The organism is Rathayibacter sp. YIM 133350 (genome assembly GCF_037404875.1).
Classification (GTDB): Bacteria; Actinomycetota; Actinomycetes; order Actinomycetales; family Microbacteriaceae; genus Orlajensenia.
Window position 1 is genome coordinate 1 of record NZ_JBBELO010000005.1, and the last position, 57,522, is coordinate 57,522.

Below are 57,522 nucleotides of genomic sequence, written 5' to 3' on the forward strand. Positions count from 1 at the left end.
AGGCCCTCGCCTGTCAGCAGATCAAAGACGATTCACGAAACAACGTCCCTGGACATCACACCTAGTCGTCCTCGGCGCCCCAGCGTCCGAGTGCCTCGATACTCGCGCGCAAGGCGAGCCCGCGATCGGTCAGCGCGTAGGCCCGGGTGTTGTGCCGGAGCGGCAGACGGTGCAGGACGCCTGCCGCTTCGAGCTCGCGCAAGCGGGTCGCGAGCATGTTCGTGCCCATTCCGAGGTCGCGCTGCAGATCCCCGTATCGCTGGGGCCCGTCGAGCAGTCGCTCGACGATGAGCAGGGCCCACCGCGCTCCGACGATGTCGAGGGCCGCGGCGAGGTCGCTCACGGAGTCGGTTCGGTGTCCGGCTTCATCCAGAACGGTGAGTAGTGGTAGCCGTCGGGGTCGTCGAACTGGCGCTGGTACATGAACGGGTAGTCATCGATGTCGCCGACACGCCCGCCGGCAGCGCCGGCGCGCTCGACGAGTTCGTCGACCGCCTCACGGCTGCCGAGGTCGAACGAGACCGTCACCTTCGAGGGGGTGTCGGGCCCTCCGACCATCTCCTCGGTGGCGCCGACGCTCTTGTACATCTCGCGGCTGCCGAGCATGACGTACTGCTCGGGCGCGATCGCGAAACAGGACACGTTGTGGTCCGACATCTCGGCGTTGAGGCTCCACCCGAGAGCGGTGTAGAAGGCTGTTGCGCGCTCGACGTTGTCGACCGGGCAGGTGATGAAGAGGCTCATGAATGCAACACTTCCAAAATGAAAGTGCGATGTCAAGACCGGGGAGCGACCGGCCCGGCGAACGCGGGGCGTCGCTAGCGCCCCATCGTGCCCACGTCGATGATCGCCTGGGCGAACGCGTCCGGAGCCTCCTGCGGCAGGTTGTGCCCGACGCCGCCGGTGATCACCCGGTGTTCGTAGGGGCCGGTGAACTTGGCGGCGTAGACCGAGGCATCCGGATGCGGCGCGCCATTCGTGTCGCCCTCGAGCGTGATCGTGGGCACAGCGATGCTCGGCCCCGAGGCGAGGGTCGCTTCGACGTCGTCGTAGCGGGAGTCCCCTTCGGCGAGCCCGAGCCGCCAGCGGTAGTTGTGGATGACGATGTCGACGTGATCGGGGTTGTCGAAGGCGACGGCACTGGCCTCGAAGGTCGCCTCATCGAAGTTCCAGCCCGGCGAGGCCAACTTCCAGATCAGTTCGGCGAACGCCCGGCGGTTCTGGCCGTAGCCCGCTCGTCCGCGCTCGGTCGCGAAGTAGAACTGGTACCACCACTGCAGTTCGGCGGCCGGCGGCAGGGGAGCGGCACCGGCTGCCTGGCTGCCGATGAGGTATCCGCTGACCGAGACGAGGCCGAGCACGCGGTCGGGGTGCAGCGCCGCGACGATGTCGGCGGTGCGCGCACCCCAGTCGAAGCCGCCGACGATGGCCCGGTCGATGTCCAGCGCATCCAGCAGGGCGACGGCGTCGGACGCGAGGGCGGCCTGCTGCGCATTGCGCAGCGCCCCGGCGTCGCGGAACACCGTCTCACCGTGACCGCGCAGGTAGGGAACGATCACGCGGTAGCCGGCCTCGGTGAGCGTGGGCAGCACCTGCTCGAAGCTCCGGATGTCATAGGGCCAGCCGTGCAGCAACAGTACGGCGGTGCCTGTGGCCGGGCCCTCGTCGACATAGGCGACATCGAGCTCGCCCGCCTCGACGTGATGCAGGTGCGCGAACGGGCCGCCGTCGGCAGCAGCTGTAGTGGTGGGTGAAGACGAAGGCTCAGACATGTGGTGATTCTCCTCGGTTGCGGGGTGGGTCTCGGCTGTCTTCCAGCTTGGCGACGCCCGTCCATCAAAGCGCCCGTGGAAACCCCCGGTTCGCAGGGCCCGGCGCCCTGCGCGTGGGGGTTGTCACTCAGGCACGGCGCGGCGCGCTCCGGTTGCGTCGAGGCTCGAAGACATCTTCGATTAGGATCGAAGCGTGTTCATCGTCGTGGGTCGCGCCGGCGACGGCCGCACCGCCGTGCAGCGACTCGATGACAGCGGCTCTGCGCTCGGAGACAGCGAAGCCGTCACCGACCTCGCTGCCTTTGTGCGCGCAGAGGAGCACGCGGCCGGTCCGCGCTGGGCATGGGGAGACACCGGCGCGTGGTACCCCGACATCCTCGCCGGCGGGGTGCGTGTGCGACGCTGTCACGACCTTCGGCTGAGCCGCGCCATCCTCCAGCGATCGGCGTTGACGGATGCGGTCGACGCCGGCTCCGACACGTACTGGGACCGACCGCTCGAGGTGCCCTCCAGCCGCCCGGACTCGCTGTTCGAACTCGAGGCGGAACACGGCGCCGCGCCCGACACCCGCGGCCTGGCCGAATGCGTTGCCGAGCTTCAACGCCAACTGGGGATGCTCGGCGCTGCGTCTGAACAGGGCAGACTGGCGTTGCTCCTGGCTGCCGAGTCCGCCGGTGCCCTGATCGCCGTGGAGATGACGGCTGCCGGGCTTCCATGGGACGCCGGCGTGCACGATGAGGTGCTCACGGGCCTGCTGGGTCCGCGCGTTCCCCATGGCCAGCGCCCTCGCCGCATGAGGGAGTTGCTCGAGCAGATCCGGACGGCCCTGGATGATCCCAGCGCCAACCCCGACTCTCCAGCCGACCTGCTGCGCTCCCTGCAGCGCGCGGGCATCATGGTGGAATCCACTCGCGCCTGGCAGTTGCGCGAGATCGAGCATCCGGTGCGCGGGCCCCTGCTGGAGTACAAGAAGCTGGCCCGGCTGCTCTCGGCCAACGGCTGGTCGTGGATGGACCAGTGGGTGCTCGACGGGCGGTTCCGGGCCGAGTACGTTCCGGGCGGCGTGGTCACCGGCCGCTGGGCCACCCGGGGCGGCGGCGCCCTCCAGCTGCCCAAGCAGGTGCGCGCCGCAGTGCGCGCCGACCCCGGCTGGAAGCTCGTCGTGGCGGATGCCGCGCAGCTCGAGCCGCGCGTGCTGGCCGCCCTCTCGCGTGACGAGGCCATGGCGAACGATGCGCGCGGACGTGACCTCTACGCGGGAATCGTGGCTGCCGGCGCCGTCGACAGCCGTGCGCACGCGAAGATGGCGCTGCTCGGCGCGCTCTACGGCGCGACGACCGGGGAGAGCGGACGCCTGCTTCCCCGCCTGGCCCGCGCCTACCCGCGAGCCTTCGGCCTCGTCGAGGAGGCGGCACGCGCGGGGGAGCGCGGGGAGTGCGTCACCTCGCGGCTGGGGAGGACCTCGCCACCACCCGGCCGTGAATGGCTCACGATCCAGGCCCGCGCGAACGGCCCCGAGGCGAGCGCCGCCGATGAGCGCCGGGCACGATCGGCCGCGCGGGACTGGGGGCGCTTCACGCGTAACTTCGTGGTGCAGGCCAGTGCGGCCGAGTGGGCGCTGAGCTGGATGGCGGGGCTCCGTAACCGGCTGGGCACCCTGTCTGCGCCGAATCCGGGATCGCTCGAGGACAGCGTCTTCGCCGGAACCCCGCACCTCGTGTTCTTCCTGCACGACGAGATCATCGTGCACACGCCCGCGGAGCTCGCCGACGACGTCGTCGCGGCGGTCACGGATGCCGCTGCAGCAGCCGGCCGCCTGCTCTTCGGCGACTTCCCCGTCGACTTCCCGCTGGATCTCGCCGTCGTCGACAGTTACTCCGAGGCGGAGTGACACGCCGAAACGCGAATGGCAATGTTGGAATTGTTCCATCTGCTATGGCATCATGCCGATAGCGGCTCATGTCGCTGACAATCGAACACAACGCCAGGAACTCCGGTTGAGGTCGTAGGGGAAGACGCACCTCACACGAACGGAGAATCACCATGGCGGCTACGACGGCCCGGCAGCCAGTGACTGCGCGGGGAGTACTTTTCGTCCACTCAGCACCGAAGGCACTGTGCCCTCACGTCGAGTGGGCTGCCGGTCGTGCCCTCGGGCACGCCGTCAACCTGTCATGGAGCGAGCAGCCCGTGCTCCGCGGCTCCCAGCGCGCCGAGCTGTACTGGGAGGGGCCGGCAGGAACAGGCGCGGCAATCGCCTCGGCCCTTCGCGGCTGGGAGCACCTGCGGTACGAGGTCACGGAGGATGCCGGACTCGGCACCGACGGAGGCCGCTGGATGCACACTCCCGACCTCGGCGTCTTCTTCGCGCAGACCGACACCGCGGGCAACATCGTGGTGCCTGAGGACCGCATCCGTTCGGCGATGGAGGTCGCCGGAATCGACGCGCTGGAACTGCACCGCCAGTTGCGCGTGGCGCTCGGCCAGGCGTGGGACGACGAACTGGATTCGTTCCGGCACGCCTCGGACGACGCCCCCGTCATCTGGCTGCACAAGGTGGGCTGAGCGCGCCCGCCTCGCAGACGACAGAAGGGCCGCGCGGAATACCGCGCGGCCCTTCTGCTGCAATCGACCTCAGACGGTGCGGAAGGCCAGCACCGCGTTGTGGCCGCCGAACCCGAACGAGTTCGTGATGGCCAGCTGCGGCGCGTCGCCGAGTGCCTGGGTCTGGCCCGAGACCTTCAGCGGGATCTCCGGGTCCTGCGTGGTGAGGTTGATCGTCGGAGGCGCCACGCGATTCGTGATGGCGAGGATCGTGAAGACCGACTCCAGCGCCCCGGTGCCGCCCAGCAGGTGTCCGGTGGATGCCTTGGTCGCCGACACGGGGATCTCGCGGATGCGGTCGCCGAAGACGGAGGCGAGCGCGACGTACTCCGCGATGTCGCCGACCGGCGTGCTCGTCGCGTGCGCATTGATGTGCGTCACGTCGTCGGGCTCGGCGCCGGCCTGAGCGAGCGCAGCGCGCACCGCTCGGCTCGCGCCGCGGCCCTCGGGGTCGTTCGCGGTGATGTGGTACGAGTCGGCCGAGACCGCGCTTCCCGCGAGCTCCGCATAGATGCGGGCGCCACGGGCCAGTGCGTGCTCCTCGGTCTCGAGGACGAGGCTCGCGGCGCCCTCGCCCATCACGAAGCCGTCGCGGTCCACACTGTACGGCCGCGATGCGTGAGCCGGGTCGTCGTTCCGCTTCGAGAGCGCCTGCATCGAGGCGAAGGAGGCGATCGTGATGGGGTGGATCGCCGACTCCGTTCCGCCGGCGATGACGACATCGGCGAGCCCGAGTTGCAGGTGCTCGTAGGCGTTGGCGATCGACTCGTTGCTCGAGGCGCACGCCGAGGCGACCGTGCGGGCGAACGCCCGTGCCTCGAAGTGCATGGAGATGGCCGCCGATGCGGCGTTCGGCATGAGCATGGGAACCGTCATCGGCATGACGCGACGCGGTCCCTTCTCGCGCAGGGCATCCCAGGCGTCCAGAAGGGTCCAGACGCCGCCGATGCCGGTGGCGTAGTCCACTCCGAGGCGCTCGGGAGCGACGTCGGGCGCGCCGGCGTCCGCCCATGCCTCGATGGCCGAGATGAGCCCGAACTGCGAGGAGGGGTCGAGGCGCTTGGCGACCGGACGCTCGAGCACCTCTTCTGGGCGCACCTTCGCCTCGGCCGCGAACGTGACGGGCAGGTTGTACTGTTCGACCCACTCGTGCTCGAGCGAACGGGCACCCGATTCGCCGGCGAGCAGGCCGGTCCAGCTGTCGGCCACGTTCCCACCCAGGGGCGAGGTCGCGCCGATGCCGGTGACGACGATCTTCTTGGTCATAACGCAGACTCTTTCGAGAAGTAGGCGCGTGCGCGCCCGGTGAAACGAGCGCGGGCCGGCCCGCGTGTTGCGAGCCGGCCCGCGAACGAAGCGGTCTTAGCCCTGTGCCTTGACGATGAAGTCGACGGCGTCGCCGACGGTCTTGAGGTTCTTGACCTCTTCGTCGGGGATCTTCACGTCGAACTTCTCCTCGGCGTTGACGACGATCGTCATCATCGAGATCGAGTCGATGTCGAGGTCGTCGGTGAACGACTTGTCCAGCTCAACCGTGTCGGTCGCGATGCCGGTCTCGTCATTGATGAGTTCGGCCAGGCCGGCAAGAACTTCTTCGGTGGACAATGCCATTGTTATCTCCTCGGGGGTGTGGTTTGACCGTCACTCAGTTTAGAGGGGCGGAGTGGTCAGGGAAGCACGACGACCTGGGCGCCGAAGACGAGGCCGGCGCCGAAGCCGATCTGCAGTGCCAGGCCGCCGGAGAGCTCAGGGTGACCCTGCAGCAAGCGGTGCGTCGCGAGCGGGATCGATGCGGCCGACGTGTTGCCGGTCGATTCGATGTCGCGTGCGATGACGACGCTCTCGGGAAGCTTCAACTGCTTGGCGAACTCGTCGACGATACGCATGTTGGCCTGGTGGGGGATGAACGCCGAGAGGTCGTCCACGGTGATTCCGGCCTGCGCGATGGCGTCCTTGGCGACCTTGGCCATCTCCCAGACCGCCCAGCGGAACACCGTCTGGCCCTCCTGGCGCAGCGTCGGCCACTCGGCTTCGCCGTCGCGGTACTCCACCAGAGTGTGGTCCATGCCGACCGCATCGGCCTTGGAGCCGTCGGAGCCCCAGACCGTCGGGGAGATGCCGGGGAACTCGCTCGGGCCGACGACGGCGGCGCCGGCGCCGTCACCGAGCAGGAACGAGATGGTGCGGTCGGTGGGGTCCACGACGTCGGAGAGCTTCTCGGCGCCGATGACGAGGGCGTAGTGCGCCGCCCCCGCGCGGATGAGCGCATCGGCCTGCGCGATCGCGTAAGTGTAGCCGGCGCAGGCGGCGTTCAGGTCGTAGGCGGCAGCGGGGTTGGCGCCGACGCGGTCCGCGACGACGGCCGACATTGAGGGCGTCTGGCGCACATTGCTGATCGTGGCGATGAGCACGAGGTCGATCTCGGCCGCGGGCACGCCCGACTTGGCGATCGCCTCTCGAGCGGCGGTCGTGGCGAGGTCGACGGCGCCGACCGCGGCGGAGGCACGGGTGCGGGTGACGATGCCGGTGCGCTGCTGGATCCACTCGTCCGACGAGTTGATGGGTCCGACGAGGTCGTCGTTGGGCACCACGAGATCACCGCGCGCCGCGCCGAAGGAATAGATGCGCGTGTGGGCGGGGCCGCTGGCCTGCTTCAGGGTAGGAGTGCTCATCGATCCTCGCTCAGCCGTGCTGCTCGAGGAGCTCGAGCGCTGCGGGTATGTCATCCGGGGTCTTGATGGCCACGGTCGGAACGCCCTTGAGTCCGCGGCGCGCCAGTCCCACGAGCGCCCCGGCCGGCGCGAGTTCGATGAGACCCGTCACGCCCGCCGCCGCGAAGGACTCCATGCAGAGGTCCCAGCGCACCGGCGACGCCACCTGCGTGATGAGCAGCTCCAGGAAGCGTGAACCGGACTCGACCCGGCTGCCGTCGTTGTTCGTCCAGATCGGAACGGTCGGATCGCTCGTGGCGTAGCCACCGGCTGCGCCGGCCAGCCAGTCACGGGCCTGCTCCATGTAGCGGGTGTGGAATGCTCCGGCCACCTGCAGCGGGATGACGCGGGCACCCTTGGGCGGCTCGTCCGCGAGCCGGGCCAGCGCATCCGTGGCGCCCGCGATCACGATCTGGCCGCCGCCGTTGTAATTCGCGGGCTGCAGGCCGAGCGCCTCAGCGGCCGCGATGACGTCGTCGGGGTCGCCGCCGAGAACCGCGCTCATCGACGTGGGCGTCACGGCCGCGGCCTGCGCCATCGCCACGGCGCGTTCGCTCACGAACGCCATCGCATCCGCCGTGCTGAGGATGCCGGCACCCGCAGCCGCCGTGATCTCGCCCACGGAGTGGCCGGCGATTCCGCCGATGCGGCCCTCGGCACCGGCGGAACGCAGTGCGTTCAGGGCGAGCAGGCCGGCAGCCACGATGAGGGGCTGGGCGACGGCGGTGTCACGGATGGTGTCGGCATCGGAGAGCGTTCCATGAACGGCGAGGTCCAGTCCGGCCGCCTCTGAGTAGTCCGCAAGCAACGCGGCGTTCTCGGAGGACTCGAGCCACGGGGCGAGGAACCCGGGCGTCTGGGAGCCCTGACCGGGGCAGGCGAGAACGATCATTGCTCTAGTCTGTCAATCCGCACGCGCGGTGTTGTGTTGATGCTCCCCAAGGAATTCCGGAAAGCTTTGTTCGTGGCGCACATGCTCAGGAGCTCCGCCGCGCCGGGGGGTCGTGTTCGCTCATACCGCCCACGATGAGTGCGGCCTGCAGGATGAGGGCCTCGCGCGAGCCGGTGGCGTCCCAGCCGATGACCTCCGAGACGCGCTTGAGGCGGTAGCGCACGGTGTTGGGGTGCACGAACAGCTCGCGGGCGGTCGCCTCCAGTGAGCGGCCGTTGTCGAGGTAGGTCCACAGCGTATTGAGCAGTTCGGCAGAGGTGGCCCGGAGCGGCCGGTAGATGCGGTGGATGAGCGTGGCCCGGGCGAGCGGATCGCCGGCGAGGGCGCGCTCGGGCAGCAGGTCATCGGCGGGCACCGGACGCGGCGCCTTGCGGTAGGCGCGGGCCACGGCGAATCCCGCGAGGGCGGCCTTCGCGCTCTTGCTGGCGTCCACCAGGTTGGGCACCTCATGGCCGAGCACGAGGTGCCCCTCGCCGAAGTTCGGTTCCAGGCCCTTCGCGATCTCCATGAACTCCAGCGGCGGCGGGCCGGCCGGTTCGTCGTTCTCGCGCGGCGCGGGCGCGGCGCGCCCGATCACGAGCACGAGCCGGTTGCCCTGGACTCCGATGAGCACGTCGGCGGCCATGTGCCGGGCGGCGCGGCGAAGCACGTCGACGTCGAGCATCCGGGGTGTCGTGCCGACCAGCACCGCGACCGCACCGTGCCCGTGCCACCCGAGTGCGGCGATGCGGCTGGGCAGCTCGTCGTCGTATTCGCCCGAGAGGATGGAGTCGACCACGAGCGCCTCGAGCCGCGCGTCCCAGAGGCCGCGGGCCTCGGCGGCGCGGGCGTAGACGTCGGCTGAGGCGAAGGCGATCTCGCGCGAGTAGAGCAGCACGGCCTCGCGGAGGTCTTCTGCGCCGCCCTTGACGCGGTCTTCGACCACCTCGACGACCACGCGGATGAGTTGCAGCGTCTGCTGCAGGCTCACGGAACGCAGCAGCTCGCGCGGCGCGGCGCCGAAGACGTCCGCGGCGATCCAGGGGGTCGATGACGGGTTCTCGTACCACGAGATGAAGGAGGTGATGCCGGCCTGGGCGACCAGGCCGACCGCGGACCGCCGCCCCGGCGGCATCTGGCCGTACCAGGGCAGCGTGTCCTCGAGCCGCTTCAGCGTCGCTGTGGAGAGCTCACCGGAGATGGTTCGCAGCCAGGCGAGGGTCTCCTGCTTCGTTCGCGGCTTCGCCACGGGGGCTTAGCTCTCGCCACCGGCCGCGCCGGTCGTGCCGGCGGTCACGTCGTGCAGGCGGTAGCGCTCGATGGCCTGAGCGGGCAGCGAACGATCGACCTCTCCGCGCGAGGCGAGCAGCTCCAGGGTGCGCACGACCATCGAGGGGCCGTCGATCTTGAAGAAGCGTCGCGCCGCTGCACGCGTGTCCGAGAAGCCGAAGTCATCGGCCCCGAGGGTGGCGTACTGGCCGGGCACGAACTGCCGGATCTGGTCGGGCACGGCGTGCGAGTAGTCCGTGACGGCGACGAACGGTCCCTGGGCCCCGGCGAGCTTCTGCCAGAGGTAGGGCGAGCGCGGCTCCGAATCGGGGTTCAGGAAGTTGTGCGACTCGGCGGCGATGCCGTCCCGGCGCAGTTCCGACCAGGAGGTCACCGACCACACGTCTGCCGAGACGCCCCAGTCCGAGGCGAGCAGCTGCTGTGCCTCCAGAGCCCACGGGATGGAGACGCCCGAGGCCAGCAGCTGGGCCTTGGGGCCCTGGGTCGTGCCGTCGGCGAGCTTGTAGATGCCGCGCACGATGCCCTCGACGTCCACGTTCTCGGGCTCGGCGGGCTGCACCATCGGCTCGTTGTACACCGTGAGGTAGTACATGACGTTGGGATCCTCGTGCGAGCCCCCGTACATCCGCTCGATTCCCGAGCGCACGATGTGGGCGATCTCGTACCCGTATGCGGGGTCGTAGGTCACGACAGCCGGGTTGGTCGAGGCGAGCAGGGGCGAGTGCCCGTCGGCGTGCTGCAGTCCCTCGCCGGTGAGCGTCGTGCGTCCGGCCGTCGCTCCGATCAGGAAGCCGCGCGCCATCTGGTCCCCGGCCGCCCACAGGGCGTCGCCCGTGCGCTGGAAGCCGAACATCGAGTAGAACACGTACACCGGGATGAGCGGCTCGCCCTGAGTGGAGTACGACGTGCCCACGTTGGTGAACGCCGCGAGCGCGCCCGCCTCGTTGATGCCGACGTGGAGGATCTGCCCCTGCGGGCTCTCCTTGTACGCGAGCAGCAGCTCGCGATCGACCGAGGTGTAGTGCTGCCCGTTCGGGTTGTAGATCTTCGCCGTCGGGAAGAACGCGTCGATTCCGAAGGTGCGGGCCTCGTCGGGGATGATCGGCACGATGCGGTGACCGAAGTCCTTGGCACGCACGAGGTCCTTCAGCAGGCGCACGAACGCCATCGTGGTGGCGACCTCCTGCGTGCCGGAACCCTTGCGGGCGATGGCATACGCCGAGTCGTCGGGGATGGAGATGGCCGTGTGCTGGGTGCGGCGTTCCGGCACGTAGCCACCGAGGGCACGGCGGCGCTCGTGCAGGTACTGCACGGCCTCGTCCTGCTCACCCGGGTGGTAGTACGGCGGAAGGTACGGGTTCTCCTCGAGCTGGGCGTCCGTGATCGGGATGCGCATCGCATCCCGGAACGTCTTGAGGTTCTCCAGCGTCATCTTCTTCATCTGGTGGGTCGCGTTGCGGCCCTCGAAGGCAGGACCCAGGCCGTAGCCCTTGATGGTCTTGGCGAGGATGACGGTGGGCTGGCCCTTGTGCTCTGCAGCCGCCTTGAACGCGGCGTAGACCTTGCGGTAGTCGTGTCCGCCGCGCTTCAGCCCCCAGATCTGGTCGTCGGTGAGGTCCTTGACCAGCTCGAGTGCCCGCGGGTCGCGCCCGAAGAAGTTCTCGCGCACGTAGGCGCCCGACTCGGTCTTGTAGGTCTGGTAGTCGCCGTCGGGCGTCGCATTCATGAGGGTGCGCAGGGCGCCCTCGGTGTCGCGGGCGAGCAGGTCGTCCCACTCGCGGCCCCAGACGACCTTGATGACGTTCCAGCCGGCTCCGCGGAAGAAGCTCTCGAGTTCCTGGATGATCTTGCCGTTGCCGCGGACGGGACCGTCCAGTCGCTGCAGGTTGCAGTTGATCACGAAGTTGAGGTTGTCGAGGCCGTCGTTGGCCGCCACCTGCAACTGTCCGCGGCTCTCGACCTCGTCCATCTCGCCGTCGCCGAGGAAGGCCCAGACCTGCTGGTCGCTCGCATCCTTGATGCCGCGGTTGGTGAGGTACTTGTTGACCTGGGCCTGGTAGATGGCGTTGATGGGGCCGAGTCCCATCGACACCGTGGGGAACTGCCAGAACTCCGGCATGAGGCGCGGGTGCGGGTAGCTCGAGAGCCCGTTGGGGGCGTGCGACTTCTCCTGTCGGAACCCGTCGAGCTGATCGGCCGAGAGCCGTCCCTCGAGGAAGGCGCGGGCGTACATGCCGGGTGAGGCATGGCCCTGGAAGAAGACCTGGTCGCCGCCGCCGGGGTGATCCTGGCCGCGGAAGAAGTGGTTGAAGCCGACCTCGTAGAGCGCCGCGGAGGACGCGTAGGTCGAGATGTGCCCGCCGACCGAGATGCCGGGCCGCTGCGAGCGGTGCACCGTGACGGCGGCGTTCCAGCGGATCCAGGCGCGGTAACGGCGCTCGATCTCCTCGTCGCCGGGGAACTCCGGCTCGTTCTCGGGCGCGATCGTGTTGATGTAGTCCGTGGTGGGAACCATGGGCACGCCGACGTGCAGTTCCTTGGAACGGCGCAACAGGCTCAGCATGATCTCACGCGCACGTCCGTGACCCTCAGCCGCGACGAGTTCGTCGAGGGACTGGGTCCACTCAGCCGTCTCTTCCGGGTCGGAGTCGACGTTGGTGACCGAGTACGGGTCCTGGTCGTTGACAGTCACACTCGACCTCTCTCTTGTGGGCGGGTCTCGCCGCGGGGAATGTCTGTCGGGAACGGCGCGCCGGATGTCGGCTCGCACAGTTCGCAATCCTATTGATCCTATTCCTCCTGCATGCGCTCATCCGCCGCAGCGGCATCCTCGCCGGGTAGGGTGATCGATGCCGCCCGGCCAAGGCGGAAGGGAGGTCGTCATGCCCATCGATATGCCCATCGCCCGTGGAGCGACTGCGCCCGATTTCACGTTGCCGAACCAGTTCGGCGAAGAGGTGAGACTGAGCGAACGATGTGCGCGGACGCCCGTCGCGCTCGTGTTCTTCCCCCTCGCCTTCTCGCACACGTGCGAGGGCGAACTGTGCGAGTTGCGCGACAACATCGAGATCTTCCGCGCGCAGGGGGTCGAGCTCATCGGGATCTCCGTCGATTCCAAGCACGCACTGCGTGCCTGGGCCGAGCACGAGAGGTTCGATTTCGACCTGCTCGCCGACTTCTGGCCGCACGGTGCGGTGGCACAGCGGTATGGCGTGTTCCGGCCGGAGCGCGGATTCGCGAACCGGGCCACCTTCCTTCTCGACGGCACGGGCGTCGTCCGCAGCCGCATCATCACCGATCCCGGCCGACCCCGCAGCCTGGGGGAGTATCGACGGGCCCTCGAAGAGCTCTCGGCGACGGCGTGAGCGGCGGCGGTCTGCACGTGCCGGTAACATGGACGTGCACCCAGCGCAGGGGCCTTTAGCTCAGTTGGTAGAGCGCCACGTTTACACCGTGGATGTCGTCGGTTCGAGCCCGGCAGGGCCCACCGGCGCATCCAGCGCGGGCAGAGACCCGAGCGGCGAGCGGGGACGAGTGGCCGACATACCGTTGGCTCCTTTGGACCGCCGCGGTACAGGCGCGGTACGCACTCGGCACGGATTGAGGCTCGAGCCCTGTTGCCGGTACCCCGAACGGGGGTAGCCTGCCACTCTAGAGGTCCTCGCAGAGTTCCTCCCGGGGGAAGAAGGTGCGCAAATGTATGACGAAACACTCGCGTTCACTGGGGTGGGTGCTGTCGTGGTCGGCTCCGTCGTCACCGACGTGTGGTGGATCGCACTTGCGGGAACGGTGCTCATCTTCGGCGGTGCGGCGCTGTCGAGATTCGTCCGCAAGCCGCGCGCAGTAGCTTCGGACCCCCCGGCAGAGGATCGCCGCCCGCGACGATGAAACCGCTCGCTTTCATCGCCTTCGCGATCGCGGCGGTCGCCGTGTCGTTCATGTGGTGGCGGGCCGGCGGGCCCTCATGGTTCGGGGTCGCAATCATGGCTGTTCTCGCAGCGAAGCTCGTACTCTCGTGGACCAAAGCGCGTGAAACCTCAATCAGCCCGGCGGAACTGTTCAGGCTCAACGGGCTGAAGGTCGGCGTCGCCGTGCCGATGTTCAACGAGGATCCGTTGATGCTGCGCGCCGCGCTCGCGTCCATTCATGCACAGAGCAGACGGCCCGCTTCCATCGTCGTCGTGGACGACGGATCGGCGGGCGACGAGGCCGCGCAGGAGGCGGACTCCTGGCTGGCCCGGTTCGAGAGGCACGGAGTACGAGCCACGGTCGTGCGCTTCCCGTCGAATCGGGGTAAGCGGCAGGCGCTCGTAACGGCCCTCGACTCCCAGCCGGACGTCGATCTCCTGCTCTGCGTCGATTCCGACACCGTGCTCGAGGAGCATGCGCTCGAGCGCGTGCTGCTTCCCTTCGTCGATCCGGCGACGACCGTCGTGACAGGGCTGGTGCTCGCGCTCAACCACGACCGGAACCTACTGACGAGGCTCATCGATCTGCGCTACGCGAATGCCTTCCTCTTCGAGCGTGCGGCCTACTCCCGGCTGGGCAGCGTCCTGTGCGCGTGCGGCTCGCTGGCGCTCTACCGAGCCGATGTACTTCACAAGTATCGGACCGACTTCCTGGAACAGAGCTTCCTCGGGCGACCGGCGGTGTTCGGGGATGACCGACGATTGACCAACTACGGCCTTCTCGAAGGACGGACGGCATTCCGAGCCGACGCAGTGGCCTACACCGCGGTTCCGGAGAAGATGGGCCACTACATCAGGCAGCAGATCCGTTGGAACAAGTCGTTCTTCCGCGAGTCCCTCTGGGTGCTGCGCAACATGCCGTTCGCCAAGCCGGCATTCTGGCTCACGTTCGTCGAACTGTCGACGTGGCTGCTCTTCACCGCGGTTCTCGTGAGCGCATTCGTGGTCTCGCCCCTTGTCACGGGCGGGCTGCTGGTCGGGCCTTATGTCGTCTTCATGGCACTGCTCGCCTATGCGCGCTCCGTGCGATACGTCGAACTGACCGAGTTGCATTCGAGTCGCGACATCTGGGTGGGGTTCCTGCTCGCTCCGCTCTACGGGTTCCTTCACGTCGGTGTGCTCATGTGGCTGCGCCTGTACTCGCTCGCCACTCTCCGCTCGGGGACATGGGGCACGAGGAGGAGCGTTGAAGTGCGCCTGGTGCCCGTCGGTCGCGGCGCACCGTCGACGCAACGCCACGAAGCGGAGCCGGATTCATGACGGCGAGCGCGTTTCCGCAGGGTGCTCGGCCGCGGTCCAGGGCCCTGCTTCCAGAGCGCGCGCGGCTTGGACCACGTGCGCTATCGGGGTTTTCTGTGCTGGTCGTGGCCGTCGTGGGCATCCTCGTCCCGACCGTTCCCGCCTTCGCTTTCACCGACGCCCCGAATCAGGGCCCCACGGCGGGCGGTACTCCCGTCACCCTCCTCGGCGCGGGACAGGTCTTTCCCGTCATCTCGGCGGGATCGCAGTCCGACCTCTTCCTCGACGGTGGGGGACAGGTCTGGGCGGCTGGCAACAATTCCAACGGCGAGCTCGGGAATGCAACCACCACTTCGTCTCGGGTTCTCGTGCGGCCGCTGCTGCCAGCCGCAGCGACGTTCACGTCGGTCGCCTCTCTGAGGGCCACGCCGGGTGCGTCTTTCGCGCTCGCATCCGACGGATCCGTCTACGGCTGGGGCAGCAACGCCGTGGGCCAGCTCGGCGTCACGACTCCGACGACACCGCGGACCACCCCCTCCGTCATCTCTGGGCTCCCGGCTCTGCGTTCACTCTCAGCCGGTACGAACCACGTCCTCGGGCTCACCGCGGACGGCACGGTGTGGGCGTGGGGAAGCAACAGCCAGGGCCAGCTCGGTCGAACGACGACCGACGTCATCCCGGAAGCCGTGGCGGGCCTTCCGCCGATCGCCGCCATCTCGGCGGGCGGTACCTTCTCGGTCGCCCTCGCGACGGATGGCACTGTCTGGGCCTGGGGGAACAACGGCAGCGGGCAACTGGGCCGTGGCACGCTCACTCCGACGACCTCACCTACACCTGTACAGGTCACCGGCCTCCCGACGATCACCCAGATCTCCTCGGGTTCGAACTTCGTGCTGGCTCGCACGGCTGAGGGGCAACTGTGGGGGTGGGGCGACAATTCGCTCGGCCAGCTGGCCCGAGGTGTAGCCGCAGGCAGTTTCCCGACCCCGGGCCAGATCACGATCGCGCCGGTCGTGTCCGTCTCGGCCGGTGGCATCGCGGCGTACGCGATCCTCACGGACGGCACGACCCGGGCCTGGGGCGGCGACCTCAGCGGCCAACTCGGCAACGACTCCACGTCAACGGTGACCACCCCGATCGTCCCTCAGCTGCCGGCACCAGGCACGGTCGCCGCTCTCGCACCCGGGGCGAACTCCATGATCTGGGTGATGACGGATGGTCGGATGTTCACCGCGGGTGACAACTCGCAGGGCCAGTTCGGCACCGGCACCACCCCGTCGTACATCTTCGTCCCCGCGCCCGCGGCGTCGACCCTCACCGGCGTCGCCTTCGGGGGTGTCGTGGCAAGCGCCGTCGGCCGCTCAGGGCTCGACGTCATCGCCACCACGCCGGCGCACTCCTCAGGACTCGTGGATACCACCGTCTCGTGGACGTACGGCGGAACGGCCATAGCCGTCACCGCTGCGAACTCCTTCGCATTCGGCGTCGCGCCCACCATAACCGGGGCTGCGGGGAACTTCGCGGCCGGAGCGACCGTGGACTACGCGTACCCGACCACGGGTGACGAGGTCCCCTCTGTCGCCGTGACCAGTGGGGCTCTCCCGCCAGGACTCGCACTCTCGACCACTGGCATCCTTGCCGGTTCTCCGACGGTCGCGGGCACGTACTCCTTCACGCTGACGGCGAGGAACGGCCTCGGCACTGCAGCGGTGAGCGACACGATCGTCGTGACCGCCCTCACCATCCTCGCGAATCCGATCGATCAGACCGTTTTCGAGAGCCAGCAGGCTTCATTCAGCGCATCGGCCCAGTCGTTGCTTCCGCTGACCTATCAATGGCAGCTGAGCACCGACGGTGGAGTGAGCTGGGGGGACATTGCCGGCGGGGGCGGCGCCGACTACGTGATCGACGCAGCGCTGGTCTCTCAAGACGGCGGACAGTACCGCGCTGTCATTTCGAACTCGGCGGGCAGCGCGACGACGACGACTGCCACCCTCCACGTCGGAGTCTCCCTGACCGCGGTCGGACCGAGCGACCAATCGGTGTTCGAGAGCCGGAGAGCCACGTTCACGGCGTCCGCGATTTCGCAGCTCGAACCCGCGACGGCTCAATGGCAGATCAGCACCGACGGCGGAGCGAGCTGGACCGACATCCCGGGTGCGACGAACACGACCAGCTACACGACTCCAGCGACGTCGATCGACGACGACGGGAACCAGTACAGGGTCGTGTACCGGAACTCGGCGCGCACCGTGACCACTGATCCGGCGACCTTGGCTGTGGCGATAGCCCTCGCCGTGGTCACCGACCCGCAGGATGCTGCAGTCATCGAGACCGAGAGCGCAACGTTCTCAGCCGCGGCCATATCTGAGCTCGAGCCCGCGTCGGTGCAGTGGCAGCGCAGCACCGACGGCGGCGCGACGTGGAGCGATATCGCCGGTGCGAACTCGACCACGTACACGATTCCTGTCGCGCTCATCACCCAGGATGGTGATCTCTATCGAGCCGAGTTCGCGAACGCCGCGCGCACTGTCACGACCGCGCCGGCGAAGCTGAGCGTCCGCCTTTCGCTCACCGCGGAGAACCCTACGGACCAGACGGTGCACGAGGGCGAGGTCGCCACGTTCACGGCGGCATCGCAATCGCTCCTCGCCCCGGCATCCGTGCAGTGGCAACTGAGCGTCGACGACGGTTCAACATGGGCCGAGATCGTCGGGGCGACAGGCGAAAGCTACCTGACGCCGGTCACGACCCTCATGGAGAACGGCCACCTCTACCGCGCTGTCTTCACGAACGCCGCCCGCAGTGTGACCACCGCATCTGCCATGCTGACGGTTCTCCCCGCTCTCGTCGTCGTCGATGGGCCCGACGACCAGACGGTCGAAGTGGGTCAACCAGCGAGTTTCACCGCTACGGCCGAGTCGGATCTCGGTCAGACCTCTGTGCAGTGGCAGCTGAGTACCGACGGCGGCGCGACCTGGACAAACATCACCGGCGCCACGACGACGACCTACACCCTCGCCTCGTCGACTCGCGATCGCGATGGCGACCTCTTTCGCGCCGTCTTCACCGCTGTCGACGGGGTCACTGCGACGTCGACGGATGCGCGGCTCACCGTGATCGATCCCATTCTTCCGCCGGGGCCGCCTCCTGCGCCGGCCGCTGGGGGCGGCGGCACCGACTCTCGAGGCGCCCTCTCGCAGACCGGTCTCGATGTCGGAGGCCGGGAAGGAGCCGCACTCGCTCTGCTGATCCTCGGTATCATCGCCGCTCTCCTGAGGAGACGTCGTCGGGCTGCGCCCCCGAAGACCTCGGACCGCGTTTGACGAGCTCCTTGCACCACCACCAGCACTAGCCCCGCCCTCATCGTGGGCGCCTGGCGGGCCGGGCGATCCCTTGGCTACCGACCGCGCGTCGGGATGCACGGCCCTGCACCGCAAGTGGAACGCCGGATCCGAGCAGCGCCGAGCGCGTGGATTGGGGGAGAGAGATGCGGGTCCGGACCGAGGAGCCCCAGAGGCGGATGCGCCAGACTGGCAGCATGGCATCGCGTTCCCAGGGCATCGTGCCGATCGCCGTCGCGGCGATGCTCTGGGGAACCACGGGCACGGCCGCGCATCTGCTCCCGGATGAGATCAGTCCGCTCGCGACGGGATCCGCCACGATGGCCATCGGCGGGATCGCGCTGTTCGCCGCGAGCGCGGCCGGGGCGATTCGCGTGCTGCGGGATCGCCGGAGCGTCGGCTGGTTGCTGACGGGCGCCGTGGGCGTCTTCGTCTACCCGCTCGCGTTCTACAGTTCCATGCATCTCGCGGGTGTCGCCATCGGTACCGTCGTCTCCCTCGGCGCGGCTCCCGTCTTCGCCGCAGTGCTCGAATTCGTGGTGGATGCCCAGCGCGTGACTCGGCGATGGGTGCTCTCAGCGGCCGTTGCCGTGTGCGGACTCGCGCTGCTCGCTCTGAGCGGTTCAAGCGGACCGGGCGGGAGGATGCAGATCGGCGGGGTGCTCCTGGGGCTTCTGGCCGCCTTCAGCTACGCCCTCTACACCTTCGCCTCGGCGCGCGTGATGGGAGAGAATCATTCCTCGCGCGCCGTGATGGGCGCTCTGTTCGGTGCGGGCGCGGTGCTGCTGGCCCCGGTACTGGTGCTCACGGGCGCCGCGCTCCTGGGCTCGACCGCGAGCCTCGCGATCACGGCCTACTTGGCGATCGGACCGATGTTCCTCGCCTATCTCCTGTTCGGCGCCGGCCTGCGGTACGTGCGGGGAAGCACGGCGACCGTGGTCACACTCCTGGAGCCGGTGGTGGCCACGGTGCTCGCCGTCACGGTCGTGGGGGAGCGCCTCACCCCGACCGGCTGGGCGGGTCTGGCATTCGTGACGGCGGGCATCCTCCTGCTCGTCCTGCCTGCCCGGGATGCCCCCGACGCGGGCGGCGAGCCGCTCGGCGAGGGCCCGCGGCTCTGACCTCAGCCGATGAGGCTGACCGCGCGGGCGATCACGAGCGCCAGGATGACGAACCCGCCGAAGGACTCGAGCGACATGAGCAGTTTCGCGCGTGCCGTCAGCGGCATGGTGTCCGTGGGGCTGAACGCCATCGAGTTCGAGAGCGAGAAGTAGAAGTAGTCCACGAAGCTCGCGGTCCAGTCGGCCTTGAGCGATGAGCCGGCCGCCACCTCGGTGATGGTGTCGTCGTCCTCGTCCTGCGGAAAGCGGAAGTCGGCACGCGGCAGGTCGCTGCGCTTGGCCGTCGTGCGCACGACCGGTCCGCCGCGGTCGATCTCCCAGAACAGCAGCGCGAAGCCGATCACGTTGGCCACCCAGACCTGCAAAGCCGACTGCAGCAGGGTGGGCCCGTCCGCCTTTCCGTCGATCAGCACGAACACGAGGGAGACGAGCGTGATCTGGTTGGAGAGCACCACGATGACGGCGAGCACAAGGGAGAGCGCGCGCGACAACCGCGTCTGGCGGGCGAAGCGATGCGGGTTGATGACGATCAGCGGAATGAGCAGCACGATGCCGATCGCCACCGTCACGTAGCGCTGAACGGTGATCAGGTCATTGGGCAGTGCCGCGTACAGCGCGAGCGCGACCACGAGCGCGAAGACAGCGGGCCAGCGGTGCTCGATGCGAGCACTGCGTGATTCATGTTGTTGCACATCCTGTTGAGCCACCGTCGCAGTCTAGGGAATCGCCCGGAGCGTCGCCGACCACGACGGTAGTGTTGAGACGTGCCGTACTCGCTGACCGACGTCCTCACCGTGGCGCACGAGCTCTGGCCGCTCGACGGCGCCGAGGGCTGGGATGCGCCCGGGCTCGTGGCCGGTGACCCGTCCGCACGGGTCGAGCGGGTGATGCTCGCCGTCGATGCCGTCGCGGCGACGGTCGACGAGGCGGTGGAGGCCGAGGCCGACCTGCTATTGACCCACCACCCGCTGCTGCTGCGCGGTGTGACCAGCATCGCCGAGGACCGGTACAAGGGCGCCCTGCTGGCGCGCCTCATCCGCGCGGATTGCGCGCTGCTCGCAGCGCACACCAACGCGGATGTCGTGGAGAGCGGAACATCGGCGGTGCTGGCCGATCGCCTCGGCCTTCTCGAGACGATGCCCATTGTTCCGGGGGTCGTCGAAGGGGCTGGCCTCGGGCGAATCGGGACGCTCGCCGAGCCGACCACACTCGGGCGCCTCGCGCGGGCCCTCGCGGACATCCTCCCCGCGACGGCGACCGGCGTGCGCGTCTCGGGCGACTACGAGCGCTCCGTGCAGAGCATCGCGGTGTGCGGGGGAGCCGGCGACTCATTGCTCGGCCACCCGGCCGTGCTCGCCGCGGATGTCTACATCACCGCCGACCTGCGCCACCATCCCGCATCCGAAGCCCGCGAACAGGCCGAGCTGCTCGGGAGGGGTCCGGCGCTCATCGACGTCTCGCACTGGGCGAGCGAATGGCTCTGGCTCGACACCGCCGCCGACCAGCTTCGTGCGGCGCTGCCCGAACTCGAGGTCACCGTGAGCGACCTGCGTACCGACCCGTGGGACTTCGTCGTCGTCCACTGACCAGATCCACCCGACTTTCAGGAGAACCACGTGAAGGCACGCCCCGACGAGCAGCAGCAGCTTCTTCGGCTGCAGGACGTCGACAGCCGGCTGAACCGGCTGAGCCACCAGCTCAGCCACCTGCCGCAGTCCGCAGAACTCGCTGCGCTCGGCGCGCGCTCGGACGAGGTGCGCCGCAGGCTCAACGCCGCAGCCGGGTCGCTGGATGACGCCCAGGTGGAGCTGTCGCGACTGGAATCGGATGTGGCTGTCGTCGAGGCTCGTATGAAGCGCGACACCGACCGCCTGCAGCACACCTCGTCGACCAAGGATGTGCAGGCGCTCGAAGCCGAACTCGCGAGCCTGGCCAAGCGGCAGGGCGATCTCGAGGAGATCGAACTCACCGTCATGGAACGCGTGGAGGAGCGCGAGCAGGCCGTGGCCGCAATCCAGGCCGAACAGGCCGAGCTCGCCGACGCCGCGAGCGTGCTGGAGCAGGAGCGCGATCGGGAGCGCGAGAAGCTGGGCACGCAGCAGCGAGAGGCGGAGCGCGATCGCGAGGCCGTCGCATCCGCCGTCTCCGAGGAGCTACGGGCACTCTATGAGAAGCGTCGCGCCGTCGGCGGTGGCGTGGGAGCCGCCCTGCTTCGGGCACGAACCTGCAGCGGCTGCACCATGACCCTCACCGGCGTCGACCTCGAGACCGTGCGGACCGCGCCGGCCGACGAGGTGCTGTTCTGCCCCGACTGCGGCCGCATCCTCATCCGCACCGAGGAATCGGGCATCTGAGGCCACTCCTGTAGGCTGGCTGACCGAGTGGGTCGGCAAGACGGTCGCGTCGCCCAGCTACGGCTGGGCGCCGAGGAACGTCCGGGCTCCGCAGAGCAGGGCGGTGGGTAACACCCACCCGGGGCAACCCGCGAGACAGTGCCACAGAAAGCAGACCGCCTCGGGCTTCGGCCCGCGGTAAGGGTGAAACGGTGGGGTAAGAGCCCACCAGCGGCCGTGGTGACACGGTCGGCTCGGCAAACCTCGCCCGGAGCAAGGTCAGACAGGGAACCATGGGGCTGCTCGTCCCGTTCCCGGGTAGACCGCTGGAGGAGTGCGGCAACGTACTCCCGAGAGAGATGGCCGTCCAGCCGGTGTCGCGCAAGCGCCCGGTGAACAGAACCCGGCGTATCAGCCGGCCCGCTCACCCTTCCGGTCAGCTCGCCTCGTCGGGTACGAACCGGTATCCCATGCCGGCTTCCGTCAGGAGGTAGCGCGGGGTCGACGGCTCGGGCTCGAGCTTCTTGCGCAGTTGCGACACGTAGAGGCGCAGGTAGCCGGTGTCGTTGGTGTACTGCGGCCCCCACACCTCGGTCAGCAGCAGTTGCCGTGTGACGAGCTTCCCGGGATTCCTCGCCAGTACCTCGAGCATCCGCCATTCCGTCGGCGTCAGTCGAACCGCGTGCTCGCCCGCCGCATCCGTACGCCGCACGACGTGAGCGGCGAGGTCGATCCGGGTGTCGCCGAGCCGCACCACCGCGCCCTCTCCCACCGGTGCGTTGCGCCGGGAGAGTGCCCGGATGCGTGCGAGCAACTCGTCGACGGCGAACGGCTTGGTGACGTAGTCGTCGGCCCCGGCGTCCAGTGCATCCACCTTGTCGGCCGATTCGGTGCGCCCGGAGACCACGAGGATCGGCAGGGCACTCCAGCCGCGCACCGCCTCGATCACCTCGATCCCCGTGAGCCCGGGCATCCCGAGGTCGAGCACGATGAGATCGGGATGCTGCGCCGCCGCCTGGCGCACGGCATCAGCGCCGTCGGCGGCGGTGAGAACGTCGTAGCCGTGCGCCGACAGCGTGATCCTGAGTGCGCGCAGGATCTGCGGGTCGTCGTCGGCGATCAGGATCCTCATGCGCGTTCCTCCGGGGGCTCTGGATGCTCCGCTGCGGGGAGGGTGATCACCATGGTGAGCCCGCCACCGGGCGTGTCCTCGGGTTCCAGCGTGCCTCCCATGCCCTCCACGAATCCCTTCGAGAGCGCCAACCCCAGTCCGACGCCGGTGAGGTTGTCGGTGTCGCCGAGTCTCTGGAAGGGCACGAAGACCTCGCGACGGCGATCCTGGGGGATGCCGGGCCCTCTGTCGACGATGCGGAGCTGCACGAGCGATCCGAACCCCGAGGTCGTGATGCGCGGCGGTGCGTCGGCGGGGGAGAACCGAACCGCGTTGGCCACCAGGTTGACCACGGCGCGTTGCAGCAGCGCGGCGTCGGCGAGTACCGGCGGCACGCTCTCGGCGAGCTGCAGTTCGATCTCACCGGGAGCCAGGTCGAGTTCGTCGATGACGAGCGGAACGATGTCATCCAGGTCGACCGGCCCCAGCGTGACGCCGAGCACGCCCGCCTGCAGGCGTGAGACGTCCAGCAGGTTGGAGACGAGGCGCGACAGGGCGCTGATGCTGTCCTCGGCCGTCAGGAGCAGGTCGGCGCGGTCCTGCTCGTCGAGGTGGATGTCGCTCGAGCGCAGGCTCGTGACCGCTGCGGTCGCCGCCGCCAGCGGGCGCCGCAGGTCGTGACCGACCGCCGCCAGCAGGGCGCTGCGCACCCGATCGGCCTCCGCGAGCGGGCCGATCTCCCGCGCGACCGCCGCAAGGTCCCTGTGCTCGAGGGCGACCTCGAACTGCCGCACGATCACGCCGAGCAGCCGGCGGTCTCCGGCGGCCAGGTCGCGGCCCTGAAGCTCCAGGCGGACACCGCCCGATACCGGCAGCACGACCGGGCGTGTGGAGGGGTCGAGCTCGCCGTTCTCGGCCACCACCTCCTCGCCGTCCACGAGACGCACGCCCGTGAGCCCGAAGGCCTCGCGGGTACGCGAGACGAGAGCCTGGATGGCGTCATCCCCGCGCAGAACGCTGCCGGCGACCGTGGCCAGCAGCTCGGACTCTGCGGCCGAACGCGAGGCCTGCCGGGTACGCCGTGCCGCCTGGTCGACGATGTAGCTGACGAGCGCCGCGACGATCATGAACAGCACCAGCGCGAGCAGGTGCCGTGGTTCGCTGATGGTGATCTGATAGAGCGGAGCCACGAGGAAGAAGTCGAGGCTGAGTCCCGACATCACGGCGGCGAACATCGCCGGCCAGAACCCGCCGATCAACGCCACGGCCACCACGAGCACCTGGTAGAACAGGACGTCACCGGCGATCGACTCGTCGGTGTGGCCTGCCGCGAGGGCCCAGGTGAGCAGTGGGCCGCCCACGAGGGCGACGACGAACCCCCAGATGCGCCGGCGGCGCGTGAGGCCTCCGCGCAGGGATGGCAGCGCGAAACGACCACCCGCCGCCTCGTGGGTGACGATGTGCACGTCGATGTCGCCCGATTCCCGAATCACGGTCTGGCCGATCCCGGGTCCGCTCAGCAGGGCGGCGAGCCGGCTGCGTCGACTCACGCCGATCACCAGCTGCGTCGCGTCGCTCGCGCGGGCGAACTCGACCAGAGCGCGCGGGATGTCGTCGCCGACCACCTGGTGGTAGCTGCCGCCGAGCTGGTCCACGAGGGCGCGCTGCGCGGCGAGCGCTCCCGGGTGGGGCGCGGCCAGCCCGTCCTGGCTGATCACGTGAACGGCGATCAGCTCGCCTCCCGAGGAGCGCGAGGCGATGCGCGCGCCTCGGCGCAGCAGGGTCTCGCCCTCTGGGCCGCCGGTGAGGGCGACGACCACCCGCTCCCGCGCCTCCCATTTCTCGGCGATGCCGTGTTCGGCGCGATAGCGCTTGAGCGAGCTGTCGACCTCATCGGCGAGCCAGAGCAGGGCGAGCTCGCGCAGTGCCGTGAGATTGCCGAGCCGGAAGTAGTTGGATAGGGCTGCGTCGACGCGCGCCGCCGGGTAGACCACGCCCTCGCTCAGCCGGTCTCGCAGGGCCTGCGGCGCGAGGTCGACGACCTCGATCTGGTCGGCGCTGCGCAGAACCGCATCGGGGATCGTCTCCCGCTGGGGCACCCCCGTGATCTGCCGAACGACGTCGTTGAGCGACTCGATGTGCTGGATGTTGACGGTGGAGTAGACGTCGATGCCGGCATCCAGCAGCTCGTCGACGTCCTGCCAGCGCTTGGGGTTGCGGGAACCGGGAGCGTTGGTGTGCGCCAGCTCGTCGACCAGTGCCAGGTCGGGTGCGCGCTCGAGGACGGCATCCACGTCGAGCTCGTCGAGCACGACGCCACGGTGCTCGCGACGGATGAGCGGCACCGCCTCGATGCCGTCCAGCACGGCGGCGGTGGCCGCGCGGCCGTGGGTCTCCACGACCGCGACGACCACGTCCCTGCCGGCGCCGGCCAGCCGGTGCCCTTCCTCGAGCATCGCGTAGGTCTTGCCGACCCCGGGCGCGGCGCCGAGGAAGACCCTGAGGCGTCCTCGTGACATTCGGCCGATCAGTCCATCCGTGCGAGGGCCAGGTTCAGTTCCAGGACGTTCACGGTCGGCTCTCCGAGGTAGCCGAGGTCCCTTCCCTGAATCCTAGACTCGACCAGGGCTCGCACTCGGCCCACGTCGAGGCCGCGCGCGTCGGCCACCCGATCCACCTGCAGCAGGGCGTAGGCCGGGCTGATGTGCGGGTCCAGGCCCGAACCGGACGCGGTGAGCGCATCCGCCGGGATCTCATCCGCCCTCGCGCCGTCGGAGGCCTCGATCGCCGAGCGGCGATCGGCGATGGCCGTCAGCAGGTCCTGGTTCTCGGGGCCGTAATTGCTGCCGCTGGATGCGCCGCCGTCGTAGCCGTCGCCGGCCGCAGAGGGCCGCGACTGGAACCACTCCGGCAGTGCGGCGCCGTCCGCATCGGCGAACGACTGGCCGATCAGTGATGATCCGACGATGCCATCGCTCGTGCGCAGCGGGGAGCCGTTGGCGCGGTCATTGAGTGCGATCTGGCCGATCGCGGTGACGAGGAGGGGGTAGGCCACCCCGAGCAGGAGGGTGAGCACGATCATGGCCCGGAGGGCCACCGCGTACTGGCGAAGGCCGCCGCGTGTTGTCGCCATGGTGGTTGATTCCTTTCCGCCGGCTCAGAAGCCGGGGATGAGGCTCACGACGAGGTCGATGAGCTTGATGCCGATGAAGGGTGCGATCACGCCGCCGAGGCCGTAGATCACGAGATTGCGCTGGAGGATGCGAGAGGCGGATGCCGCCCGGTACCGCACGCCGCGCAGTGCGAGGGGGATGAGGGCGATGATCACGAGCGCGTTGAAGATGATCGCCGAGAGGATCGCCGAACCGGGGGAGTGCAGTTGCATGAGGTTGAGCGCGGCCAGGCCGGGGAAGGCTCCGGCGAACATGGCGGGGATGATGGCGAAGTACTTCGCCACGTCGTTCGCGATGGAGAACGTGGTCAGCGATCCGCGCGTGATCAGCAGTTGCTTTCCGATGCGCACGATGTCGATGAGCTTCGTGGGGTCCGAGTCGAGGTCGACCATGTTGCCGGCCTCCTTCGCGGCGGAGGTTCCCGTGTTCATCGCCACCCCCACGTCGGCCTGGGCGAGCGCCGGCGCGTCGTTGGTGCCGTCACCGGTCATCGCGACGAGGTTGCCTCCCGCCTGTTCACGGCGGATCAGTGCGATCTTGTCTTCGGGGGTGGCCTCGGCGAGATAATCGTCGACGCCGGCCTCCGCCGCGATCGCCTTGGCCGTCAGCGGGTTGTCGCCCGTCACCATGATGGTGCGGATGCCCATGCTGCGCAGGTCGGCGAAGCGTTCGCTCAGGCCCGGCTTGACGACGTCCTTGAGGTGGATGACGCCCAGCACGCGGGCCCGGCCCTCTGCGGAGCGGACGGCGACGACGAGCGGGGTTCCTCCGGACTGCGAGACGCGGGTGACCAGGCCATCGAGCTCGGCCGCCGCGGCGGATGCGAGGGGGCCGGCAGCGGACACCCACTGGACGGCCATGGCCGCGGCCCCCTTTCGCACGGCGCTGCCGTCGGCGTAGTCCACACCGCTCATACGGGTCTGGGCGGAGAACGGCACGATCTCGCCCGAGGCGTCCACGCCCTCACCATGGCCCTGCCGATCGGCGAGCGCGACGACCGAGGTGCCTTCCGGCGTCGGGTCGCTGAGCGAGGAGGCGCGGGCGGCTCGGGCCAGCTCGGCCGAGCCGACGCCGGCCAGGGGGAGGAACTCGGAGGCCTGCCGGTTGCCGTAGGTGATGGTTCCGGTCTTGTCGAGCAGCAGGGTGGTGACGTCACCGGCCGCCTCGACCGCGCGACCCGACATGGCGAGCACGTTATGCTGCACGAGCCTGTCCATGCCGGCGATGCCGATCGCGGAGAGAAGCGCCCCGATGGTCGTCGGGATGAGGCAGACGAGCAGCGCGACGAGCACGGGAACGCTCGGCGCCGCATCCGAGTACCCCGCCATCGGGCCGATCGTGAGAACGACGATGAGGAAGACGATCGACAGCGAGGCGAGCAGGATGTTGAGCGCGATCTCGTTCGGGGTCTTCTGCCGCGCGGCGCCCTCGACGAGCCGGATCATCCGGTCGACGAAGGTCTCACCCGGCTTCGACGTGATGCGCACCACGATGCGGTCGGAGAGCACACGCGTTCCACCGGTGACCGCACTGCGGTCGCCGCCCGACTCGCGCACGACGGGGGCCGACTCGCCGGTGATCGCGGACTCGTCGACCGAGGCGATGCCGGAGATGATGTCGCCGTCGCCCGGGATGAGCTCACCCGCCGTCACGACCACGACGTCGCCGAGTCGCAGTTCGGCGGAGGGCACCGCCTCGGTGGCTGCCGAGAGGGCGTCCGGGTCGGAGACGACGGCATAGTCCAGCACGCGGGCGGCAACCGTTGAACTGCGGGTGGCGCGCAGGCTCTGGGCCTGCGCCTTCCCCCTGCCCTCTGCCACCGATTCGGCGAGGTTCGCGAAGATGACGGTGAGCCAGAGCCAGACGGCGATTCCGAGGGTGAAAGTCGGTGCCAGTTGCGAGCCGCCGGATTCCCGGGACGCGCCGAGCAGCGGCTCGAGCGCGGCGAGGATCGTGGTGAGAACCGCTCCGACCTCGACGATGAACATCACGGGGTTGTGCCACATCTGTCGCGGGTCGAGCTTGCGCAGCGCGCCCGGAACCGCGGCGAGGAGCTGCCGCGGCGAGAAGGCTCCCGCGGCGGTCGTGGTCGATTGGTGTGACGCCGCGGCGGGCGTACGGGTGATGGTGGACATGGATCAGGAGAGCCCTTCCGCCAGGGGACCCAGCGCGAGAACGGGGAAATAGGTGAGTGCCGAGACGATGAGGACCGTGCCGACGAGCAGCCCGACGAACAGTGGTCGGTGGGTGGGGAGCGTGCCCGCCGTGACGGGAACCTTCTCCTGGGCGGCGAGCGAACCGGCGAGGGCGAGCACGAACAGGATCGGCAGGAAGCGGCCCAGGAACATCACGACGCCGAGCGCGGTGTTCAGCCACGGGGTGTTCGCGGTCAGTCCGGCGAACGCGGAGCCGTTGTTGTTCGCGGCCGACGTGAAGGCGTAGAGCACCTCCGAGAACCCGTGCAGGCCGGAATTCCACAGGCTCGTACCCTCGATGTCGTCACGGATCGGCGGCACGGCGAAGCTCAGGGCGGTTCCCGCGAGCACCAAGGTGGGAGTGGTGAGGATGTACAGGCTTGCGAGCTTGATCTCGCGGGCACCGATCTTCTTGCCGAGGTACTCCGGAGTGCGCCCGATCATGAGTCCCGCGAGGAAGACGGCGATGATCGCGATGACGAGCAGGCCGTAGAGTCCGGCGCCGACGCCGCCGGGCGCGACCTCGCCGAGCATCATGTTGATCATGGCCATCCCGCCGCCGAGCGCCGTGTAGCTGTCGTGCATGCTGTTGACCGCTCCCGTCGACGTGATCGTGCTCGTCGTGCCGAAGATGGTCGATCCGATGATGCCGAACCGGGTCTCCTTGCCCTCGAGTGCCGCCCCCGCGGCCAGGGGAGCCGAGCCGGAGCCGCCGAGCTCGAAGACGGTCATCGCCGTGACCGAGACGAGGAAGAGCACCGCCATGGTGGCGAGCACCGCGTATCCCTGACGAGCCGAGCCGACCAGACGGCCGAAGGTGCGCGCGAGCGAGAACGGGATCACGAGCATGAGGAAGGTCTCGACCAGGTTCGTCCAGGGTGTCGGGTTCTCGAACGGATGAGCCGAGTTCACGTTGAAGAAGCCGCCTCCGTTCGTCCCGAGCTCCTTGATCGCCTCTTGAGAGGCGACGGGTCCGCCCGGAATCACCGCGGTCCCACCCGTGAGGGTGTTCACCTCCGCGAAGCCCCCGAAGTTCTGGATGACCCCGCCCGCGATCAGCACGATGGCGAAGAGCACCGACAGCGGCAACAGGATGCGCACGGTGCCGCGAACGAGGTCGACCCAGAAGTTGCCGATGGTGGGCGCGGCCCGCCGCGCCAGTCCGCGCACGAGGGCGATCGCGACGGCGATGCCGACCGCGGCCGACACGAAGTTCTGCACCGCGAGCCCTGCCAGCTGGACGGTGTAGCCCATCGTCAGCTCGGGAGAATAGGACTGCCAGTTCGTGTTGGTGACGAACGAGATCGCCGTGTTGAACGAGAGGCCCTCGGGCACGGCGGGAAGGCCGAGCGAGTACGGGAGCACCGCCTGCACGCGCTGGAGCAGGTACACGAACAGGATGCCGATGGCCGAGAACGCGAGCAGGCTGCGGAAGTACGTGGGCCAGGCCTGCTCGGAGTCTGAGCGCACTCCGATCAGCCGATACACGCCGCGCTCGACGGCGAGATCCCTGCTCGAGGTGTAGACCCTCGCCATGTAGTCCCCGAGCGGACGATAGGCCAGCGCGAGCAGCAGGGCGAGGGTGCCGAGCTGGAGGACGAAGAGGAGGAACGGTGACATCAGAACCTCTCGGGGCGCAGCAGGGCATACGCCAGGTAGGCGACGGCGGCCACGGCGAGGGCGGCAGCGATGACATCGACGACGATCACAGCTTCTCCACCCCCCGCGTGACGAGTGCGAGCAGCGCGACCAGCGCGAGCACTCCGGCGATGTAGATGATGTCGAGCACGGGATTCTCCAACTCGTTCCGAGTACCCGGGGTTCCGGGCATCTGGTGACCGCGTCTGCGGCACGACGACGAGTCCACTCCTGCGGAAGGACCGATCGGCGGATCCTTACGAGTTCCTCACGGCGGCGCCCGAGAGCCTCACGGATTTCTTGCGGACGGTGGCTGATCTCGGCGTGAGCAGCATGATCGGCGAGGACGGGCTGTTTACCGAGGGATCAGTCGACGGCAAAAAACCGAGGAAATCCCGAAAAGCGAGGCGATTCCACGCGACGCGCCGCCGAGCAAGCGCAAAAACGCGGCGTGTGGCAGAGAACGCCTCGCTTTTCGGGATTTCCTCGCTTTTCGGCGCACGGTGGGGGAACCGGAGCCGCGGGCGGGGACGCGGCCGGGCGACGGAGAAAGGTCAGCGACGGGAGTGCGGAGGCGCCTGGCTCAGGTCGATGCGCTTGACCGGCGGGGACTCAGTTCGCGGAGGCCAACGCCGCTGCGCCGATGATCCCCGCGTTGTTGCGGTGCACCGCCGCGACGATGGGTGTGCCGAGGTGCAGGAGCGGGCCGAAGTGCGAGAAGTGCTTGGAGACGCCACCGCCGACGATGAACAGGTCGGGGGAGAAGAGCATCTCGAGGTGGGAGTAGTAACGCTGCAGCCGCTTCGCCCAGTCCTCCCACGAGAGGTCCTCGCGCTCCATTGCGGAATAGGCCGCGCGTGACTCGGCGTCGTGGCCGTCGACCTCGAGGTGACCGAGTTCGGTGTTCGGCACCAGCACTCCGTTGTAGATGAGTGCGCTGCCGATTCCGGTGCCGAGCGTCGTCAGCAGCACGACCCCGGGAACATCCTTGGCCGCCCCGGCGGTGGTCTCCGCGACGCCCGCGGCATCCGCGTCGTTGACGAAGAGGATGTCGCGCTTCAGGCGCTGCTCGAAGAGGCGCTCGGCCGGCAGGCCGATCCACTCCTTCGAGACGTTCGCCGCCGAGAGGGTGCGGCCGCCCTTCACGACGGCGGGGAAGCAGACGCCGACGGGGAGGTCGCCGCCGATCTTGACCAGTCCATCGAGGATGCCGCGGGTCGTCTCGACGATGTCGTCGGGGCGGCCGCCTTCCGGGGTGGCGACCTTCACGCGGTCGGTGACCAGTTCGCCGGTGTCGAGATCGACCACGGCTCCCTTGATGCCGGTTCCGCCGATGTCGATTCCGATCGCGTGCGCTGCGCTCATACCGTCAGACTAGCGCGCCGTCACTGACCCGCAGGTACGATCGGAGCATGGCCTCCGACGCTGAACACAAGTACTGGTACAACATGCGCACCGGCAAGGTGGAGCTCGGCTTCCTGTCGCCCTCCGCCGATCGCGTCGGCCCCTTCGACACGCAGGCCGAGGCGGAGCACGCCTTGGAGAAGTTGCGCGAGAACAGCGCGAAGTGGTCCGAGGAAGACGCGGCCGAGAACCGTTGACCGCTTCCGGGAACCGGCCGGGCTACTCGTACGAGTGCTCGGCAGCGGGATAGGCGCCCGAGGTCACGTCTTCGCGGTACTGCGTGACCGCATCCAGCAGCACCTGGCGCACGTTGGCGTACTGCCGAACGAACTTCGGCACCCGACCATCGCTCATGCCGGCGAAGTCGGTCCAGACGAGCAGTTGCCCGTCGACGTCGGGGCCTGCGCCCACGCCGATGGTCGGGATGCTCAGCTGCTCCGTCACCTTCGCCGCGATGGTGGCCGGCACCATCTCGAGCACGACGGCGAACGCGCCGGCATCCTGCACAGCGTGCGCGTCTTCGAGCAGCTGCTTGGCGCCGGATCCTCGGCCCTGGATGATGTGGCCGCCGAGTCCGTGTTCGCTCTGAGGGGTGAAGCCGATGTGCGCCATCACGGGGATGCCCGACTGGGTGATGCGCCGGATCTGCTTGTGACTGCGCACCCCGCCCTCGAGCTTGACCGCGTGGGCGCCGGTCTCCTTCATGAAGCGCACCGCGGTGTGCAGGGCCTCGTCGGGGCCGCTCTCGTATGAACCGAACGGCATATCGGCCACAACGAACGCGCGCTTCACGGCATGCGCCACAGCCCGGGTGAGCGGGATGAGGTCGTCCACCGTGACGGGAAGGGTGGTGTCGTACCCCAGCACGTTGTTGCCGGCGGAGTCGCCGACGAGCAGGAAGTCGATGCCGGCCTGGTCGAAGATGCGCGCGGTGAGCTGGTCGTAGCTGGTCAGCCCCGTGATGGCGATGCCCTGCTGTTTCGCGTTCTGGAAATGCCGGGTGCGCACCCGGCGAGGACCGCTGCCCGGTGCCCCTCCGCCGTAGGGATTGGTTTCCTCCGAAGGCTGCTCTGGCATGTCTGCGAGTCTACTCAGCCGCAACACTCAGTAGTGTTGGACCGGCACGAGAAAGGTCCCGGATGGATAAGCAGCGCGACTTCGTTCTCCGCACCATCGAGGAGCGGGGAGTCAAGTTCATTCGCCTCTGGTTCACAGACGTCGTTGGGACGCTGAAATCAGTCGCGATCGCCCCCGCAGAGGTCGAGGGCGCGTTCGCGGAGGGACTCGGTTTCGACGGCTCCGCCATCGAGGGCCTGACGCGCACCTTCGAGTCGGACCTGCTCGCGCACCCCGATCCCACGACCTTCCAGATCCTGCCGTGGCGCGGTGACGTCGATCCGACCGCTCGCATGTTCTGCGACATCACCACGCCCGATGGCGAGCCGGCCGTCGCCGACCCGCGCAACGTGCTGAAGCGCACCCTCGAGAAGGCCGCGGATCGCGGATTCACCTTCTACACGCATCCGGAGATCGAGTTCTACCTGCTGAAGTCCTCGAAGTTCGGTGAGCACGGACCCGAGCCGGTGGATTCCGCGGGCTACTTCGACAACGTGCCAGGCGGCACGGCGCACGACTTCCGCCGGCGTTCGGTGCGGATGCTGGAAGACCTCGGCATCTCGGTGGAGTTCAGCCACCACGAGGCAGGGCCGGGCCAGAACGAGATCGACCTGCGCTACGCCGACGCCCTCACGACCGCCGACAACGTCATGACGTTCCGCACGGTCATCAAGGAGGTCGCCATCGAGCAGGGCGTGTACGCCACGTTCATGCCCAAGCCCTTCTCCGATCACCCCGGCTCGGCCATGCACACGCACATGTCGCTCTTCGAGGGCGACAGCAATGCGTTCTACGAGGCCGGAGCCCAGTACCAGCTCTCCACGATCGGCCGCCAGTTCATCGCGGGCCTGCTGCGCCACGCGCCCGAGATCACGGCCGTGACCAACCAGTTCGTCAACTCGTACAAGCGCCTCTGGGGCGGGGGAGAGGCGCCCAGCTTCGTCTGCTGGGGCCACAACAACCGCTCCGCGCTCATCCGCGTTCCGCTCTACAAGCCCAACAAGGGCCAGAGCGCTCGGGTCGAGTACCGGGCCATCGACTCCGCCTCCAACCCCTACCTGGCCTACTCGCTCATCCTGGCGGCCGGCCTGAAGGGCATCGAGGAGGGTTACGAACTGCCGCCGGAGGCCGAGGACAACGTCTGGGCGCTCTCGGACACCGAGCGGCGCGCCCTCGGCTACAACGCCCTTCCCGCAAGCCTGGATCACGCGGTCTCGCTCATGGAGAACTCGGAACTCGTGGCCGAGACGCTCGGGGAGCAGGTCTTCAACTACGTGCTCGCGAACAAGCGCGAGGAGTGGCGCAAGTACCGCGCCGAGGTCACCCCGTACGAACTGCGCACCAACCTCGAGATCCTCTGAGCGGTGCCGGCCTCGCAGTTCACCCTCACTGAGCTGGCCCGCACCGGCTTCACCGACCTCGCGGCGGCGGATGCCGACCTGACCGAGTTCGGCGAGGCGACCGGATTCGATCCGCGCGCGCTGCTGCCCGTGTTCGCACGAACGGCGTCGCCGGACGACGCGCTCGGCGCCGCCATCGCGCTGGCCCGTCGTGCGCCGGAGGCCACGCGTGCGCTGCTCGGCGACGCGAATGCGGCGACGCGGTTGCTCGGCCTCGTCGGGGCCTCGCTCGGGCTGCGAGAGTTCTTCCTGCGGCGGCCCGATGAGCTGCGCGCGCTCGCGCACCCGATCACCTCGCTGCCCGACCTCGAGACGCTGCGCAGCGACATCCGCACGGCCGCGTTGAGCGTGCCGGGCGACCTCGACGGCGCCTGGACGGCCCTGCGGGTGCGCTACCGCCGCTGGCTGGCGCGCGTGGCGAGCTTCGACCTCGAGCAGCCCGACCCCGTCAGCGGCCTCGACGCCGTGGCGGCGTGCCTGTCGGACCTGGCCGCGGCGGCGCTCGATGCCGCTCTCGCGGTCGCGCGCGGGGCCTCGTCTCGTTCGCCGGGCGCTCCTGCCGCCCCGGGCGCTTTCCCCGCCGACCAGGTCGACGCGACCCGGCTGGCGATCATCGGCATGGGCAAGGCCGGCGCGTCCGAGTTGAACTACGTCAGCGACGTCGACGTCATCTTCGTCGCCAGCGCCGCAGAGGACTCCGAGCTCGATACGGCGCGCGCGGTCGAGATCGCCACTCGCCTGGCCATGCTCACGATGCGCGGCATCAGCGAGCCCGCCATCGAGCCGCCGCTCTGGGAGGTGGATGCCAACCTGCGTCCGGAGGGCAAGGACGGCGCCCTCGTCCGTTCGCTCGAGTCGCACGTGGCCTATTACGACCGCTGGGCGAAGAGCTGGGAGTTCCAGGCGCTGCTGAAGGCCCGTCCGCTCGCCGGCGATCTCGCCCTCGGTGAGCGCTACGTCGCCGCTCTGGCCCCGCTGGTCTGGGTCAGCGCCGCCCGCGAGGGTTTCGTGGAATCGGTGCAGCGGATGCGCGAGCGGGTGAGGGCCAATATCCCCGCCGACGAGGTCGACGTGCAGCTGAAGCTCGGCCCCGGCGGGCTGCGCGACATCGAATTCACCGTTCAGCTGCTCGAGCTCGTGCACGGGGCGACCGATGAGACCGTGCGCGAGCGGGGCACGCTGCCTGCACTCGCGGCCCTCGCCGCCGGTGGATACATCGGGCGTGCCGAAGCGGCGGAGTTCTCGCGCGACTACCGCATCCTGCGACTGATGGAGCACCGCCTGCAGTTGCGGGGCCTCGCACGTACGCACCTCGTTCCGCGTGACGAGGCCGGCCTGCGGGTGCTGGCACGTTCGAGCGGCCTCGCGCCGACCGGCGAGGCGCTGCGCGTGCTGTGGGAGGACGTGAAGCACCGCGTGCGCGGCCTGCACGAGCGCCTGTTCTACCGCCCCCTCCTGTCCGCGGTCGCCGCCATGCCGGCGGAGGGCATGTCGCTGACGAGCGCCCAGGCGCGGGCACGGCTCTCGGCCATCGGCTTCCGCGACGCGGCCGGGGCGCTCAGCCACATCGCCGCACTCACGAGCGGCGTCTCTCGCCGCGCGACCATCCAGCGCCACCTGCTTCCGGTCATGCTGCAGTGGTTCTCAGACGGCGCGGACCCCGACCACGGCCTGCTCGTGTTCCGGCGGCTGAGCGAGAGCCTCGGCTCGACCCACTGGTACCTGCGGATGCTGCGGGACTCGTCGGGGGCGGCGCAGCGCCTGACACGCGTGCTGGCGGGCTCGCGGTTCGCCGGAGAGCTGCTCGAGCGCATCCCCGCCTCGGTCGCCTGGCTCGAGAGTGACGACGACCTGCGGCCGCGTTCACTGGAGGCGCTGCGCGACGAGGTCGACGCGGTGCTCGGCCGCCACGAGAGCGCGGACGCCGCCGCCGCGGTGCTGCGATCGATGCGCCGGCGGGAGGTGCTGCGCCTGGCGCTCGGCGCCATCCTCGACCTCTGCACGGTCGAGGAGCTCGGGCAGGGCCTCAGCGACGTCACCGAGACGCACATCGCCGGCATGCTCGGCGCGATCCGCGCCGACGACGACGGCATCGAGTTCGCGGTCGTCGCGATGGGGCGCTTCGGCGGCCGCGAGCTCGGCGTGGGCTCGGATGCCGACGTGCTCTACCTCTATCGCCCGGCCGGCCTGGCTCCCGAGCAGGCGCAGTATCGCTCGCAGCACGTCGTGGCCGAGCTCGTGCGCCTCACGGAGGATCCCGTCCTTCCGCTCGACCTCGACGCCGGATTGCGGCCGGAGGGCAAGAACGGGCCGATCACGCGATCCCTCGACTCCTATCGGGCCTACTACGCGCGCTGGTCCCTCACGTGGGAGGCCCAGGCGCTGCTGCGCGCCCGGGTGATCCTCGCCGACGGCACGCTCGGTGAGGACTTCGCCTCGCTCGCCGACGGGATCCGGTATCCCGAGTCGTTCAGCGAGACGGATGCGCGCGAGGTGCGCCGCATCAAGGCCCGTGTCGAGAACGAGCGGCTGCCGCACGGCGCAGACCCCACACGCCACGTGAAGCTCGGTCGCGGCTCCCTCAGCGACGTCGAGTGGCTCGTGCAACTGCTGCAGCTGCAGCATGCCGCCGCCGTGCCCGGGTTGCGCCTCACCTCGACCCTGAGCGCGCTGGATCGGGAACGCGCAGCGGGCCTGGTCTCCGATGCGGATGCGGAGACGCTGCGCGCCGCCTGGATACTGGCCTCGCGCGCGCGGTCGGCGATGACCCTGTGGCTCAACAAGACGACCGACGTGCTGCCGATGGACCGGGTGCAGCTCGACGGCATCGCCCGGCTGCTGGCGTACCCGCCGGGCTCCTCCAGCCGCTTCGAGCAGGACTACCTCGCCGCGACCCGAAGGGCCCGAGCGGTCTTCGAGCGGCTCTTCTACGGCGAGCCCGACCTCCTCGCGCCGCGCTGACTCCCTGACGCGAAACGGGCCGCCTCCCGAAGGAGACGGCCCGCCGCGCGGATGCCCGAGTGCTACACGCCGTAGTAGAGCTCGAACTCGAACGGGTGCGGACGCTGCGCGAGCGGCTTGATCTCCTTCTCGCGCTTGTAGTCGATCCAGGTCTCGATGAGCTCCGGGGTGAACACGCCGCCTGCCAGCAGGAAGTCGTGGTCGGCCTCGAGGGCGTCGAGCACGGCGTCGAGGGTGCCGGGAACCTGGGGGATGCCCTTGGCCTCCTCGGGCGGCAGCTCGTAGAGGTCCTTGTCGACCGGCTCGTGCGGCTCGATGCGGTTCTTGATTCCGTCCAGGCCCGCCATGAGCTGGGCGGCGAAGGCGAGGTACGGGTTGCCCGAGGCATCCGGTGCGCGGAACTCGATGCGCTTGGCCTTGGGGTTCGTGCCCGTGATCGGGATGCGGATCGCGGCGGAGCGGTTGCCGGCCGAGTAGACCAGGTTGACCGGTGCCTCGAAGCCGGGAACCAGGCGGTGGAACGAGTTCACCGTGGGGTTGGTGAACGCGAGCACGGCGGGCGCGTGCTTCAGCAGGCCGCCGATGTACCAGCGGGCCAGGTCGGAGAGTCCGCCGTAGCCGGCCTCGTCGTAGAACAGCGGCTTGCCCTCGTTCCACAGCGACTGGTGGGTGTGCATGCCCGAGCCGTTGTCACCGAAGAGCGGCTTGGGCATGAACGTGGCGGTCTTGCCCCACTGCTCGGCCGTGTTCTTCACGATGTACTTGAACTTCAGGATGTCGTCGGCCGCGTGCACCATGGTGTCGAAGCGGTAGTTGATCTCGGCCTGGCCCGCGGTTCCCACCTCGTGGTGGGCGCGCTCGAGGATGAGGCCGGCGTCGATGAGCTTGAGCGAGATGTCGTCGCGCAGGTCGGCCTGCTTGTCGACGGGGCTCACGGGGAAGTAGCCGCCCTTGTAGGGGGTCTTGTTGGCGAGGTTGCCGCCCTCTTCCACCCGTCCGGAGTTCCACGCCGCCTCGTTGGAGTCGATGAAGTGGAACGCGCTGTTCTGCTTCACCTCGTAGCGCACGTCGTCGAAGATGTAGAACTCGGCCTCAGGGGCGAAGAACGCGGTGTCGGCGATGCCGGTCGAGGCGAGGTACTTCTCGGCCTTCTTGGCCACCTGGCGGGGGTCCTTGGCGTAGATCTCGCCGTTGCGCGGGTTGTAGATGTCGAAGACCATGATGAGCGTGCGCTCGTCGCGGAACGGGTCGACATAGGCGGTCGACACGTCGGGGATGAGCTGCATGTCCGACTCGTGGATCGACGCGAACCCGCGGATCGACGATCCGTCGAAGAGCTGTCCGACCGTGAAGAAGTCCTCGTCGACAGTGGCGGCCGGGATGTTGAAGTGCTGCTGCACGCCCGGAAGATCGGTGAAACGGATGTCGAGGAACTTGACATCCGTCTCCTTGATGAATGCAAGGACCTCTGACGAGTCTTTGAACATGTAGGACTTCTCCTAGGGGGGCCTGGAACCGAGAGCTGCACAGCGCAACGTGCTACCGAGGGTAGGGCCGGGCCGTTTCTCTTCAGTATCGCGATTGTTTCCAGCATGTTACACAGTGCGCGCTGGCTAGACTCGACGGGTGCCCGCTCCAGACAGTGCTCCGAGAACCTTCGGCGACCTGCCGCCCAGCCGGTTCCCCGGTGAACGGCTCGGACTGCCCCAGAGCGGACCGCGCTCGGTCGCCCGCGCCGGCCGGCGCATCGTCGCTCTGCTCCTGGACTGGGGATGCGCGATGCTCATCGCCGTGCTGTTCACGCCGTTCGAGTCGGCCGCCTACACCTGGGTTCCCAGCCTCGTCTTCCTGCTGCTCCAGGTGGTCTTCATCCCGACGATCGGGGGGAGTGTCGGCCATCGCCTGCTGGGCATGCGCGTGCTGCCGCTCACCGGCGGCTGGGTGGGGCCGTGGCGCCCTGTCGTGCGCTCGGTGCTGCTCGTTCTCGTCATCCCGGCGCTGGTCTGGGATTCCGACCAGCGCGGGTTCCACGACAAGGTCGCCGGAACGGTGCTCGTCCGAGCGTGACCGGGTGGGCTAGGCCCGGCGCTGCATCCGCACCTTGTTGGGGTCCATGCCCTTGGGAATGGGCAGGCCGCCCTTCGACATCGAGCTCAGGCGGTTGTTGACCGCCATGACCTCGGCCTTGGTCAGGGTGGGCTTGATGCGCAGCAGCCGCCGGGCGAGCTTGTGCAGCGGCACGGCGCTCGCATCGGGTCCGACGGAGATGAGCGTGATCGCGACGTTCGGCACGACGCGGGCGACCTTGCGCTTCTCGTCGTCGAGCATGCGCTGGGTGCGCGTGAGCGGACCCTCGCTGATCAGCACGACTCCACCGCGACCGACGGCGCGGTAGACGGCGTCGTGCGTCTTGCCGTTGACCGAGACGGGCATCTCGCTGCCGACCCAGCCGCGGCGAAGGGAGCTGCGCAGCACGGCTCCGACGGCTCCGGGCTGGCCCTCGATCTGCGAGTAGGCGGCCCGTTCCGCCCGGCGGCCCAGGATGATCAGCGCGATCAGCAGGCCGGCGAGGGTTCCGGCGATGATCCACAGCGCGATCGTGAAGCCGTTGCCGTCACCGAGCAGCACTCCCACGAGGATGCCCGCCAGCACCGGCACCAGGAAGCCCAGCAGCATCAGCCACTGCGAGTTCGGGTCGTTGCGGCGGGTCATCTGGAACACCTGCCACATCTGCTTCAGACGGCCTGGTTCCTTCGGCGTTGACGACGTTCCGGTGCTGCGTGCCATGGTCTCAAGGATACCGAGTCGACGGGCATCGACGTGACGAGTCGGACGGGGTCATGAAACGGCCTGCGCGAAGGCGGCGGCACCCTCCTCGAGGTGCGCCAGCTCCGCCGGGATGGGGCGGCCGAACGCCGTCATCGACTGCGCCCACAGCCGCCCGGCTCGGTACGAGGACCGCACGAGCGGACCCGCCAGCACGCCGGCGAACCCGATCTCGCGCGCCTCCTGGGCGAGCTCGACGAACTCCTCGGGATGCACCCAGCGGGCGACCGGCAGGTGACGCGGGCTCGGTCGCAGGTACTGCGTGAGCGTGATGATGTCGGTGCCGGCGGCGTGCAGGTCCCGCAGCGCCTGGCTGATCTCGGAACGCTCCTCGCCCATGCCCAGGATGAGGTTGGACTTCGTGATGAGGCCCGCCTGCCTGCCCGCAGCGAGCACCCCCAGGGAACGCTCGTAACGGAAGGCGGGCCGGATGCGCTTGAAGATGCGCGGAACGGTCTCGACGTTGTGGGCGAAGACCTCCGGCTGCGCGGAGAAGACCTGCGCGAGCAGCTCCGGCACCCCTGAGAAGTCGGGAACGAGGATCTCCACGCCGGTTCCGGGAGCCGCGGAATGGATCTGCCGGATGGTCTCGGCGTACAGCCACGCGCCCTGGTCGGGCAGGTCGTCCCGGGCAACTCCGGTGACGGTGGCGTAGCGCAGGCGCATCCGCACGACCGATTCCGCGACGCGACGCGGCTCGTCGGTGTCGTAGTCGGCCGGCTTGCCCGTGTCGATCTGGCAGAAGTCGCAGCGCCGGGTGCACTGGGCACCGCCGATCAGGAAGGTCGCCTCGCGATCCTCCCAGCACTCGAAGATGTTGGGGCAGCCCGCCTCCTGGCAGACGGTGTGCAGGTCCTCGCTCTTCACGAGCTCCTGCAACTGGCGGTACTCCGGTCCCATGCGCGCACGCGTCTTGATCCACTCGGGCTTGCGTTCGATCGGCGTCTCGGCGTTGCGCACCTCGAGGCGCAGCATCCGGCGCCCCTCGGGAGCCGCGCTCATGCCGTGACCGTCGCTGTCGCCACGAGGGCGTCCTGCACGAGCGGCAGCACGTCGCTCGGCGTCACGGTGCGCCCGAGCTCGCGCGAGATGGTCGTGATGCCGGCGTCACGGATGCCGCACGCGACGATGCGATCGTAGGGTGCGAGGTCGTTGCTGCAGTTCAGTGCGAAGCCGTGCATCGTGACGCCCTCGGCGACGCGGATGCCGATGGCGGCGATCTTCTCGTCGCGGCCCGAGTGCCGCATCCAGACGCCCGACCGGCCGTCGACCTGGGTGGAATCCAGGCCGAGCTCGCCGAGCACCCCGATGAGCATCCGCTCGAGCCTGCGCACGTGGCCGACGACGTCCACAGGTTCGGGAAGGCGCACGATCGGATAGCCGATCAGCTGCCCCGGCCCGTGCCAGGTGATCTTGCCCCCACGGTCGACGTCGACGACGGCGGTTCCGTCGGTCGGGCGTTCGTCGGGGGAGGTGCGACGGCCCGCCGTGTAGACGGGGTCGTGCTCCAGGAGGATGACGGTGTCGGGGCGGTTTCCCGCGACGACATCACGATGGACGGCGCGCTGAAGGTCGAGACCCTCGCTGTACGGCACGGAGTTGGCGCTTAGCCCCGCGACGACGAAGTCGAGCATGGCCACAGTCTAGGCGGCGCCGCGGCCGCATCCTCTCCTCCCCAGCGCCGGCGCGGGCCATGGCCGCTGCCCCTGCGAGCCGTTGCCGCCCCGGCCGGCCGCTCCGCGGGCACGCTGGAGTGGTGTCAGATGAGACGATCGCCGGCTACCGCGTCTTGCGGCGGATGGGCAGCGGCACCCGGTGCGACGTCTACCTCGGCGCGGGCCACGACGGCCGCACCGTCGCCCTGAAGGTCTTCCGCCGGGGAGCGGTGACTTCCGCGGTCGACGCGGAGGTCGAGATCGCCGGCACGGTCGCCGGCGTGGCCCTTCCCCGGCTGCTCGATGTCGCGAGCGTTCCCGATGGCCGCATCTGCCTGGTGCTCGACCCTCTCACCGGGCCGACCCTCGCGCAACGGCTCGCCTCGGGTCTCTCCCTCGGCGAGCTGGTCACGGTGCTCGGGCCGCTCGTGGCGGCCGTCGCGGCCCTGCACGACGCCGGCTGGTGCCTGGGCGCGCTCTCGCCGGCTTCGGTGCGCTTCAGCGCCGCTGGACGGCCCGTCATCACCTCGCTCGCCCACGCCGAGTCGCTCTCGAGGCAAGCGGGAACGACGACCGCGACCGCACAGCGCCGCAGGGATTACGAGGTCATCGCGGGTTTCATGCGACAGGTCGGAGGCGACGACGAGGCGCTCGATCGGCTCGCGTCGTGGCTGCGCGAGAGGGCGGCGCAGCGTCCGCTCCCGGCGGTGCTGCCCGAGCTCGAGCACCGCATCTTCGGGCTCGCCCCGGCCGAGCCGGTGCGCGTGGAGGTACCCGCGGCCGTCGTGCCCCTCCGGCTCGATGATCCGGCGCCTCTCCGGGGGCGAGCACTGGCGGAGGTCGGGGCGCAGGCCACTGAACCGGCTGCAGCGCCAGACCGGTTCCGCCGGCTGCTCGCACGCCCCGGCTCGGCTGTACGAGCATTCGCATCGGGGGAGCGCCGACGACGATTCGCCCCCATCATCATCGGCGGAGCCGTCGCCGCGGTGCTGGTCGCAGCGGCACTGACGCTCCTGCCCGCCGCTGAGCGGGCCTCCTCGAGAACGCCTCGCCCCGCATCCGGCGCTCCGACTGCCGACCCGGTCGCTTCTTCCGCGCCCTCCCGCAGTCAGGAGGCTACTGGACCGTCACCCGAGAGCCGCGCGCTCATCGCCGGCGAGGACCCCGTCGCGGCGGCCCAGGCGCTGCTGCAGGCGCGAGCCGCGTGCGTCCGGACCGGCGAGCCTGCGTGCCTGCTGCAGGTCGACGAGCTCGGGTCGCCGCTTGCGGATGCCGATGCCTCCGCGGTGGAGGCCGCTGCGGTTCCCGTGGAACTGGATCCCGGGGCGACGCTCGCCCTGGCCAGCCGGAGCGGCGATGCGGCCGTGATCGCGATGACCGTGGGGGACATGCAACCGGCCTCGCTCCTCGTGGTGAGGGGCGAGGCCGGTTGGCGTCTGCGCGATGTGTTCCCGGCCGAGGGCTAGATGCCGAGGTCGCCCTCGAAGTCGCCGCTCTCAAGGCGCTTCTTGACCGCGGTGAGGTAGCGTGCGGCATCCGCGCCGTCGATGATGCGGTGATCATACGAGAGCGCGAGGTAGACGATCGAGCGGAGGGCGATGGCGTCCACGCCGTCGGAGCTGATCACGGCGGGCTCCTTGACCACGATGCCCGTTCCGAGGATCGCCGACTGCGGAAGGAACACGACGGGGGTGTCGAAGAGCGCCCCACGCGAACCGGTGTTGGTCAGCGTGAACGTTCCGGCCGCGAGCTCGTCGGGCTTCAGCTTGTTGTCGCGCGTGCGAGCCGCGAGGTCCGCGATCTGGGCGGCGAAGCCGGCGATGTCGAGGGTGGCCGCATCGCGGATGACCGGGGTCAGCAGTCCGCGCTCCGTGTCCACCGCGATCGCCAGGTTCTCGGTGTCGGGGTAGACGATCGAGTCGCCGTCGACGGTCGAGTTGATCACGGGGTACGCCTGAAGCGCCTCGACCGCGGCGAGGGCGAAGAACGGCAGGAACGAGAGCTTCTGTCCGGTCTTCTCCTGGAACGAGCCCTTCACGCGATCGCGCAGCTGGGCGATGCGTGTCACGTCGACCTTCACCACCGTGGTGAGCTGGGCGGTCTGCTGCATGGATGCGACGGCGCGCTCGGCGACGACCTTGCGCAGGCGCGTCATCGGCTGGGTCGTTCCGCGCAGCGGCGAGACCTCGAGCGCCGGAGCGGCCGGGGCCGCAGCGCTGCCACTGGCTGCGGCGAGCACATCCTGCTTGCGGATGCGGCCGCCGACGCCGGTGCCCGTGACCGTGGAGAGGTCGATGCCCTGCTCGTTGGCGAGCTTGCGCACGATCGGGGTGACGTAACCGCCGGCGGAGTGCGAGCCTCCGGCAGCGGGAGCGGCGGGCGCGGCCGTCTCGGCCGGAGCGGGGGCAGCCTGCGCCGGAGCGGGAGCAGCAGGAGCGGTCTGCTCCGGAGCGGGTGCGGCGGGCGCCGCCTGGGCGGGTGCGGCGGGAGCGGGAGCAGCAGGAGCGGCTGCCGGGGCCGGTGCGGCGGGAGCCTGCGGTGCGGCGGGAGCCGGGGTGGCGGGAGCGCTCTCCTCGGCCGGAGCGCTCTCCTGGGCGGGGGCGGGCTCGGGCTGGGCCGGAGCCGGGGGAGTGGCGGCAGCCTCATCGTCGGCCGGAGCGTCGACGCTCGGGACCTCGGCGGGTGCCTCATCGGGCGCGGGTGCCGACTCGGCCTCGGCTGCGGCCTCGGCCGGAGCCTCAGCGGGAGCGTCGCCGCCACCGGATCCGTCGCCGATGGTGACGAGGGCGGTGCCGACCTCGACGGTCTCGTCCTCCTGCACCAGGATCGCCTCGATGACTCCGGCGATCGGCGAGGGGATCTCGGTGTCGACCTTGTCGGTCGATACCTCGAGCAGGGGCTCGTCCACCTCGACGCGGTCGCCCACGTTCTTGAGCCAGCGGGTGACCGTTCCCTCTGTCACACTCTCACCGAGTGCGGGGAGGCTGACGGATTCGCTCATGCGATTGTCTCCTTCAAAAGCGTTCTACGCGTTATGTAGCTTATTGCGTTCTCTGCGGCCGGGGCCGGATTGCGGTTTGCGGTCTCAGATGGCATGCAGCGGCTTGCCCGCGAGCATGAGGAAGGCCTCGCCGAGGGCCTCGTTCTGCGTCGGGTGCGCGTGCACGAGCGGAGCGATGTCCTCCGGGTACGCCTCCCAGTTCACGGCGAGTTGGGCCTCGCCGATCAGCTCGCCCACGCGCGCGCCGATCATGTGCACGCCGACGATGGGTCCCTCGTTGACGCGCACGACCTTGACCGATCCGCTCGTTCCGATGATGTGGCTCTTTCCGTTGCCGCCGAGGTTGTAGTCGTAGCTCGAGACCTGGTCGGCTCCGAACTTCTCCTTCGCCTTCGCCTCGCTGTAGCCGATGGACGCGACCTCGGGGTCGCAGTACGTGACCTTGGGGATGTTCAGGTCTTCGACGATGATCGGGGCGAGGCCGGCGATCTCCTCGGCGACGAAGATGCCCTGCTGGAAGCCGCGGTGCGCCAGCTGCAGTCCGGGAACGATGTCGCCGACCGCGTACACGCCCGGCACGCTCGTCGCGAGGCGCTCATCGGTGATCACGAAGCCGCGGTCGATCTTCACGCCGACCTCCTCGTAGCCGAGACCGGCGGTGACGGGACCGCGGCCGACGGCCACCAGAAGCAGGTCGGCGTCGAACTGCGTGCCGTTCTCGAGCGTGATGATCACGCCATCCTCGTTCTGGCTCACCGACTGGAAGCGGATGCCGAGCGAGAAGTTGATGCCGCGCTTGCGGAAGGCCCGCTCGAGCTGCTTGGAGACCGACTCGTCCTCGTTGGGGACCAGGTGCGGGAGCGCCTCGATGACGGTGACGTCGGCGCCGTAGGACTTCCACACGCTCGCGAACTCGACACCGATGACGCCGCCGCCGAGGATCGCGACCTTCTTCGGCACGAAGTCGAGCTCGAGCGCCTGCTCGCTCGTGATCACGCGGCCGCCGATCTCCAGGCCCGGCAGGGTGCGCGAGTAGGAGCCGGTCGCCAGCACGATGTTCTTGCCCGTGACGACCTCATCGCCGACCTGGACGGTCGTGGGCGACGTGAGCCGGCCCTCGCCGATGATCGTGGTGATGCCGCGCGCCTTGATCAGGCCCTGCAGTCCCTTGTACTTGCTGTCGACGATGCCCTGGCGGTAGGCCGTGACGGCCGCCATGTCGATGCCCTCGAGCACGGCCTTCACGCCGTACTTGGCCGATTCCCGGGTGTAGTCGGCGACCTCCGCGGAGTGCAGCAGCGCCTTCGTGGGAATGCAGCCGCGGTGCAGGCAGGTGCCGCCGACCTTGTCCTTCTCGATCAGTGCGACGGAGAACCCGAGCTGGACTGCTCGCAGCGCGACTGCGTAGCCTCCGCTTCCTCCGCCGAGAACGACAATGTCAAACGTCTGCTCCGACACCCAGCAACTCCCTTGGTTTCGAGACCTGTGTCCAGGACATAGATGCGCACGGCCTCGAACCTCAGGATGTGAGGGCGAGGCGGGCGGAAGGCAAGCGATTCTTGCCCATACGACCCTACTACTGCGCTCCGGCCGACTCGGCCAGCCGCAGCACGGTGCGCACGGCGACCCCCGTCGCGCCGGCGCCGAGGTGGCCGTACGGCTTGCCGTCGAGCAGCGCGGAGCCCGCGATGTCCAGGTGCGCCCAGGGGATGGCGGTACCGTCGGCCCGGGTGCCGACGAACTCGCGCAGGAACACGCCGGCCAGCAGCATGCCGGCTGCGGTGTCTCCCGGGGTGGCGTTCTTCAGGTCGGCGACGTCGGAGTCCAGTCGGGGGAGCAGCTCATCGGGAAGAGGCATCGGCCAGAAGGGCTCCGCCACCTCGGAGGCGGCGCCGAGCACACGCTGCACGAGCGCGTCATCACCCATCACGGCGGAATAGCGGTGGCCGAGCGCGACCACCTGCGCGCCGGTGAGCGTCGCGACGTCGATGATGGCATCGGGCTGCTCCTCGGATGCCGCCGCCAGTCCGTCGCCGAGCACGAGCCGCCCCTCCGCATCCGTGTTGACGACCTCGACCGTGCGCCCGCCGCGCATCCGCAGCACGTCGTTGGGGCGCATCGCCGATCCGGACGGCATGTTCTCGGCGAGGCAGAGCCAGGCGGTGATGCGCACCGGCAGCGACAGGCGTGCGGCCGCGAGGGTGACGGCCAGGCAGACTGCTGCACCGGCCATGTCGGACTTCATCCCGATCATTCCGACCATCGGCTTCAGTGACAGGCCGCCCGTGTCGAACGTGATGCCCTTACCGACGAGGGCGAGGTGCTGCGCCGCCTGCGCCGGAGCGTACTCGAGCTTGACCAGGCGGGGCTGGCGTTCCGAGCCCTTTCCGACGCCGAGGATGCCGCCGAAGCCCTCGTCGGCGAGGGCGTTCTCGTCCCATTCCGTCACGGAGACCCCGAGTTCGCCGGCGAGTGCACGGGCCTGCTCCGCGAAGCTCTGCGGGTAGAGCTCTGCAGCCGGCGTGTTGACGAGGTCCCGCACCAGCCGAACCGCAGCCGCGGTCGCCCGCACGCGCTCGAGGTCCTCAGACGCGGGCTCGGACGAAGCGTGAACGGTGAGCGCACCCGCCCGGCGCGATGCGGGTCGTTGCGAGACGCCGCGGAACTCGGTGAAGCTGTAGGCGCCGAGCAGCGCGCCCTCGGCGATGGCGAGCACTTCCTCTGACTCGTCGCGACCGAAGGCGAACGCGATGCTGTCGAGGCCGGTGAGCTGCCGCGCCGCGGAACCGGCGGCCGCGCGCAGGGATGCGGCGTCGACGCTCTCTCCGAGGCCGATGATCGCGATCGCCGTCGCGCTGCCCACGGTGTCGACGACCCGCACGAGCTGGTCCCGAGCTCCGGTGACCGCGACGGGGGAGAGCGCCGCCACGAGGTCGGCGTACGCCTCGTGCGCCACGAGGACCGGTCCGTCCGGGCTCTTGCGCGCCCCGACGACGACGATGTCGACGGGCTGCGTGAGAGGGGAGTCTGTGGTGAGGGTCAGTTCGGGAGAGGCCATGCATCGATGTTAGGTGTTCGCTGTGGGCATCCTCCGCGGGCCCTGCGGCAACCCGGCAGCGCATGCCCGCGGTCGTAGCATTGGTTGCATGCTCGATCCCCGCGGCCTCTACGAGTTGAGCCTCGACGCCGGTTCCGTCCCTGAGGGACTGCACCTCGTCGCCGGCCTGACCGGGTTCGCGGATGCGGGCAACGCGGTCTCGCAGTTCACGAACTACCTGCTCGACACGCTGCACTCCACGCCCGTCGCCGAGTTCGACCCCGACATCCTGCTGGACTACCGCGCTCGTCGTCCGCTGATCACCTTCGACGAGGACCACCTCAGCGACTACCAGCCTGCCCGGCTGCGGCTGTCGCTGGCCTCCGACGAGCTCGGCCAGCCCTTCCTGCTGCTGACGGGATTCGAACCCGACTTCCAGTGGAATCGGTTCAGTGCGGCCGTGCTCGACATCATCCGGGAGTTCCGGGTGCAGGCCGTGACGTGGGTGCACGCCATTCCCATGCCCGTTCCCCACACCCGTGCGATCGGCGTCACGGTCAGCGGAAACCGCGACGACCTCGTCGAGGCGATGTCGGTGTGGAAGCCGCGCACGCAGGTGCCCTCTACGGCGATGCACCTCGTCGAGTTCCGCCTTCAGGAACGCGGTCATCCCGTTTCCGGATTCGTGCTGCTCATTCCGCACTACCTCGCCGATACGGAGTATCCCGCCGCGGCGATCGCCGCACTGGAGAGCATCAGCGCGGCCACCGGGCTCATCTTCCCGACGGACAGCCTGCGTGAGCAGGGCCGCGACTTCCTCGGCCGCATCGACGAGCAGGTCGCCGAGAACGGCGAGCTCGCCAAGCTCGTCGACGCGCTCGAGGAGCGCCACGACAGCTATATGGAGGGAACGTCGCTGCGCTCCCCGTTGACCGACGTCGACGGCGAGGTGCCGAGCGCCGATGAGATCGCGGCTGAGCTGGAGAAGTTCCTCGCCTTCCGACGGCACCGCGACGACGAGCCACCCCTCGGCCGCTGAGCCTCGGGCCTTCGCGGGCCGGCCCGTAGACTCGGAGAGGTGAACTCCCGACGATCGTGGTTCGTCTTCGGAGTCGGAGCGTTCCTCTACCTCACGGCGGTACTGCAGCGCTCCAGCCTCGGGGTAGCCGGCGTAGCCGCCGCCGACCGTTTCGACGTGGCCGCGGCAACCCTCTCGACGCTCGCGGTCGTGCAGATCGCCGTCTATGCCGCGATGCAGATTCCCGTCGGCGTGCTCATCGACCGCTTCGGGCCGCGGGTGCTCATGCTCACGGGCACCGCCATCATGATCGCCGGCCAGGTGGCCGTCGGATTCGCCGACACCATCGGACTGGCCGTGCTCGGCCGCATCCTCGTCGGGCTCGGGGATGCGACGGTGTTCGTCTCCCTCATCCGGCTGGTCAGCTCGTGGTTCAGCGGACGGCTCGTGCCGCAGCTCTCCCAGTGGTCGGGCAACGTCGGCGCGCTCGGGCAGGTGCTCTCCGCGTTGCCGTTCGCGTTCATCCTGCGCAGCGCCGGCTGGACCCCGGCCTTCCTCTCGGCCGCCTCGCTCGGCCTGCTCGCCCTGCTGTTGGGTGCGGCCGTCATCCGTGACCGTCCGGCGGGGGATCCGGACACGCACCGCGTCTCGCACCTCGGCGAAGCGGTGCACCAACTGCGCGAGGCCTTCCGTCGGCCGGGAACGCAACTGGGATTCTGGTCGCACTTCGTCTCGCAGTCCCCGGGAACGGTCTTCAGCCTGTTCTGGGGATACCCGTTCCTCGTCTTCGGCCTGGGCTATGAACAGCAGCTCGCCGCCGACCTGCTCCTGCTGCTTGTCGGAGCCGGTCTCGTCGCGGGACCCGTGCTCGGGCTGCTGTCGGCGCGATTCCCGTTCCGTCGGTCGAGCCTCGTGCTCGCGATCGTGGTCGCGATGGGGCTCATGTGGGTGCTCGTGCTGGCGTGGCCGGGCGCGCCGCCGCTGTGGCTGGTGGCCCTCCTCATCGTCGTGATGGGGGTCGGCGGGCCGGGCTCCCTGATCGGATTCGACTTCGCCCGCACCTTCAACCCCCAGCGCAGCCTCGGAGCGGCAAACGGCGTCGTGAACGTGGGCGGGTTCCTCGCGAGCTTCATCATGATCTTCCTCATCGGAGTGCTCCTCGACCTCCAGGACCAGGTGCGCATCGCCGCCGGTGTGGCGAGTGCGCTCTACTCGCTCGCCTCGTTCCGGATCGCCTTCCTCGTGGAGTTCGTGGTGGTCGGCGCCGGCGTGCTGTTCCTGCTGCACGCCCGTCGCCGCACTCGACGCAAGCTCTACGCCGACGAGGGAATACAGGTGGCCCCCATCTGGGTTGCATTGGTCAGGGCATGGCGCAGGCGCGCGACGAGGGCGCGCTAGTGATCCATGCAATAATTTGTCAAGAGGACCCGTTCACGTCCGTTTGCCACCCACCGATTCGCTCCGGCGCATCGCGGCTGGAGAAACATCGGACTTGACATGGGTCTTAGTAATGTCCATTGACGACTCGGCCAGAGGGTGACGCCCGGCGCCGTATCGTCCGGGGGATCGGCTTCTCGGTCCTCCTCTGTGAGAGGTGCTCGAATGCCCACCACGAAGTCCGCAACGGCGAGCCTCGCCGAAGAGACCGAGGCCGCGTCGACCCGCACGACCACCGCGGGCGAGACCGCCGCGCCGGCCGCCAAGAAGGCGCCCGCTGCCAAGAAGCCTGCCGCGAAGAAGGCCGGGGTCGCTGCCGCCCCCGCTGCCAAGAAGCCTGCCAAGGCTCGGACCAAGGCGGCCGGCGATGACGCCGACGCCGAGGACCAGATCGACGAGGAAGAGCTCGACGCCGTCGAGGTCGACGTCGTCGCCGAGGTCGAGGAGAGCGAAGAGGAGACCCCCGAGGCCGCACCGAAGGCCCCGGCGGATGACTTCGACGACGAGGAGGAGACCAAGGCTCCCGCCGTAGCCGAGCCGCTTCCGACCGGAGCCCTTCGGCTCTCGCTCGTCGATGACGAAGACGACGTGCCCGTCTACTCCGCGCAGATCACGGGTGCGACGGCCGACCCGGTCAAGGACTACCTGAAGCAGATCGGAAAGGTCGCGCTTCTGAACGCGGCCGAAGAGGTCGAGCTCGCGATGCGCATCGAGGCGGGACTGTTCGCCGAAGAGAAGCTCAGCCACATGAGCGACGTCGAGAAGAAGTCGCAGCTCGGCCGCGAGCTTCAGTGGGTCGCGAAGGACGGCGCGCGCGCCAAGAGCCACCTGCTGGGCGCCAACCTGCGCCTGGTCGTCTCGCTCGCCAAGCGCTACACCGGTCGCGGCATGCAGTTCCTCGACCTCATCCAGGAGGGCAACCTGGGCCTCATCCGTGCGGTCGAGAAGTTCGACTACACCAAGGGCTTCAAGTTCTCCACCTACGCCACCTGGTGGATCCGCCAGGCCATCACGCGCGCCATGGCCGACCAGGCCCGCACCATCCGCATCCCGGTGCACATGGTCGAGGTCATCAACAAGCTCGCGCGCGTGCAGCGCCAGATGCTGCAGGACCTCGGTCGTGAGCCCACGCCCGAAGAGCTCAGCCGCGAACTGGACATGACCCCCGAGAAGGTCGTCGAGGTCCAGAAGTACGGTCGCGAGCCCATCTCGCTGCACACTCCTCTCGGTGAGGACGGCGACAGCGAGTTCGGCGACCTCATCGAAGACACCGAGGCCGTGGTCCCCGCGGATGCCGTGGGCTTCACGATGCTGCAGAAGCAGCTCGAGAGCCTGCTCGACTCGCTCTCCGAGCGCGAGGCGGGCGTCATCCGCATGCGCTTCGGACTCGGTGACGGCATGCCCAAGACCCTCGACCAGATCGGCGACACGTTCGGGGTCACCCGCGAGCGCATCCGCCAGATCGAGTCGAAGACGATGGCCAAGCTGCGCCACCCGTCGCGGTCGCAGTCGCTGCGCGACTACCTCGAGTAAAGAGCGCCGGATGCGGTATGCCCCGGCGATCCTCGTCGGTCGATCCGTCCGGGTGCTCGCACGGCTGCGCAAGCCGGGCGGGGGCTCGGCCGTTCCCGGTCTCGTCGTCAACCGCCTCGCCCCCGGCTACCTGGCTCAGGCACTGAACTCCTTCCCCCAGGGCCTCGTGATCGTGTCGGGATCCAGCGGCAAGTCCACGACCACGAAGATGCTCGTCGCCGTGCTGCGGGCGCACGGGCGCTCGGTGTTCACCAATCCGTCGACGGCCAACATCGCCCAGGGCCTCACCTCCGCCCTGCTCGAGCAGGCATCACTCACCGGCCGCATCCCCGGTGACATCGGCGTGCTCGAGATGGACGAGGGTCACGGTGCGCGCATCGCGCCGGCCCTGCGCCCGCGAGTCGTTGCCATCACGAACGTGATGGTCGATCAGATCGACCGCTTCCACGACTCCGAAATGGTGGCCGGGATGCTCGGCCGCATCGCCGCGCGCGCGAGCGAGACCGTCGTCGTCAACGGCGACGACGCCTACGCGCTCCGTGCGGTCGAGGAGGCCGGCGCATCCGCGCACGTGCGCCTGTTCGGCGTCTCCGAGGCCGTCCTGGAGTCCGCACCCCACGGGCTGGGGAACGCGGCGCTGACGCCGAGCCGCATCGAGGAGGGCGTGATCGTCGTCGGCGTGCACGGCCGGCGCGCGGAGCTGAGCATCGACGGCACGGCCCACGTGCTCGGACTGCCTGCCCGCGGCGTGCACTACGCGACGGATGCCGCGGCGGCACTCGCCACGGCGAGTGCCGTTCTCGGCACGGCCTTCGACATCGACAAGGCCTGTGAGGCCATCGGAGCGCTCCCGCCCGTCTTCGGACGTGGAGAGGTCGTCGAGGTGCGCGGCCAGAGCGTGGAATTCGTGCTCGTGCAGAATCCCGCGAGCTTCCAGCTGAACGTCGACACCATCGATCCCGACGGCGGGGCGATCATGGTCGCCGTGGGCTCCGACGTGCGCGATCCGTCCTACCTCTGGCCGGTCGACACGTCGCGACTGCGCCGCGTGGCGATGGTGAGCGGGTCCAAGGCCTACGCCATCGCCCTGCAGCTCGCGTACGACGGCGTGCAGGTCGAGCGCATCGAACCCAACCTCGCCCGGGCGATCGATGACTTCCTCGCCCTGCCGACCGATGGCGCCAAGACCATCGTCTTCTCCGCCGACTCCATGCGCCGCACTCGCACGCACCTCGGCCTCGATGCCGAAGGAGACGAGGCATGAGCGCCGTCCCCGCCACGACCGACTTCACGATCGCCGTCATCGCCCCGAGCCTGCTGGACACCAATGGCGATGCGCAGAACGCCGACGTGCTGGCCGCCCGCATCCGCTGGTCGGGGCAGACGGCCAGGGTCGCCGTCGTCGAGACGGCGGCAGACATGCCGCAGCGCGTGGACGCCGTGGTGATCGGATCGGGCTCGGACTCGGCCATCCCCACCGTGCGCACGCTGCTGCTGGACCTGGCGAACCTGCTGCGCACCTGGGCGACGGAGGGTGTTCCCATCCTCGCCGTCGGGCTCGGCTGGGAGTTGCTCAGCTGGGGAATCGAGCACGGCGACGGCACGGTCAGCGAGGGCATCGGCCTGCTGCCGGGGCGTGTGATCGCGCGTGAGGGCAGGGTGACCGACGACATCGTGCTCTCCTCGCGCTACGGTCGCCTCGTCGGCTTCGAGAACCACGCCCGCGACTACGTCGCCGCCGAGGGCTCGCCGCTGGGACGCATCGTGCACGGCTCCGGAAACGGCAAGGACTCCGGCCAGGAGGGCGTGACGATGGGCGACGCCATCGGCACTCACCTGCACGGTCCGGTGCTCGCCCTGAATCCCCACCTCGCCGACCACCTGCTGACTGCGATGTACGCCCGCGCAGGTCAGGCGTACGTGCGGGGCGAGCACGCCGTCATCGTCGACGACTACGCCCGCGCCGCCCGCAATCACGTGCTGCGCAAGCTCGACCTGCCCCTGGACTGACCGCGCACCGCGAACGGCTGCCGCAACGCGAACAGGCCCCGCGCATGCGGGGCCTGTTCTGGTTAGACGAGGGGAGTCGCTCAGCTCTCGAGCAGGCGAGCGGACTCGTCGTGCCAGCTGTGGGCGATCTGGGAGAGCTTCTCCTGGTGCTTGCGGCCGTGGTGCGCGCAGAACAGCAGTTCTCCGCTGGAGACGACGACGCGGATGTAGGCCTGCGCACCGCAGGCATCGCAGCGGTCGAGAGCGGTCAGCGGCTGGGTCGTCACGGCCTCGTCGACGGCACCGTTCGGGGTGGTGATCTGTGACATCTGGACTGACCCTCCTTCGTATCGACCTGACATCCTGTGTGCATCCATTTGAACACGCCCGCAGCCCGTTTCCCGCAGCGGTGCCTGGTATTTCGCTGTGCGCGTACCAATCGTGACCTGGCGAGGGGTGTCCCGTCGGGCAGGGGGAGGAGCCCGAACTAGGCTTGACCGACGTGAGCAGCGACTACTCGGCCAGGCACCTCTCGGTTCTCGAAGGCCTCGAAGCGGTGCGCAAGCGGCCCGGAATGTACATCGGCTCGACCGATTCGCGGGGACTCATGCACTGCCTCTGGGAGATCATCGACAACGCCGTCGACGAGGCGCTCGGCGGTGACGGCGACTCCATCGACGTCGTGCTGCACCGCGACGGCAGTGTCGAGGTGCGCGACGTGGCCCGCGGCATCCCCGTCGACATCGAACCGAAGACGGGGCTCAGCGGGGTCGAGGTGGTCTTCACGAAACTGCACGCCGGCGGCAAGTTCGGTTCGGGATCGTACGCAGCGTCCGGCGGACTGCATGGCGTCGGCGCCTCCGTCGTCAACGCGCTCTCCGAGCGGCTCGACGTCGAGGTCGACCGCGACGGCAAGACCTGGGCGATGTCGTTCCGCCGCGGAGAGCCCGGCATCTTCGCCGACGGCGCCGACCCGAGCCCCGACGCGCCGTTCTCGCCGTTCGAGCAGGGCAGCCAGCTGCGCGTGGTGGGCAAGGTTCCCAAGACCCGCACGGGAACCCGTGTGCGGTACTGGGCCGACCGTCAGATCTTCACCAAGGGCGCCGACTTCCAGACCGAGGAGCTGCTGAGCCGTGCGCGGCAGACCGCGTTCCTCGTGCCTGGCCTCGGCATCACGGTGACGGATGAGCGCGGCTTCGAGCCGCACAGCGATGAGTTCCGCTTCGACGGCGGCATCTCGGAGTTCGTCGAGCACCTGGCCCCCGACTCGCCGTTGACGGAGACGTGGCGCTTGAGCGGCACCGGCACCTTCACCGAGACCGTTCCCGTGCTCAACGAGAACGGCGCCATGGTGCCCACCGAACTCGCCCGCGAATGCACGGTCGACATCGCCCTGCGCTGGGGCACCGGCTATGACACCGTCATGCGCAGCTTCGTGAACATCATCGCGACGCCCAAGGGCGGCTCGCACCAGGCCGGCTTCGACGCGGGAATGCTCAAGTTCCTGCGCCAGCAGGTCGAGCTGAACGCGCGCCGGCTCAAGGTCGGCACCGACAAGCTCGAGAAGGACGACGTGATGGCCGGCCTCACCGCCGTGCTGACGGTGCGCCTGCCCGAGCCGCAGTTCGAGGGCCAGACCAAGGAGGTGCTCGGCACCCCCGCGGTGCGCGCCATCGTCGCCAACGTGGTGGGTACCGCCCTCGCAGAGCGGTTCTCCTCGACGAAGCGCGACGACAAGGCCTCCGCGTCCCTGCTGCTCGACAAGGTCGTGGCCGAGATGAAGTCGCGGATCTCGGCGCGCGCCCACAAGGAGACCCAGCGGCGCAAGAACGCGCTGGAGAACTCCTCCCTGCCGGCGAAGCTCGTGGACTGCCGCTCGAGCGACGTGAGCCAGAGCGAGCTCTTCATCGTCGAGGGCGACTCCGCGCTCGGCACCGCGAAACTCGCCCGCGACAGCGAGCACCAGGCGCTGCTTCCCATCCGCGGCAAGATCCTGAACGTGCAGAAGGCATCCGTCTCCGACATGCTCTCGAACACCGAGTGCGCGTCGATCATCCAGGTGATCGGCGCCGGCTCGGGCCGCAGCTTCGACCTCTCGGTCGCCCGCTACGGCAAGGTGATCATCATGAGCGACGCCGATGTCGATGGGGCACACATCCGCACCCTGCTGCTCACGCTGTTCTTCCGCTACATGCGGCCCATGATCGACGAGGGCCGGGTGTTCGCCGCGGTGCCGCCCCTGCACCGCGTGGTCGTCATGAACCCCGGCTCCAAGCCGAACGAGACGATCTACACGTACTCCGAGGCCGAGCTGCAGGGCGTGCTCGCGACCCTGAAGAAGCAGAACAAGCGCTACCAGGACCCGATCCAGCGTTACAAGGGCCTGGGGGAGATGGATGCCGACCAGCTCGCGACGACGACCATGGACCGCAGGCACCGCACCCTGCGCCGCGTGAACCTCGCCGACGCCGAGAACGCCGGGCGCGTGTTCGAGCTGCTCATGGGCAACGACGTGGCTCCCCGCAAGGAGTTCATCATCGACAGCTCCGACCGGCTCTCGCGGGACCGCATCGACGCCTGAGACAGGCTGGATCCGACCCTCGGGCCACGCTCAGGACAGACGCTCAGGACAGGCCGAACCCGACGGCTCCCACAACGGCGTCCAGCGGCGTGCCCGAGGCGTCCCGCTTGGCCAGTGCGTCGGGCAGCGTGCGGGCCGCGCCATCGGTGCCGACCGCGAGTGCCGGACCCGGGCCCACCCACGCCAGCGCGAGGGCGTCCTCTCCCTTGAGCAACCGCTGCGCGCGCACTCCGCCGGTCGCCCTGCCCTTCGCGGGGAACTCGGCGAAAGCGCTCACCTTGCCCGAACCGGGGTCGGTGCCGGGCAGGGTGGCGTTCCCCGTCGCGATGCTGACGACCACGGTGTCCTCGCTCTGCTGCGCGGGAACGACCGCGAAGGCGATCACGGAGGCGCCCGAGGCGAGATTGATGCCCGCCATGCCGCCGGCGGCCGCACCCTGCGGGCGCACGGATGCTGCCGCGAAACGCAACAGCTGCGCATCCGTCGTCACGAAGACGAGTTCTGCGGAGTCCTCTGCCTGGGCCGCCCCGACGACCTCGTCTCCGGGCTTCAGGCTGATGATCTCGAAGTCGGGCCGGTTGGGGTGGCTCGCGGCCGCCACGCGCTTCACGACGCCCTGGCGGGTGCCGACGACGATCGGGTCCTCGCTGGTGAGCGAGACGATCGCGAGCACGCGTTCCGAGCGATCGGTGAGCGCGAGGTAGTCGGCCACCCGCACTCCGGCTCCGAGCTGCACCGAGGTCTCGGGCAGGACGGGAAGGTCGACGGGGGAGAAGCGGATGAGGCGGCCGCGGTTGGTGACGGCACCGATCTGCGTGCGGCTCGTGGTCTCGAGCACCGAGAGCAGCGCATCGTGCTTGCTGCGCCGGCGCGCACGCACGGGGGGCGCCGCCGACTCGTCCCGTTCGGTCAGATCGACCCGGGCGATGCGTCCCGTCGCGCTCAGCACGACCCGGCAGGCGGCATCCGCGACTTCGAGCACGGCGGCCGCGCGACGCGACGTCGTTCCGGCGATGCTCGGCTTGGCCTCGGTCAGCAGGGTGCGCCGCGGCGTTCCGAAGCGCTCCGCGATCTCGGCGAGCTCGTCGCTCACGAGGGCGCGGATGCGGCGCTCGCTCTGCAGGAGCGCCTCGAGCTCGGCGATCTCGGTGCGCAGCTTGTCGCGCTCGGCCTCCAGCTCGATACGGGAGAACTTGGTCAGGCGGCGCAGCCGCAGTTCGAGAATGTACTCGGCCTGCAGCTGGCTGAGGTCGAACACCGTCATGAGGCGGGCCCGCGCCTGCTCGGCCTCGTCGCTCGTGCGGATGACCTGGATGACCTCGTCGATGTCGAGGATGGCCACGAGAAGGCCCTCGACGAGGTGCAGCCGTTCCTGGCGCCGGGCCAGGCGGAAACGCGATCGGCGGGTGACGACCGCGACGCGGTGCTCCACGTACACGAGCAGCAGGTCGCGGAGCCCCAGGGTGCGGGGGCCGCCGTCGACGAGGGCGACGTTGTTGATGTTGAACGAGTCCTCCAGCGGCGTCAGCCGGTAGAGCTGCTCGAGCACGGCCTCGGGGCTGAAACCCGTCTTGATGCCGATGACGAGTCGCAGGCCGTTGGTGCGGTCCGTGAGGTCGGTGACATCGGAGATGCCGCTGATCTTCTTGGCGTTGACGCCGTCCTTGATCTTCTCGATGACCTTCTCGGGGCCGACGAGATACGGCAGCTCCGTCACGACGAGTCCGCTCTTGCGGGCGGTGATCTGCTCGACCCGCACCTTGGCCCGGGTCTTGAAGCTGCCGCGCCCGCTCGCGTAGGCGTCGCGGATGCCGGACAGGCCCATGATGGTGCCGCCACTGGGAAGGTCGGGCCCGGGCACGAACTCCATCAGGTCGTCGAGTCCGGCATCCGGGTTCTCGAGCAGGTGCCGGGCGGCGCCGATGACCTCGATGAGGTTGTGCGGCGCCATGTTCGTCGCCATGCCCACCGCGATGCCGCTGGCCCCGTTGACGAGCAGGTTCGGGTACGCGGCCGGCAGCACGTCGGGCTGGTCGGCCGAGTTGTCGTAGTTGGGCACGAAGTCCACGACGTCCTCGTCCAGGCCCTCGGTCATCGTCATCGCAGCGGCGGCCAGGCGCGCCTCGGTGTACCG

Annotated in this window: 47 protein-coding genes, 1 tRNA gene and 1 other RNA gene (1 of these 49 only partly in view); 21 read left to right on the forward strand and 28 right to left on the reverse strand. The window is 69.2% G+C overall.

The features are described 5' to 3' along the window. Positions 1–61: 61 nt before the first annotated feature. The 3 genes from WDJ51_RS00515 to WDJ51_RS00525 all read right to left on the reverse strand — a co-directional run bounded on the left by WDJ51_RS00515 (position 62) and on the right by WDJ51_RS00525 (position 1,772). A complete protein-coding gene (locus WDJ51_RS00515; protein ID WP_337850461.1) occupies positions 62–343 on the reverse strand; it encodes a winged helix-turn-helix transcriptional regulator in 282 nt (93 codons plus the stop codon). Further along, positions 340–744: a VOC family protein gene (locus WDJ51_RS00520; protein WP_337850462.1), complete on the reverse strand. Its 405-nt coding sequence runs from the start codon at positions 742–744 to the stop codon at positions 340–342. The genes WDJ51_RS00515 and WDJ51_RS00520 overlap by 4 nt, the downstream gene beginning before the upstream one ends. Before the next feature lie 74 nt (positions 745–818). Beyond that, complete coding sequence (locus WDJ51_RS00525; protein ID WP_337850463.1) at positions 819–1,772, reverse strand: alpha/beta fold hydrolase; 954 nt, start codon at positions 1,770–1,772, stop codon at positions 819–821. A 193-nt stretch (positions 1,773–1,965) separates the two neighbouring features. Here WDJ51_RS00525 and WDJ51_RS00530 point away from each other — a divergent pair, with 193 nt between their 5' ends. Continuing rightward, a complete protein-coding gene (locus WDJ51_RS00530) occupies positions 1,966–3,663 on the forward strand; it encodes a bifunctional 3'-5' exonuclease/DNA polymerase (protein ID WP_337850464.1) in 1,698 nt (565 codons plus the stop codon). A gap of 152 nt (positions 3,664–3,815) precedes the next feature. Continuing rightward, positions 3,816–4,337, forward strand: coding sequence for a DUF3145 domain-containing protein (locus tag WDJ51_RS00535; RefSeq protein ID WP_337850465.1), 522 nt, complete (start codon positions 3,816–3,818; stop codon positions 4,335–4,337). Positions 4,338–4,406: 69 nt separating this feature from the next. Here the strand turns inward: WDJ51_RS00535 and WDJ51_RS00540 are convergent, their stop codons facing one another. The 6 genes from WDJ51_RS00540 to aceE form a co-directional block, all read right to left on the reverse strand. After that, complete coding sequence (locus tag WDJ51_RS00540; protein WP_337850466.1) at positions 4,407–5,642, reverse strand: beta-ketoacyl-[acyl-carrier-protein] synthase family protein; 1,236 nt, start codon at positions 5,640–5,642, stop codon at positions 4,407–4,409. Between the two features lie 96 nt (positions 5,643–5,738). Beyond that, positions 5,739–5,987 (reverse strand): acyl carrier protein, encoded by a 249-nt coding sequence (locus WDJ51_RS00545; RefSeq protein ID WP_056006457.1) that lies wholly within the window; start codon positions 5,985–5,987, stop codon positions 5,739–5,741. Positions 5,988–6,043: 56 nt separating this feature from the next. After that, complete coding sequence (locus WDJ51_RS00550) at positions 6,044–7,048, reverse strand: beta-ketoacyl-ACP synthase III (protein ID WP_337850467.1); 1,005 nt, start codon at positions 7,046–7,048, stop codon at positions 6,044–6,046. 10 nt (positions 7,049–7,058) lie between these two features. Next, a complete protein-coding gene (locus tag WDJ51_RS00555) occupies positions 7,059–7,979 on the reverse strand; it encodes an ACP S-malonyltransferase (RefSeq protein WP_337850468.1) in 921 nt (306 codons plus the stop codon). Between the two features lie 85 nt (positions 7,980–8,064). Continuing rightward, positions 8,065–9,267 (reverse strand): PucR family transcriptional regulator, encoded by a 1,203-nt coding sequence (locus WDJ51_RS00560; protein ID WP_337850469.1) that lies wholly within the window; start codon positions 9,265–9,267, stop codon positions 8,065–8,067. Between the two features lie 6 nt (positions 9,268–9,273). Next, positions 9,274–12,000 carry a pyruvate dehydrogenase (acetyl-transferring), homodimeric type gene (gene aceE, locus WDJ51_RS00565; protein WP_337850470.1) on the reverse strand — a complete coding sequence of 909 codons (2,727 nt, stop codon included), beginning with the start codon at positions 11,998–12,000 and terminating at the stop codon, positions 9,274–9,276. 202 nt (positions 12,001–12,202) lie between these two features. Here aceE and WDJ51_RS00570 point away from each other — a divergent pair, with 202 nt between their 5' ends. The 5 genes from WDJ51_RS00570 to WDJ51_RS00590 all read left to right on the forward strand — a co-directional run bounded on the left by WDJ51_RS00570 (position 12,203) and on the right by WDJ51_RS00590 (position 18,980). Then, on the forward strand, positions 12,203–12,673 hold the full coding sequence (locus WDJ51_RS00570; RefSeq protein WP_443218447.1) for a peroxiredoxin: 471 nt from the start codon (positions 12,203–12,205) through the stop codon (positions 12,671–12,673). A 49-nt stretch (positions 12,674–12,722) separates the two neighbouring features. Beyond that, a tRNA-Val gene (locus WDJ51_RS00575) sits at positions 12,723–12,795 on the forward strand. A gap of 397 nt (positions 12,796–13,192) precedes the next feature. After that, positions 13,193–14,536, forward strand: coding sequence for a glycosyltransferase (locus WDJ51_RS00580; RefSeq protein ID WP_337850472.1), 1,344 nt, complete (start codon positions 13,193–13,195; stop codon positions 14,534–14,536). A 95-nt stretch (positions 14,537–14,631) separates the two neighbouring features. After that, positions 14,632–17,841 (forward strand): RCC1 domain-containing protein, encoded by a 3,210-nt coding sequence (locus WDJ51_RS00585; RefSeq protein ID WP_337850473.1) that lies wholly within the window; start codon positions 14,632–14,634, stop codon positions 17,839–17,841. A 215-nt stretch (positions 17,842–18,056) separates the two neighbouring features. Next, positions 18,057–18,980 (forward strand): DMT family transporter, encoded by a 924-nt coding sequence (locus WDJ51_RS00590; RefSeq protein ID WP_337850474.1) that lies wholly within the window; start codon positions 18,057–18,059, stop codon positions 18,978–18,980. 2 nt (positions 18,981–18,982) lie between these two features. On the opposite strand, the gene WDJ51_RS00595 is transcribed toward WDJ51_RS00590, so the two are convergent. Beyond that, complete coding sequence (locus WDJ51_RS00595) at positions 18,983–19,687, reverse strand: hypothetical protein (RefSeq protein ID WP_337850475.1); 705 nt, start codon at positions 19,685–19,687, stop codon at positions 18,983–18,985. A 57-nt stretch (positions 19,688–19,744) separates the two neighbouring features. Here WDJ51_RS00595 and WDJ51_RS00600 point away from each other — a divergent pair, with 57 nt between their 5' ends. The 3 genes from WDJ51_RS00600 to rnpB all read left to right on the forward strand — a co-directional run bounded on the left by WDJ51_RS00600 (position 19,745) and on the right by rnpB (position 21,740). Then, a complete protein-coding gene (locus WDJ51_RS00600) occupies positions 19,745–20,566 on the forward strand; it encodes a Nif3-like dinuclear metal center hexameric protein (RefSeq protein WP_337850476.1) in 822 nt (273 codons plus the stop codon). Between the two features lie 30 nt (positions 20,567–20,596). Continuing rightward, entirely contained in the window at positions 20,597–21,334 is a 738-nt protein-coding gene (locus tag WDJ51_RS00605; RefSeq protein ID WP_337850477.1) for a zinc ribbon domain-containing protein, read from the forward strand. Between the two features lie 28 nt (positions 21,335–21,362). Then, an RNA gene (gene rnpB, locus WDJ51_RS00610) (RNase P RNA component class A) lies at positions 21,363–21,740 on the forward strand. Positions 21,741–21,749: 9 nt separating this feature from the next. On the opposite strand, the gene WDJ51_RS00615 is transcribed toward rnpB, so the two are convergent. The 8 genes from WDJ51_RS00615 to ppgK form a co-directional block, all read right to left on the reverse strand. Next, the gene (locus WDJ51_RS00615; protein ID WP_337850478.1) at positions 21,750–22,445 is read right to left on the reverse strand and encodes a response regulator transcription factor; all 696 of its coding nucleotides are present in this window, start codon (positions 22,443–22,445) and stop codon (positions 21,750–21,752) included. Continuing rightward, complete coding sequence (locus tag WDJ51_RS00620) at positions 22,442–24,943, reverse strand: DUF4118 domain-containing protein (RefSeq protein WP_337850479.1); 2,502 nt, start codon at positions 24,941–24,943, stop codon at positions 22,442–22,444. Before WDJ51_RS00620 ends, WDJ51_RS00615 begins: the two co-directional genes overlap by 4 nt. An 8-nt stretch (positions 24,944–24,951) precedes the next feature. Then, positions 24,952–25,557 (reverse strand): potassium-transporting ATPase subunit KdpC, encoded by a 606-nt coding sequence (gene kdpC, locus WDJ51_RS00625; RefSeq protein ID WP_337850480.1) that lies wholly within the window; start codon positions 25,555–25,557, stop codon positions 24,952–24,954. 24 nt (positions 25,558–25,581) lie between these two features. Then, complete coding sequence (gene kdpB / locus WDJ51_RS00630) at positions 25,582–27,732, reverse strand: potassium-transporting ATPase subunit KdpB (protein ID WP_337850481.1); 2,151 nt, start codon at positions 27,730–27,732, stop codon at positions 25,582–25,584. A gap of 3 nt (positions 27,733–27,735) precedes the next feature. Continuing rightward, complete coding sequence (gene kdpA / locus WDJ51_RS00635; RefSeq protein WP_337850482.1) at positions 27,736–29,412, reverse strand: potassium-transporting ATPase subunit KdpA; 1,677 nt, start codon at positions 29,410–29,412, stop codon at positions 27,736–27,738. Then, positions 29,412–29,501, reverse strand: a complete 90-nt coding sequence (gene kdpF / locus WDJ51_RS00640; protein ID WP_337850483.1) for a K(+)-transporting ATPase subunit F — start codon at positions 29,499–29,501, stop codon at positions 29,412–29,414. The genes kdpA and kdpF overlap by 1 nt, the downstream gene beginning before the upstream one ends. Continuing rightward, the gene (locus WDJ51_RS00645) at positions 29,498–29,623 is read right to left on the reverse strand and encodes a hypothetical protein (RefSeq protein ID WP_337850484.1); all 126 of its coding nucleotides are present in this window, start codon (positions 29,621–29,623) and stop codon (positions 29,498–29,500) included. Before WDJ51_RS00645 ends, kdpF begins: the two co-directional genes overlap by 4 nt. A 419-nt stretch (positions 29,624–30,042) precedes the next feature. Continuing rightward, on the reverse strand, positions 30,043–30,795 hold the full coding sequence (ppgK, locus tag WDJ51_RS00650; RefSeq protein ID WP_337850485.1) for a polyphosphate--glucose phosphotransferase: 753 nt from the start codon (positions 30,793–30,795) through the stop codon (positions 30,043–30,045). A gap of 47 nt (positions 30,796–30,842) precedes the next feature. Between ppgK and WDJ51_RS00655 the strand changes: the two genes are divergently transcribed. After that, positions 30,843–31,031 (forward strand): SPOR domain-containing protein, encoded by a 189-nt coding sequence (locus tag WDJ51_RS00655; protein WP_337850486.1) that lies wholly within the window; start codon positions 30,843–30,845, stop codon positions 31,029–31,031. Positions 31,032–31,053: 22 nt separating this feature from the next. Here the strand turns inward: WDJ51_RS00655 and panB are convergent, their stop codons facing one another. Continuing rightward, positions 31,054–31,911, reverse strand: coding sequence for a 3-methyl-2-oxobutanoate hydroxymethyltransferase (gene panB, locus WDJ51_RS00660; protein WP_337850487.1), 858 nt, complete (start codon positions 31,909–31,911; stop codon positions 31,054–31,056). A 62-nt stretch (positions 31,912–31,973) separates the two neighbouring features. Between panB and WDJ51_RS00665 the strand changes: the two genes are divergently transcribed. Then, positions 31,974–33,311, forward strand: coding sequence for a glutamine synthetase family protein (locus WDJ51_RS00665; RefSeq protein WP_337850488.1), 1,338 nt, complete (start codon positions 31,974–31,976; stop codon positions 33,309–33,311). A 3-nt stretch (positions 33,312–33,314) separates the two neighbouring features. Next, positions 33,315–36,311, forward strand: coding sequence for a bifunctional [glutamine synthetase] adenylyltransferase/[glutamine synthetase]-adenylyl-L-tyrosine phosphorylase (locus tag WDJ51_RS00670; protein WP_337850489.1), 2,997 nt, complete (start codon positions 33,315–33,317; stop codon positions 36,309–36,311). Positions 36,312–36,373: 62 nt separating this feature from the next. Here WDJ51_RS00670 and glnA read toward each other — a convergent pair whose 3' ends face one another. Continuing rightward, entirely contained in the window at positions 36,374–37,798 is a 1,425-nt protein-coding gene (gene glnA, locus WDJ51_RS00675; protein ID WP_337850490.1) for a type I glutamate--ammonia ligase, read from the reverse strand. 139 nt (positions 37,799–37,937) lie between these two features. On the opposite strand from glnA, the gene WDJ51_RS00680 reads away from it, so the two are divergent. Then, positions 37,938–38,378 carry an RDD family protein gene (locus tag WDJ51_RS00680; RefSeq protein WP_337850491.1) on the forward strand — a complete coding sequence of 147 codons (441 nt, stop codon included), beginning with the start codon at positions 37,938–37,940 and terminating at the stop codon, positions 38,376–38,378. A gap of 9 nt (positions 38,379–38,387) precedes the next feature. On the opposite strand, the gene WDJ51_RS00685 is transcribed toward WDJ51_RS00680, so the two are convergent. The 3 genes from WDJ51_RS00685 to lipB are packed head-to-tail and all read right to left on the reverse strand — an operon-like array spanning position 38,388 to position 40,771. Then, positions 38,388–39,098: a DUF4191 domain-containing protein gene (locus tag WDJ51_RS00685; RefSeq protein WP_337850492.1), complete on the reverse strand. Its 711-nt coding sequence runs from the start codon at positions 39,096–39,098 to the stop codon at positions 38,388–38,390. Positions 39,099–39,149: 51 nt separating this feature from the next. Next, the gene (gene lipA, locus WDJ51_RS00690; protein WP_337850493.1) at positions 39,150–40,139 is read right to left on the reverse strand and encodes a lipoyl synthase; all 990 of its coding nucleotides are present in this window, start codon (positions 40,137–40,139) and stop codon (positions 39,150–39,152) included. Beyond that, on the reverse strand, positions 40,136–40,771 hold the full coding sequence (gene lipB / locus WDJ51_RS00695; protein ID WP_337850494.1) for a lipoyl(octanoyl) transferase LipB: 636 nt from the start codon (positions 40,769–40,771) through the stop codon (positions 40,136–40,138). Before lipB ends, lipA begins: the two co-directional genes overlap by 4 nt. 122 nt (positions 40,772–40,893) lie before the next feature. On the opposite strand from lipB, the gene WDJ51_RS00700 reads away from it, so the two are divergent. Beyond that, complete coding sequence (locus WDJ51_RS00700; protein ID WP_337850495.1) at positions 40,894–42,258, forward strand: hypothetical protein; 1,365 nt, start codon at positions 40,894–40,896, stop codon at positions 42,256–42,258. Here the strand turns inward: WDJ51_RS00700 and WDJ51_RS00705 are convergent. The 3 genes from WDJ51_RS00705 to WDJ51_RS00715 all read right to left on the reverse strand — a co-directional run bounded on the left by WDJ51_RS00705 (position 42,255) and on the right by WDJ51_RS00715 (position 46,851). Next, entirely contained in the window at positions 42,255–43,793 is a 1,539-nt protein-coding gene (locus tag WDJ51_RS00705; RefSeq protein ID WP_337850496.1) for a 2-oxo acid dehydrogenase subunit E2, read from the reverse strand. The genes WDJ51_RS00700 and WDJ51_RS00705 overlap by 4 nt on opposite strands. 84 nt (positions 43,794–43,877) lie before the next feature. Beyond that, complete coding sequence (gene lpdA / locus WDJ51_RS00710) at positions 43,878–45,251, reverse strand: dihydrolipoyl dehydrogenase (RefSeq protein WP_337850497.1); 1,374 nt, start codon at positions 45,249–45,251, stop codon at positions 43,878–43,880. 118 nt (positions 45,252–45,369) lie between these two features. Beyond that, positions 45,370–46,851, reverse strand: a complete 1,482-nt coding sequence (locus WDJ51_RS00715; protein WP_337850498.1) for a leucyl aminopeptidase — start codon at positions 46,849–46,851, stop codon at positions 45,370–45,372. A gap of 88 nt (positions 46,852–46,939) precedes the next feature. On the opposite strand from WDJ51_RS00715, the gene WDJ51_RS00720 reads away from it, so the two are divergent. The 5 genes from WDJ51_RS00720 to WDJ51_RS00740 all read left to right on the forward strand — a co-directional run bounded on the left by WDJ51_RS00720 (position 46,940) and on the right by WDJ51_RS00740 (position 52,828). Then, positions 46,940–47,869: a proteasome assembly chaperone family protein gene (locus tag WDJ51_RS00720; RefSeq protein ID WP_337850499.1), complete on the forward strand. Its 930-nt coding sequence runs from the start codon at positions 46,940–46,942 to the stop codon at positions 47,867–47,869. Positions 47,870–47,908: 39 nt separating this feature from the next. Continuing rightward, positions 47,909–49,246 carry an MFS transporter gene (locus WDJ51_RS00725; protein ID WP_337850500.1) on the forward strand — a complete coding sequence of 446 codons (1,338 nt, stop codon included), beginning with the start codon at positions 47,909–47,911 and terminating at the stop codon, positions 49,244–49,246. Positions 49,247–49,450: 204 nt separating this feature from the next. Then, entirely contained in the window at positions 49,451–50,818 is a 1,368-nt protein-coding gene (locus tag WDJ51_RS00730) for an RNA polymerase sigma factor (RefSeq protein WP_337850501.1), read from the forward strand. A gap of 10 nt (positions 50,819–50,828) precedes the next feature. Continuing rightward, entirely contained in the window at positions 50,829–52,082 is a 1,254-nt protein-coding gene (locus tag WDJ51_RS00735; protein WP_337850502.1) for a MurT ligase domain-containing protein, read from the forward strand. After that, positions 52,079–52,828 carry a type 1 glutamine amidotransferase gene (locus WDJ51_RS00740; protein WP_337850503.1) on the forward strand — a complete coding sequence of 250 codons (750 nt, stop codon included), beginning with the start codon at positions 52,079–52,081 and terminating at the stop codon, positions 52,826–52,828. Before WDJ51_RS00735 ends, WDJ51_RS00740 begins: the two co-directional genes overlap by 4 nt. A gap of 80 nt (positions 52,829–52,908) precedes the next feature. Here WDJ51_RS00740 and WDJ51_RS00745 read toward each other — a convergent pair whose 3' ends face one another. Next, complete coding sequence (locus WDJ51_RS00745; protein WP_337850504.1) at positions 52,909–53,136, reverse strand: DUF7455 domain-containing protein; 228 nt, start codon at positions 53,134–53,136, stop codon at positions 52,909–52,911. A 173-nt stretch (positions 53,137–53,309) separates the two neighbouring features. Between WDJ51_RS00745 and WDJ51_RS00750 the strand changes: the two genes are divergently transcribed. Next, positions 53,310–55,388 carry a DNA gyrase/topoisomerase IV subunit B gene (locus WDJ51_RS00750; protein ID WP_337850505.1) on the forward strand — a complete coding sequence of 693 codons (2,079 nt, stop codon included), beginning with the start codon at positions 53,310–53,312 and terminating at the stop codon, positions 55,386–55,388. Positions 55,389–55,431: 43 nt separating this feature from the next. Here the strand turns inward: WDJ51_RS00750 and WDJ51_RS00755 are convergent, their stop codons facing one another. Continuing rightward, a protein-coding gene (locus tag WDJ51_RS00755) for a DNA gyrase/topoisomerase IV subunit A (RefSeq protein ID WP_337850506.1) crosses the window boundary here: on the reverse strand, positions 55,432–57,522 show its 3' portion. Its footprint extends 381 nt past the window's final position; the window shows 2,091 of its 2,472 coding nt (coding positions 382–2,472); its start codon lies off the right edge, out of view — the gene reads right to left on this strand; the stop codon is at positions 55,432–55,434.

Bases quoted from the DNA above. Each gene is read 5' to 3' on its own strand.
- lipB (WP_337850494.1), bottom strand. From the start codon at position 40,771: ATGCTCGACTTCGTCGTCGCGGGGCTAAGCGCCAACTCCGTGCCGTAC.
- panB (WP_337850487.1), bottom strand. From the start codon at position 31,911: ATGCCAGAGCAGCCTTCGGAGGAAACCAATCCCTACGGCGGAGGGGCA.
- kdpB (WP_337850481.1), bottom strand. From the start codon at position 27,732: ATGTCCACCATCACCCGTACGCCCGCCGCGGCGTCACACCAATCGACC.
- lipA (WP_337850493.1), bottom strand. From the start codon at position 40,139: ATGAGCGCGGCTCCCGAGGGGCGCCGGATGCTGCGCCTCGAGGTGCGC.
- WDJ51_RS00685 (WP_337850492.1), bottom strand. From the start codon at position 39,098: ATGGCACGCAGCACCGGAACGTCGTCAACGCCGAAGGAACCAGGCCGT.
- WDJ51_RS00655 (WP_337850486.1), top strand. From the start codon at position 30,843: ATGGCCTCCGACGCTGAACACAAGTACTGGTACAACATGCGCACCGGC.
- WDJ51_RS00540 (WP_337850466.1), bottom strand. From the start codon at position 5,642: ATGACCAAGAAGATCGTCGTCACCGGCATCGGCGCGACCTCGCCCCTG.
- WDJ51_RS00715 (WP_337850498.1), bottom strand. From the start codon at position 46,851: ATGGCCTCTCCCGAACTGACCCTCACCACAGACTCCCCTCTCACGCAG.
- WDJ51_RS00535 (WP_337850465.1), top strand. From the start codon at position 3,816: ATGGCGGCTACGACGGCCCGGCAGCCAGTGACTGCGCGGGGAGTACTT.
- WDJ51_RS00740 (WP_337850503.1), top strand. From the start codon at position 52,079: ATGAGCGCCGTCCCCGCCACGACCGACTTCACGATCGCCGTCATCGCC.
- WDJ51_RS00705 (WP_337850496.1), bottom strand. From the start codon at position 43,793: ATGAGCGAATCCGTCAGCCTCCCCGCACTCGGTGAGAGTGTGACAGAG.
- WDJ51_RS00735 (WP_337850502.1), top strand. From the start codon at position 50,829: ATGCGGTATGCCCCGGCGATCCTCGTCGGTCGATCCGTCCGGGTGCTC.
- WDJ51_RS00745 (WP_337850504.1), bottom strand. From the start codon at position 53,136: ATGTCACAGATCACCACCCCGAACGGTGCCGTCGACGAGGCCGTGACG.
- WDJ51_RS00545 (WP_056006457.1), bottom strand. From the start codon at position 5,987: ATGGCATTGTCCACCGAAGAAGTTCTTGCCGGCCTGGCCGAACTCATC.
- kdpA (WP_337850482.1), bottom strand. From the start codon at position 29,412: ATGTCACCGTTCCTCCTCTTCGTCCTCCAGCTCGGCACCCTCGCCCTG.
- glnA (WP_337850490.1), bottom strand. From the start codon at position 37,798: ATGTTCAAAGACTCGTCAGAGGTCCTTGCATTCATCAAGGAGACGGAT.
- WDJ51_RS00520 (WP_337850462.1), bottom strand. From the start codon at position 744: ATGAGCCTCTTCATCACCTGCCCGGTCGACAACGTCGAGCGCGCAACA.
- WDJ51_RS00525 (WP_337850463.1), bottom strand. From the start codon at position 1,772: ATGTCTGAGCCTTCGTCTTCACCCACCACTACAGCTGCTGCCGACGGC.
- WDJ51_RS00590 (WP_337850474.1), top strand. From the start codon at position 18,057: ATGGCATCGCGTTCCCAGGGCATCGTGCCGATCGCCGTCGCGGCGATG.
- WDJ51_RS00730 (WP_337850501.1), top strand. From the start codon at position 49,451: ATGCCCACCACGAAGTCCGCAACGGCGAGCCTCGCCGAAGAGACCGAG.
- WDJ51_RS00555 (WP_337850468.1), bottom strand. From the start codon at position 7,979: ATGATCGTTCTCGCCTGCCCCGGTCAGGGCTCCCAGACGCCCGGGTTC.
- WDJ51_RS00580 (WP_337850472.1), top strand. From the start codon at position 13,193: ATGAAACCGCTCGCTTTCATCGCCTTCGCGATCGCGGCGGTCGCCGTG.
- WDJ51_RS00570 (WP_443218447.1), top strand. From the start codon at position 12,203: ATGCCCATCGCCCGTGGAGCGACTGCGCCCGATTTCACGTTGCCGAAC.
- kdpC (WP_337850480.1), bottom strand. From the start codon at position 25,557: ATGGCGACAACACGCGGCGGCCTTCGCCAGTACGCGGTGGCCCTCCGG.
- WDJ51_RS00645 (WP_337850484.1), bottom strand. From the start codon at position 29,623: ATGCCCGGAACCCCGGGTACTCGGAACGAGTTGGAGAATCCCGTGCTC.
- WDJ51_RS00550 (WP_337850467.1), bottom strand. From the start codon at position 7,048: ATGAGCACTCCTACCCTGAAGCAGGCCAGCGGCCCCGCCCACACGCGC.
- WDJ51_RS00620 (WP_337850479.1), bottom strand. From the start codon at position 24,943: ATGTCACGAGGACGCCTCAGGGTCTTCCTCGGCGCCGCGCCCGGGGTC.
- WDJ51_RS00615 (WP_337850478.1), bottom strand. From the start codon at position 22,445: ATGAGGATCCTGATCGCCGACGACGACCCGCAGATCCTGCGCGCACTC.
- WDJ51_RS00720 (WP_337850499.1), top strand. From the start codon at position 46,940: ATGCTCGATCCCCGCGGCCTCTACGAGTTGAGCCTCGACGCCGGTTCC.
- WDJ51_RS00665 (WP_337850488.1), top strand. From the start codon at position 31,974: ATGGATAAGCAGCGCGACTTCGTTCTCCGCACCATCGAGGAGCGGGGA.
- ppgK (WP_337850485.1), bottom strand. From the start codon at position 30,795: ATGAGCGCAGCGCACGCGATCGGAATCGACATCGGCGGAACCGGCATC.